Raw genomic sequence first — 57,671 nt, 5'->3', positions numbered from 1 at the left:
AAGAAAGCTACCGACAGTCTGGAGCGGCCTTTAGAGGCCGCTCAGTAGTTAAGATCGCCGTATTTCTGCTAGGCAGCAGAGGACGTCTCGGAATACCTATACTAATTCCAGTCCGTCCCCCAGTAACCTTTAAACACCTGGTAGAATAAGTAGTTCCCCCCGCCAACGGTCGGAAGCAGCTTTGAATCGATGGCATGCGGCGTATATTTGTACATCGCCCACGTTCCATAGTTTTTGACCCAAATATAATTTTTATAGATAACCCCATTGGAAGTGACAGTCTTATTGTAATTAATTTCTTTCACAAGGACCGGGTAATTTGTAGACGGAGCCTCGAACCACAAATCTTTAAATAATTGCGTCCCCTTTTCGATCTGTACGTCAAAGCCGCTTGTTCCCAAAAGATCTCCGCCGTCCGTGGCTCCGTATCCGAGAGCATAATAAAATCTGCGGCTGGAGCTGCTGACACTATCCGGCGGGGCAGAGATCAGGGACGATTCTTTCTGCAAGGAGGCAATGACTACTTTGGGATTCATTCTTGATTTTACGGCCGCATTATAAATCGCCTCGGATGGGAGCACCGTTTTGTCAATTTCGATCACGCTTCCGTCAGCTTTTTTCCTCCAAATTTGAACAGCATCTTTAAGAATCGAATTTTTTCCCTCAAAAAAGGATTGAATTTCAGTCTGCTTTAAGGATTCAAAGTTAATGAACGGATCGCTGCCACTTTTACACGGACAGGATTTCGGGACCAAGTCATTCAAGAGAATGTTGTTGACCTTATAATCTTCGTACTGAGTAAGGCTCTGATCTGTAAATCCCAATGACTCGTTTTTCTTCCAATTATCGATTTTGCTCTTCTCTTCAAGCAACTGCTCGTTCAGGGGACGAATTTTTGCTTTTTTATTTTTTTCGGAGAGATTCCGTCGCGACTTTTCGATTCCATTCTGGTATTCAACCACTTCGACGAAGTTTCCCTTATCCACATATTTTTGTTTCCCGCCCTTGTTGTCGGCCGACTCCTGCATGTTTCCGTTTTTCTCGTACGTATAAGTCACTTCTAGACCGTCAGAGTGGAATTCGCGTTCAATTTTTCCGCCTTCGTTGTAAAGCAGAATGTTGACCTTATGATCCGGATTGACTGCTAGGCTGCGCAGTTCATTTATGCTGGATAGGGACTTATCTTTCGCCTGAACGCCCGGTGCCGCAGGAAAAACTCCCAGCGCAATCAGCAGCGCCAGAGATGCGCCGAAAATTATTTTTTTATTCATACAGGTTACCTCCGTATACCTATAGATTCACAGCTGCTTCGTGCTTCGTTACAAGTCCCCGGCTTACCGGAACGGATTCGGAAACTTGGAGCGCGAGGCGAAACGCTCCGAGACGCTGTTTCCGGTCCCCAACTGGCCGCTAGCATTGCTGCCCCAAGACCACAGCGTGCCGTCTGCTTTAAGAGCGTGTGAATGAGTTCCTCCGGCGTCAATGGCGATTACATCGGTCAGTGGCAGTGCCGAAGTATCGATCACTTGAACGGGTACCTTTGCGTTCTGCTTAGTACCATCGCCGACTTCACCGTTCGTGTTTTGTCCCCACGCCCAGACGGTGCCATCGGTTTTGAGCACAAGCGTCTGCGTATCGCCGGCATCGATATCGGCTACGTTAGAGATGTTGATAAATGTCGGCGAGAGCCTGGTAGTGGTCGTGCCGTCGCCCAATTTGCCCGAAGTATTTGAACCTGAGCCGTACAGGAAACCGTCCGCCAGAACATAGATGCGGTCAGAACCGACGGCAAAATCCTGGACGTTATCGAGCGGATAACGAACGGGGAGGAGCTGATCCGCCTTGTCGCCTTGCCCGAGGGCACCGTAAGCTCCGTTGCCCCAGACCCAAAGGGAACCGTCGCTGCTCAAGGCGGCACCGAAATCATCGCCGGCGTCAATAGCTACGATATCAGAGATTCCCAATACTTGCAGGGGCTTGAGTGAGTAATCTTTCGTGCCGATCCCTAGTTGTCCGTCGCTGTTTTTGCCGTATGCCCACACGGTCCCGTCTTGTTTCAACGCGAGCGTAAAGTTATTTCCCGCTCTTACTTCCTTCACATTGTTAAGGAACACATTTTGAACAGGAGGATTGGAGACGCCTGTCTTCAGACCGGTGCCCGTCTCTCCGTAAGTTGCGCTTCCCCAAGACCATATTGTGCCATCTTTTCTTAATAACACACTGTGGCTCAGTCCGGCGTCAACCATGGCGATATCTGTCCCTACGCTTTGAACGGGAACCGTCTGATTGCTGGTAGATCCGGTATAACCCAATTTTCCGCTGGCGTTGCTGCCTGCGGCATAAAAAGCGGAGCCGTCGGATTTGACCAAAAATGTTGTGGATTCGCCGGCTGAGAGTAATGAATCATACACATTTATCGCTGCACTTGCAGGAATTGGAGAAGAGGCAAGCGTCAAGACAGAAATCAATGCGGCAGTATGCATACGATTTTTGGCGATTACGTTCCAGAAACGTTTTTTAAATGTGTTCAACACGATACACCACCCATCTCAAATTTTTGAAAGAGATTCCATGTTCCGAAACGGCTGTAACCGATTGATTACCATAGACCAGCTCCTCTCCGTCTTGTAGGCGAATCACATCCTCCTTCAATGTACCAGCAAGAATTTATGATTGTCAATTAATATATTAATTAACATTATTTGACTTTATGACACATATAGAAGAAAGATTAAGGTGATCTGTTTTCACGCGAGGTAGCGGGTAAGCTCCAAAATACGATTAGCACCTCTACAAGCAGATAAATATAGATAGATTTGATTTTTTTACCAAAGTAGAGTCTAAATTTAAGCTTTAAAAATGTTCCCCTCAAATGCTTATTGGAATAAACCTCAGGTTATCCCGATAACCACATCGTTCAAGGTGAAGTTGGGGGGAACGTGCAGACGCCTCAAGCAGGAACGATGTCTGAAGTTGTCGAAGGACAAGAACTTAGAACGTAAAGGAGCCGCATGGTTACGGCTTTTTTGTTTTAACGATACATGTGCTTGTCCCAAATCAAAGACAAGAACATGTATCGTTTTCCGTCGGCTTTTCTTATGGAGTACCCACTCCAACAGAGCCCCGATCCAAACAAGTTGGAATAAAAAAACGATCAACGCATAGTGCCATAGTTTCATCAATTCATTTTCCTTCTTTTTTAACGCAAAAAAACCACACAAATGACCGTACGGCCTTTGTGTGGCGAAAATAGAGATTACCCTCCAGAAAAGTCCACATCATCCCAAATAGGTTATAGGTACGAGATTCCGTTTCGGTACAGTGTTAAAAACATATTTTGAGCATTGTCAACTCAATATTTACCAGCCGACACGGATAATCAAGCCTTTCGGATCGCCAACTTCAAGATAAGAGGATTGACCGTTGACATCGTCATACGGAAACCCGTAGGCCAACCGGTTAATGCTGTGATCGTGCCAAAATTTTGCGTAATAATTGGCCGGCGCGGCTTTATAGTAATTCGACACGTTATTCCAGTCGCTCGTCGTGTACACATGACGATTAATGGCTGCACAAGTTGCCGCATTGGTTAAAGCGCCGTCGCACCGGAAAATATCCTGCGTACTGTAGGGAGCGTATCCGCCGAAATAGTTGGCATTAGCGCCACCCTGGGCGAAAGATCCGTGTATCGGCGCGACGATGCGGTAAGGCGCTTGAACGGTGGCAAGCGATTTGAAAGCGGCCGGAACTTCAGCCTGGAATTTGGTGAAGAGTCCGCTTCGGGTCTCGGATTCCTGCTCACCCGTGGTTCGATCAAAGGAACCGGATTTGTTGACCAGGCGATGCTGAATGGGGAAACCGAATCCATCGACGCGTGTCGTATTGCCGTGATAGCCGGCTGCATCAATTGTGAATTCGGCGAAATCGAAATAGATATCGCGGTTTGGATCGGTCGGATTATTGATATCGGGACCGGCGAATCCATCGTTATAGGTTTTGATGTACAGGGGTGTACCGACGCTAAGGAACATTCGGCCCGCGGTGATTTTAGGCAAGGTGACCCAGGGAGCATCGCTGACCTTATGGTAAATGTTTGCGTAATTGATTCCTTTTTTGGTTAGATGCCCCGGCGCATCATTCAAGGCGGTGGAGATGGGAATCAGATTGCCGTTCAGATCCAGATAGCTCCACTTATTGTTGGCGGGATTAATGCCGATAACGCCCCAGTAGATCTGCTGGTCGGAGTAAGCTCCCTTGGTACCATTCATGACCTTCACTGAGACGGAGCCGCTTGGCGGTGAGGGAATCGAAGATGGAAGAATGTCATAAATTGAGCCGGAAGAAGAGGGAGGCGGTGTGGTACCCGCGGTGTAAGTAAAGACTTCGGTGTCGTAGGCCGGGGTTCCGTTATTGTAAGTGAACGAATACGTAATTACGGAGCCGGCGGAAATGTTTGAGACGGCTTTTTCATATCGGGATTTGCCGGCGTTGTAAGCCATTCTGAAATTTTGCTGCTCGCCGCCGTTCACTTTGTAGTGAACATCGACCCAACTCGTGTTGACGGCGGATTTAAACCATAGGGTGGCCGCGCTTCCGGATAATTCGACGCCGCGCGTATAGTCCGCGGCTTCGGCTTTCGCAGCGAAGATGGAAAAACAGGTCAGAAATAACGACAGGATCAACAGGTAAGACATTCCCTTTCGCATGATCCGTATTCCTCCTTTGAAAATGGGGATAAAATCAGCTCGCAATCGGGTTTAAAAAGGCATCCCCCCTTTGATCTGACGGTATTTGGTTGTCTGAAGCTTAAAAGTGTATGCGCTTACAAAAAAATTATAAACCTTAACGCTCGTATGTGGTAGACATTGGAATTTCGGGAAATGGCCCACAATTTCGGATGAGCATCGGTGTCCATGTATGTATCAAGCTAGGCGCAGGGCTTTTTGAACGAAACGACTTTGGCCCTCGGCACCCAAAATTGTTTCCCCTTTGAGTGGGCGGGCTGCCTTTTACTCAGAGGGGATTTTTTGACGGATACACTTCGAAATCAGCAGGAATGCGCAGAATTTCAGAAATCATTGTATCCCCTCAATGTCTGGTTTATCCGATACAACATCCCATATCCGCATCAGTTGAGTGATGGCCGCGTCAATGGTTTCATACGGAACACCGTCCCGGGCTTGTGTGGATATACCTTGGAGGAATGTATCAAATAAAGAAACCCACACCGAAATATCCGAAGTAGGGGGCAATTCTTCATTTTCTGCTGCCCTCAATAAACAATCTTTCAACCAGCCTCGCACCTTCTGGCGCTCCATGGCAACCATCTCTTGTATATGATTTAATTCAGGGGAACAGTTTACGGCCGACAAAACCAGTAGGCAGCCTAAAGGATGAGAACGGTCTGTCTGCATTCGTGCCGCTCGTCGAAGCACTTGTTCGATTGCTGCTTTGGGAGTCAAGCTGTTATCCCGGAAACTATCTGAAACCTGTCCATATGTGGATTTATATACGTTCATCGCCTCGTAAAACAGCGCCTCCTTGGATTTGAACGCCGCATAAAAGCTCGCCGCCGATATGCCTCCCATTGCTTCGCGGAGCTGTGTAAGTGAAGTCGATTCAAAACCGTGTTCCCAAAATAAAAACATAGCCGCAGCAACCGCCTCATCCCGGTTAAATGCGCGTGGACGTCCCGTTCGTGGCATAAAATGACCTCCTTCATCAATTCTATACTAATTGATCCAGAAGTTATTGACAAGTAAAGTCCGAGCATCCGAAACCATGAAGAATCGTAAGCTAAACGTAGGAAAACATAGAAAAGAAAAAGAGCTGCGTAGAAATCGCCGCTCTTTTAAGCATTCTTTCGAACCTGTGCCGCTATCTCAGATCATCCATGTTAAATAAACATTCATACAGACGTCATCCTTCGACAATTATATTTTTTCCGCAACTGGCCGAAGGATAGGCAGGGGGTGAAGAGCCGTAGTCCGGTCGAGATGAACAAACGCATCGTAGCGGTCCTTCATACTCGAAGGCACGTAATTTCCGAATCGCTCATGATTCGGATCATATACAACGCCGATCGCACGGTGGCCAATGACCGTCTGGAGCACAGAGGATGCCTCGGAGAGTATGACCATGCCGTCCCGCCCGCCTCCGGCCCGGTGCATATAATCTTCCCAGCTTCCCGGTTGTCCGGGCGGCACGGTCATTTTCTCCACCGGAGCTCCCCAGGCGCTTCCGGCCAGCACCTCGCCCTGATAGGTGCCGAAGCCAACGGCAAACACCCGGTGTTCCGGATCTTCCCGCAGCAGCTGCCCCACGTTGACCATGTCCTCTTGCGCCATATCCGTCGCCCGCGCATCCCCGATATGCGTATTGTGCTCCCAGACTATGGCTTTAGCGGAGGACCCGTAATAGGACATAATTCGTTTCAGCTATTCAACCATATGCCGGTCCCGCACATTCCAGGACTGCGGTCCGCCTCGGACCATCGTCCGATAGTAGGCCTCCGAGCTGGAAGTGACCAGCATATTCACCTCCGCATTCAATTCTTCTTCGCTTCCCGGATGCGCCATGCGCCGGCTCTGCATCTGCTTCAGCAGCTCGACTACTTCATCCTCGCAGCTCTCCGAGAGCAAGCCTGCCGCGATTCCATACGACTGATGGTCCCTGCTGTAGGGCTCGAAACAGGCATAGGTCCGGCGGGCCTGTTCAAGCTGAGGAGACCGAGTCTTTTCCAGGTAGCCGATAACGGCCTCCATCGATTCCCACAGCGAATACATGTCTATGCCGTAAAATCCGACCTTCTGCCGCTCGCTGCCGCCACCGTGATTTGCCGCATTATGCGCCTTCAGCCACTCCGCGAATTCGCAAATCTCCGTATTCGCCCACATCCAGGTAGGCCAGCGGGTAAAATCGCCGAGCGCCTCGGACGCCGAGGAATCGGCTCCTGCCTTTCCTTTGACATACCGATTCAGCCGGTAAGCGGCGGGCCAATCTCCTTCGACGCCGATGATGTTGAAGCCCTTGCTTGTAATCAGCCTCTTCGAAAGCTCGGCCCGCACCCGGTAAAAATCCGCGGTTCCATGACTCGCTTCGCCAAGCAGCACAATATCCGCGTCTCCAATGGCTTCAACTATCCGGTCCAGGTTTTCCATCTCGTTAAAAGGGAGAAATAAGGCATTTAGCTCTTTCAAATAGGCATTTTGCCCGGTCGGTTGATCGTTGGAATTCATGAGACAGTTCCTCCTGATGTCGGTTTGAGTAAATTATTTCCGATTTATCTGATCATTAACCGCAAACTATTCGCGCACAGGGGGCCTTTTTTTCATACCTTGTTAGGTAGTTGGGAACTCTATTGAAGAAAAAGGGAATTAACGAAAAAAAGGAGGAATTAAGATGTGGACGATATTCTGGTATACCATCCTTCTTGCTTGTGTTGCGACCTTATTTCTAAGGATAGCCGGTCGAAAATCTATCTCCCAGATGTCGGTACCGCAGCTGGTTATCTTGCTAACAATAGGCGCCGTCATTGGCTCTGAAGTGAGCGGGAAGGGGATGCCGAAGACGATCTTAACGCTAGGAACTTTCATTGCTTTTCTAGTTGTAACCGAGTGGATTACTTTGCGTTGGGACCGTGCGGAAACGATCCTCAAAGGGAAATCGGTACCTGTCATACAGGAGGGTAAATTAGTTGTTCCTAACCTTCGCAAGCTTCGCATTTCCGTTGATGATCTGGAAAAACGCTTGCGAATGGCAGGCATATCGCGTATTGAAGATGTAAAAACGGGTACGATCGAGAGTAACGGCGAACTCGGTTATGAGCTTACTTCAGATGCTAAACCCGTGACAAGAGGTGATTTGGAGGATCTATTTCAAATGTATTTTCCGCTTTGTCTTTGATTTAGGGAAAACATATCGATATGTCGGTACAAATTCCCAGATCGAATGATCTGGCCTTTGGATGAGCTTTTTCACTAGGGGGCAGGGCGGAGGAAACCTTGCAGCACCTCTAAGTATACCCGGCTATACGTCAGCCTATTTCCTTGAAGGAGGACTTCTGTTTTGGATGCGCAGTTTCTAGATTTATTGGCCCAGAGATATGATACGAAAGAAAAAGTCGTAACAGAAATCATCAACCTTGAAGCGATATCCAATCTCCCCAAGGGAACGGAGCACTTTGTCAGTGATTTGCATGGGGAGTTCCAGGCTTTTCAGCATGTACTGAGAAACGGCTCTGGTACCGTAAAAGAGAAAATCAAAGATTTGTTCCGAGAGGTTTGGACGGATAGTGAAATCAATGATTTTGCGGCGTTAGTTTATTATCCCGAAGAAAAAATACAGATGGTTAAAGCAGACCTGTGCAACAAACAAGCCTTGAATCGGTGGTATAGACAAACGATTGAACATATGCTTAAGCTCATTTCTTATGCCTCTTCCAAATATACGCGCTCGAAATTGCGTAAAGCTCTGTCGGAACAGTTTGTATATATTGTAGAAGAGCTTCTATACAAGACGGATTCGACCAACAATAAGGATCCTTATTATGAGGAAATATATCGGCAAATTATTTCCTTGAACCAGGCGGACAAGCTCATTATCGGTCTTGCTTATACGATCCAGCGCCTGGTGGTTGACCATCTTCATGTGGTCGGAGATATCTATGACCGTGGGCCGGAACCCGATAAAATTATGGACAAGCTGATCAACTACCATTCCGTCGACATCCAGTGGGGGAACCATGATGTCCTGTGGATAGGCGCCTATGCGGGGTCCTTGGTCTGCCTTGCGAATATTATCCGCATCTGCGCCAGATACGACAATCTTGACATCATCGAAGACGTGTACGGAATCAATCTTCGCCCGCTGCTGAACTTGGCGGAGAAATACTATGATAACAATCCTGCTTTCAGGCCGAAGCTGCAGCAAGGCCATAACGTGTCGGAATCGGAAATCCTACAGATTACCAAAATTCATCAAGCTATTGCTATGATCCAGTTTAAACTTGAAATCCCGGTTATTAAAAGACGACCTTACTTTAATATGTCTGAAAGGCTTTTGCTTGAGCAGATCGATTACGACAAAAATGAGATCAAGATCGGCGGAAAAACTTACCCGCTGGAAAACACCTGTTTCGCAACTGTAATTCCACAGCAGCCTGAACAATTGCTGGAGGAAGAACTGCAAGTGATGGAAAAGCTGCTGTTCTCCGTTCAGCATTCAGAAAAGCTGGCCAGACATATGAATTTTCTTATGAAAAAGGGCAGCTTCTATTTAAAATACAACGGGAATTTGTTAATCCACGGCTGTATCCCTTTGGATGAAGAAGGAAACATGGAAGAAATGCAGATTGAAGGTAAGACATATTCGGGCCGTCAGTTGATCGATGTTTTTGAATATTATTTACGTTACGCCTTTGCGCACCCGGAAGAGACGGATGATCTGGCTACGGATATGGTATGGTACATCTGGACAGGAGAGTGTTCCTCCCTCTTTGGAAAGAGAAAAATGACTACCTTTGAACGGTATTTTATCCAAGATAAAGAAACCCATAAGGAGAGAAAGAATCCTTACTACCATTTGCGTGAAAATGAAGAGATCTGCCGGAAAATCCTGATGGAGTTTAATTTGAATCCGGATCATGGTCATATCATTAATGGCCACACGCCTGTTAAAGAAATTCGTGGAGAGAACCCCGTTAAAGCAAATGGGAAAATGGTCGTCATTGACGGCGGTTTTTCCAAAGCCTATCAATCCACAACGGGCATCGCCGGATATACCTTGTTGTATAATTCCTTTGGTATGCAGCTCGTCGCCCATAAGAAATTTAATTCAAAAGAAGATGTGTTATGTAACGGAACGGACGTATTGTCAGTAAAAAGACTGGTGGATAAAGAACTGGAGCGGAAGCTGGTGAGGGAAACGAATGTCGGGGTGAAGCTGCAGCAGAAAATCTCCAATTTGAAGAATCTCCTGGAATACCGCTACATGAAATAAAACAGCTGCTAGAAGAAACAAAACCTCCATCGCCGCCGTAAGGAGCAAAGGGCTATGGAGGTTTTAACGTTTAATTGTAGCCCAGATAGGCAATGACAGTGAAATCACCGGGCGAATCTAGGACAAGTCTATACTGTCCGTCGGGTTGATTCGAAGCCAAGGGAATCTTGAGACGTGCGGTTTGACCGGCCACAATGGTATTCGTCCAATTACTCCCAACCAGCACATCTCCGTTCGGGGTAACCCGGTACAGTCTAAAATTAACCCCGAGGCTGATCTGCCCATTGTTTATGAAGTTGCCTTCGATATAAATATTGCCGTGGGCTTGGACCGGCGCCCAAGTATTATTGCCTGTACCCGGTCCGCTAGAGGCCGCGAAACTGATGGAAGCAAAACTGAACAGCAGGACAAGCACGAAAGCGATAGACGTGATTTTTCTTTTCATACCATCTCAAGCTCCTTTTTTCATAGAATGAACTTGACAAGCACTTTCTTTGATCGAGGCGGATGGTCTTTTACGTTTTTGAATCGATCTCAAGTAGAATGTCTTCGCTTGGCCGAACACCTCCCAATAGTAGAATAATTGGGATTTACTGGGCTGTTATGTATAAATATACACGACCTCATATACAGGTGTCTATAGCCGTTAACTAAAGCTTACAGTTTTTCTCGTTCACCCGGTTCTGCATAAAAAGCCAGGTTTCTTACCGCAGCACTTTCATAACAGCGGCGAGTTCTTCATTTTCATAACCTGCGGCTTTCGCTTTGTTGAATAGTCCCATGGCGAATGTAGGAAATTCGTTATTGATACCGGCTTCGAGAGCTTGTTTTAACCACAAATCGGCGGTGCCCATACAGGTCTTGACAGAGCTTTGAGGGTTCTCGTATGCCCCTGCCTGAATGATTTCCCCTTCATATTTGATCATTTGCCCAAGAACGGGTGAAATGTCGGCCATCATAGAACCGAAGGAATCTACGCGATAACCCTCCGATTCAAGAATCCGCGAGCCATGGAAAAATCCGAACATAGCGCCAAACGTCGTTGCAAGTGTAGCTAAATCCCATGCAGATGCTGCTCCCACGGATTCCCCCATATAGATCAGGTTCCCGGCAAGTATTTTAAGAACCGGCTCACTCCGTCGAAATGCCGCTTCAGATCCGGATAGGAAAATAGGGGTGTCAGGCATCCCAATCTGAGCAGGTGTTGCCAGAATGGCACCGTCCAGATAATCCGCACCTTGTTCACGAACTCTCGTCTCACTGTTTCTCGCATCCTGTGGGGTTCCTGTGCTAAGCTCAACCACTAACCGGCCTTCAAGATTTTTTGCAACCTCATGTGAGCCTAGTATGTTACGTGATGCCTCATAGTTGGCAACGCACACAATGACAATTGGGCTTGCGCTCACAGCCGCGGCAGCTTCAGGATTAAATATGGCACCTTCTCGGATGAGCTGCTCGGCTTTTTCACGAGTCCGGTTCCATACCGTAACATGAGTTCCATTCTTGAGCAGGGTACGCGCTAGCGTTGAACCCATCGGTCCTAAACCTATAATTGTTACATCACTCATCGTATTCCTCCTTGAACTCGAACCCATTTTCTCTCCGCGGATTTCCTCATCCATCGGATAAGATGATTGTATTTCAGGATTTGGTCGAAGTATAATGATTGATAATAATGGATGCATCAATAATATTGATATCAGGGGATGGGGAGATAAGACTTGGAACTGTCCGATCTAAAAGTGTTCCTGACAATCGCCGAGGAAGGGAACATTTCAGGTGCAGCCAAAAGGTTGGATTATGTACAGTCAAATGTGACGGCACGGATCCGCAAGCTGGAAGAGGAGCTCGGGGTACTTTTATTTCATAGACATCCCAAAGGGGTGACACTGACCGAAAAAGGAATTGTTTTCAGCGAATATGCGCATACCATTGTGAATTTGTCCGCGGAAGCGGTAAAGACCGTACAAGAGACATCTTATCCGTCGGGCCCTTTGGCGATTGGTGTAGTGGATACGGTGACCTGCCGTAACTTCATGAGCTCTCTGGCTGAATATCAAAACCGATATCCTGATGTTTCCTTATCGATATGGACCGGTAATTCATCTGACCTCTTTACAAAGGTGTTAAATCACCAATTGGATGGCGCATTCATCATCGGTGACTTGAAATCACCTCATTTGGTTGCCGAGAACATCCAAAATGAAGAATTAAAATTAATAACTGGCCAGCTAAGCAACGAGTATCCGGATTTGGCGACAACGAGATGGGCGGTCTCTCCGAAAGGTTGTCCATTTCGAGGTGTTTTGGAAGACTGGCTGCGCAATGAGGGGATACCTCTCGTGAATATGATCGAGATCAGCTCACTTGAAACCATTGTAAGCTCTGTGCAAAACGGGCTTGCCGCCACATTGCTGCCCGCATCGGTTTTAACGGGGGAATATGCCGATCTTGGCATCTATCCGATTCCGGAAAAATACAGATACACTCAAACAAGTCTTATCCACCGCAAAGACCGGTTTAAAAGTAAAGCGTTCACAGCGTTTTCCGATATGATTCGAGAGTCAATGGCAAAAGCCGATGATCTGGTTGGTTAAATAGCGAACGGAAGCGATGAGCATCGACTTAAAAAAATCCATTAAATCAACTAAAACTCCGTGCTTTGGCACGGAGTTTTAGCTTTCATTATATAGGGAGATCGAATCTAATTACCCTAGCTGCTGCGTACCATTGAACCACACGGATTTGATCGACAAGGTATCCGATATAGTAGTGGTCGGATCACCGTTTACGAGAAGAAGATCAGCGCGTGCACCTTCGGTAATACGGCCGCGATCGTGGAGACCGAAGCAGCGAGCCGGTTTGGAAGTAGCCGACTGAAGAGCTTCGATTGGCGTGAACCCGGCCTTCACCAGAAGCTGCATTTCGTGGTGGACACTGGCCCCATGAGCAAGGCCGCCAAGGTTCGGAACGGGAACCGGCGCGACATCCGTCCCTACCAGAATATCAACTCCGGCACGGTGAAGGTCCATCACATTCTTAAAGCTGTTCTCCATATTGCCTTGCGGATACGTATTGAAGCTGGAGTTCAAAATATCGATCCAATCCGGACTTAATTTGGAATGAACACGCGGATCATTCGCCAATTCCGAGGCCGGATTTCCAATAATCGATGAATTTAACACCAAGCACGGTGTAACAAAAGCGCCTGAATCCGCTATGGATTTCACTAACTCGGACGTGTACTCGGGTCTGTCGATAAACAAGTGGCCCAAACCGTCGACTCCAAAATCGATAGCTTCTTGCGATGAACGAGCCGTCAAGACGTGGGCGATAACCAGCTTATCGAACTTGTGGGCTTCCGTCACGGCTGTTTTTAGAATCTCGTCGCTTAATACAGGCAGGCCGGGTGCACCCATGACTGTTCCTTCTTCAATCATGATCTTAATGTAGTCGGCTCCATTCTCCACTTGAGTATGCACATGTTTAATCGCTTCTTCCACCGTCGTCACCTGTGGTATTTCTTCGTGATCGTGAGCGTAAGCGGCCAACATCGCCTCCCGGTCTTCCTCCGATAATTTCTCTAGTTCTTTTAATACGAATTCCGGTATTTCATCTCCATCCGGCAGCAATTCATCCGGGTGCCCGCCCGGAGCGGTGATCGCTGTGCCGGCAGAACGGACGTCTGCGACGTCATTCACATTTTTCAACTGAATCTCGCGCCCTCTTTTAGTAAAATCGCCGTTCATTTCGAGTTCGGTTGTAACGCCGAATTTTAAGGCATCTCGTAATCCGCCGATTGAGGTGTGGACATGTGCATCAATCAGACCAGGCAGTAGAGTCGCATTTTCACCATCGATAATCGCTGCATCGGCCGGAAGATCTCCGCCCACTGAAATAATGGACTTCCCTTTAATGACAATATGTCTGGGCGCAATAATTTGCTCTCCGTCAAAGATCCGTACATTTGTAATCGCCGTAACTTGTTCTAACGCGGCATTTTGAGTTACATTCTCCATTTGAATTCCTCCCAGGTGTTTATCTATCAACAATTCGGAGTATATCTGTTAGTTTTCTAACTGTCAACAAACTAATATTCATTTGACATGCTTATAGGATCCCTGTATAGTTTAAATGCTTACAATTAGTTTTCTAACAATTACAGGGGAGGGGGAACGGTCATGCAATCCCGAAAGGATACGCCTTATCTGGATTTGTTTCAGATTATCGGTCTTAAGTTAAAGAAAAGAGCCGACGAGAGTATAAAAGTGCTGGGATTGAACGCTCAACAAGGAAAAGTAATCGACTATATTTACGAGAACCAAGATAAACATCTTATTCAAAAGGACCTTGCGGATCGGTTTCATCTGCGTGGGGCCAGCATTACAAGCATGCTTCAAGGTCTGGAGCAAAAAGGGTTCATCGAGCGTAAAATCCCGGCCAATAATGAACGGCAAAAAAATATATATGTACTGCCAAAAGCGATTGAACTGATTAAAGACTTTCAAGACTCTTTCCAAAAGGTGGAGAAAGAAATCGTTCAAGTCCTTACCGACGAGGAGAAGCAAGTCTTAAAGAAATTGTTGATCAAAATCAATGAGCGCATATAAGAAGACGGTTCCCTTGTGTAATTATGGAGACATCTTCCTATGCGAACTGTGGCGCTCCGCGTAAATGAAGCGGAGCGCCTTTTGCGTTGCGGGAAGGTTGCAAGTAAGCCGGCATAACCGTACTGGAACAGGGACGTTTTTAACTCATAAGCATGACGTGCTTAATCAGCCGCGCGCTGTTCGGACTTGACGGCTTCCCGCTTACACCTTTACACTGACGATGATTTAAAGCAGCTATTTTGTGACGATTGGAGTGAAGCGAATGGAGCCGTTGATAAGCATTGTGATGCCAACGTATAATCGGGCGCAGATCATTTCCGGCGCGATTGAGTCCATCTTGCGGCAGTCTTACGCCAACTGGGAACTGATCGTTGTTGATGACCGAAGCATGGATCATACGGAAGAGACGATCCGCGAGTGGACGCGCAAAGATGTGCGAATCCGCTATGTGTGCAATGGACGGGAAAAAGGACCGGGCGGCGCGCGAAACACGGGGATGCTGGCGGCGCAAGGCGAATATTTGGCGTTTCTGGATTCCGATGACGAATGGTACCCGTGCCATTTGACCGACAGCATGAAGACGCATGCGCTAACGGAAGCGGATATCAGCTTTGCGCTATGGGTAGAACGGCATGGGGATATTATTTCCTGCAACTTCGATAATAAGGTTGAGCGGGATTTGCTGCATTCGATGCGAACAACGTTCGAAACATGGAATGACGGAGAAACGATTGTTTTCGAAGAAGGTTTGTTCGAGGCGTTCTTGTCGCATACGCGCAATTTTTTTCAACTGAACACGATGATATTCCGCCGGGAGCTCCTTGACGAAGTCGGCTAGATCAACGAACATTTTTACCTGGGAGAGGATACGACCTATCTGGTCCGCTTTTTCGACAACTACAGAATTGCGCTGCAAACCAAACCTCATTCCGTCTACCGGGAGTCTCCCGACAGCCTCTACTTTTTCTGCGACCGCTGGCAGCTTGATCCCGATACGATTCATCTCAACGAGGAATTGTATAAAAAAATCGAGGGACTTAGCTTCAAATCTATCAAGGTGCGCGAGCACATCCGGGATTTGGTCGCTCAGTCCGATTCCGTCCGCAATAAAGCGAAACAACTCTCTTACATTGACATCGGCATCGCGAGCAAATATTATACGCTCAGCTATTTGAATCGTTATGACCGCAAAAAAGCCCTCCGTTATTGCCGCCAATCCCTTCGTTACAAAGTTACGATTTTTAATCTGTTTTTGTTTGTTAAGCTGTTATTTTCAAGCAAGAGTGGAAATGTTTTTTTGAAAAAAGCTCTTAATATCTGGTAGAATTAACCAAAATAAGTTAATAAATAAAAGAATTTCCCCCTCTATTGGAAGATTATTACCCTATCGAAAGTAAACATTTAGAACTACGATAAGGGTAGGTTACAAGAAAAAAAAGTAAATTTTGCTTCAATGCTTTAAACTATTGCCGCTACACCCGGTTACATGACATCTTTTTTTCCTCTCCTTTGCAGCTTTCACTGTTTGTAACATGAGCAGCTGCGATGTACAAACCACGTTTTCTTTTTTGTCTGAATTTTCAAACATCTAGACCCCACAATCGCGTAACCTGCTTACCAAGCATGACCTCATCCAACGCATGGGCGTACGCAAACAACAAGATCCCGCATAGGAAGAACCGCTTGCCGGTCAACATGACTCCTCGCTATCGAACGAAGTTCCTCATTCAGCTTTTCCACGCATACGCATGAGCTTGCTTACTCCGTATGACAGCCACATCGGCACCCGTTTGCCGCAGATTTTGTTTTTTATAACGGCTGAATTACTGCGGCCCGTTCTTTTTCGTTATGACAGAGAAATTCGTGTAAGTGTGTTTACGCTCTGCATTTCCGTAAAAGAATAGCCGGACAACAACGTTCGTTGTAGAAATTAGTACGTTTTAATTTTTCCAAACTACTCCATAAGGAGAGTGTACTCATGTTTAGAGAGATGCATAAGTCCAAAATCCACCGGGCTGTCGTAACAGAGGCCAATTTGAATTACGTAGGAAGCATCACAATCGATCAGGATATTTTGGATGCATCGAACATCCTGGAGAACGAAAAAGTACAAGTGGTCAATATAAATAACGGAGCCAGGCTGGAGACGTATGTCATAACCGGACCTAGAGGTTCGGGTGTGGTTTGCTTGAACGGCGCCGCTGCCAGACTGGTGCAGCCGGGCGACCGCGTCATTATTATTTCTTACGCGATGATGGAGGAATCGGTAGCCCGCACGTATCGTCCGCATGTCGTCATAATGGACGATCATAATCGCATCGTAACGGAGGATTATCAAGAACTGCATTCCACCACGGTGTGATAAAAGACAGAACGGAGGGCTGCCGATTATGAGAACCATCCGTAATTTGTCCGGCGTATTGCTGGCGCGCAAGGAAAACGATGCGGGAATTTTATTCTGTGAAAGCGGTGGGGAGCGTTACTTGTCGTACGGCCAATTACTTGCATCGGCAAGAAGGGCGCTTCATCTGCTGCGTGAGCAGGGCCTTGGGCCAGGCGACTTTGCCGTCATGCAGACGGAAGATAACGAACGGTTTATCCTTCTGTTCTGGGCTTGCGTGCTCGGCGGCATTGTCCCCGTACCTGTGACGGCGGCGCGTACGGACGAAGGACGCAAAAAGCTGATCCAGGTATTTAAGCAATTGGAAGCGCCTACATTGCTCTGCGATGAAGAACTGTGGCCGGGAATTCAAGGCTACGCGTTGAAGCACGGGGAGGCGGAGGCGCTTGCCCAGCTGGAGTCCGGCAGATTGCCGATTGCGGAAGTGGTTGCGGCGGCCGCGGATGCCGGTCGTCCCGAAGCTGAGCCGCATGACGCAGCCGAGACGGACACCGCATTCATTCAGTTTACATCGGGCTCTACCGGAGATCCGAAGGGAGTCGTGCTGACGCACGGCAATCTTCTGTCGAACATGCGCGCCATTATCTATGGGGCGCAGTCGACGGAGCGGGATTCCTCGCTAAGCTGGCTGCCGCTGACGCATGATATGGGGCTCATCGGCTTTCATCTTACGCCGCTGTTTTGCGGCATGAACCAGCTGCACTTGCCGACCTCGACGTTTGTGCTTCATCCGATGAAATGGCTGGAACTTACGCATAAGCACCGGGTGACATGCCTCTCTTCGCCGAATTTCGGTTATGTGCATTTTCTGCAGCATTGGAAGCCGGAAGGAGCGGCGGCATGGGATTTGTCCTGCGTCAGACTCATTTTTAACGGGGCCGAACCGATATCGGCCGCCCATTGCCGCAGTTTTCTGGAGGCGATGAAGCCTTACGGGTTAAAGGAAAATTGCATTTTTCCGGTATACGGTCTTGCGGAAGCGAGTCTGGCCGTGACCTTCCCGGGGACGGAAGATCATCTGAATACCGTTAAGCTTGAGCGCCAATCGCTCGCTGTCGGACAACCTGTACAAATAGCCGCCCACGGGGATCATACCGCGATCGAGATCGTCGAGCTGGGTTTTCCCGTACAAGAATGCGAGGTCCGCATTTGCGAAGAAACGGGAAACATTTCGGCAGCAGGCAGCGTGGGCTTGATTCATATTAGAGGCCGCAACGTGACTAACGGCTACTATAAGCGGCCCGATGTAAACAAGCAAACGATTTCCCCGGACGGCTGGCTGAATACGGGAGATTTGGGTTTCTTGCTGGAAGGTCGTTTATATGTGACCGGCCGCATGAAGGACGTCATTTTCGTCAATGGGCAAAATGTGTATCCACATGACCTGGAGGCGTTAATCAGCGATCTGAAAGGGGCCGAAATCGGAAAAACGGCGATTGCCGCCGTTCAAGATGAGACGACCAAACGGGATGCGATCGCCGTTTTTATTCAGCATCGCGGCAAGACCGGCGGATTTGTCCCGCTGATGGCCGAGGTGAAAAAGCTGCTGAACGGTTCGGCCGGTCTGGACGTAGCATTTGTTGTTCCCGTTCGGCGAATTCCGAAAACGACATCCGGCAAAATTCAACGCTACGTGTTGGCGGAAGCGCTGCGCGAAGGCGAGTTTGCCGAAGCGCTTGCCGAGCTGACGGAACTGGAAACGGCGGCCGCGCTGGAGCGGTCCGATGCGGCAGGCGGCGTTGCCTTGCGCGGGGATATCGGCTTGGAGCCGGCCTCGGAGACGGAAGAGCAGATCCTATCCATCTGGCGCGAGGTGTTGAAAAAGGATTACATAGGCCGGAAAGACGGCTTTCTCGAGCAAGGAGGCAATTCGCTCAAGGCGGCTTATGCCGCCGCCAGGCTGCAAGAGGCATTTGGCGTCGAGCTTACGCTTACCGAATTGTTTTTGAATGATTCAGTGAGTTCGCTTGCCGCTTTGCTGGAGCAAAAGGCGCAGGAAGGCGAAGGAACGGCCGCCATGATGCCGCCGGTAGCCAAAGCGGAAGAGCGGAGGGTTTATCCGGCGACCTCGGCGCAAAAGCGGCTGTTCATTTTAGAAGAGTTGAATCCGGGGCTCCTAAACTACCATCTTCCGTTTGCGGTCCAAGTGAAGGGCCCGCTTGATATCGAACGATTCCGCGCGGCGTGGCGGGCGCTGATAGAGCGGCATCCGGCGCTGCGGACGTCCTTTTATAGGGAAGAAGGCCATGTGATGCAGCGCATCGAGCAGGGGGGCGAGCCGCCGCTTGCTGTCGTTGACGGAAGCGGCTGGACGGCTGCCGAGCTCACGCTGCGGCAGCGCAGCTTCCTGCAGCCGTTTCGTCTGGAGCAAGCACCGCTGCTGCGCATAGAGCTTGTGCGCCTGGACCACGAGTCAAGCGTGCTGCTGCTGGATATGCATCATATCATTACGGACGGAACGTCCATGGGTATTTTGATGTCCGATCTTACGAGGTTTTACGAGGGGAACGCGCCGGAGCCGTTGTCCATTCATGGCGGGGATATGGCGCTGTGGGAGGAAGCGGGCCGTAGCGGCGGCTGGCTGGAGCGGCAGAAGCTTTATTGGCGCGAAATCTTTCGGGACAGCGTGCCGTCTCCGGCGCTTCCGTCTATCCATCCAAGGCCGCAGACGCCAAGCTATCGCGGAGCAATTGAGCGCTTCGAGCTGGAACCGGAACTTGCCGCATCACTGCGGATGATGGCTGCACGCGAGGGCGTAACGTTATACACCGTCCTGTTATCGATTTATTATGCGCTGCTTTCGAAATATACGGGCGAATCCGACATCGTTGTCGGCACGGCAGCCGCGAGACGGATGCGTCCGGAGCTGCAAAACGTAGTCGGAATGTTCGTCAACATGGTTCCGATCCGCCTGCGCGGGCAAAGCGGTTTGCGCTTCGATCAGTGGCTGAAGCAGGTCAATGGGGATGCGCTTGCGGCAATCGGAAACGGAGATGTGCCTTATGAAGAACTAGCCGAGCTGGCTAATGTGAAACGGGAATACGGGCGGAATCCGCTGTTCGATTCGGTGTTTACGCTGCAAAATATGGAGCTGCCCGAATGGCGGAGCAAGGATGTCGTGTATACGCCCCAAGCGATGGACAGCGGCTCGGCCAAATTCGACCTGACTTGGGAGTGCGCGGATACCGGCGCAGGCATCGCATTTACGCTGGAGTATGCGCTGGATTTGTACGATGAGCGGGCCGCCGCGCAATTGGCCCGGCATTATGCAGCGCTGGCCCGGGCAGTCGCCGCGCAGCCGCATGCGGCGCTTGACGAGCTTGATCCCGTCGATGCAGAGGAGCGGGAACGGCTGCTCCGGCTTGGCCGCTCACTCGCCGCGCCGACGCAAGAGCTGTCGCTGCACAGGCTGTTTGAACGGCAAGCGGTGGAGACACCGCAACAGATTGCCGTTGAAATGGGCGAGCTGGCGTATACCTACAGCGAGCTGAACGAACGTGCCAACCGGTTCGCGCGCTCGCTTGCGCGGCGCGGCATCGCGCCGGGGGCGAAGGTGGCGCTGCTGTTACGGCGCTCGCCCGATATGATTGCGGCGATATTGGCTGTGCTGAAAGCGGGAGCCGCCTATGTGCCGATCGACCCGCAATATCCCGAAGAGCGGATTTTGTTTATGCTTCAGGATACGGAAGCGCGGGTGATCGTGGCTGCGGCTGCGACGAAGGAGATAGGCGCCCGTCTTGCCGGAGACAGCATAGATGTCATCGACATGGATGAGCTCGATACGAGATGGGCCGGCGAGTCCGGCCATGATCAGGACATCGACGGCTCGGCGGACGAGCTCGCTTATATCATGTACACGTCCGGCTCGACGGGCAAGCCGAAAGGGATTATGACCTCGCATCGCAATGTGTCCCGGATTGCCCTCCATACGGATTATGTGAGCATTTCGGAAAACGATGCGCTGCTGCAGCTTTCCAATTACGCCTTTGACGGTTCAACGTTCGATTTGTACGGAGCCCTGTTGAACGGCGCAAAGCTGACGCTGGTCGGCGAGGAAGAGGTTGCTGACGTTATGCGGCTGACCGAGCTGATTGAGAGCAGAGGCATTACCGTATTCTTTGTGACGACGGCGCTGTTCAATACGCTGGTCGATCATGAGCTGGAGTCGCTGCGCGGCCTGCGCCATATTTTATTTGGCGGAGAGCGGGCTTCCGTGCCGCATATCCGCAAAGCGCTCCGCGCGCTTGGATCGGGCGTGCTGCTGCATGTCTACGGTCCTACGGAAACGACGGTGTTCGCTACCTGCTATCCGATCACGGAGACGTGGGACGGACAAGGAACGGTCACCGTGCCGATCGGCACGCCGATTGCGCGTTCGGAAACGCTGGTGCTGAATGAGCAGGGCCGATTGCAGCCGGACTGGGTGCCGGGCGAGCTGTGGATCTCGGGAGACGGTGTCGCATCCGGCTATGTGAATTTGCCGGAGCAGACCGCTTCGAAGTTCCGGCCGCATCCATTCCGCGAGGGCGAAACCGTATACGGAACCGGTGACCTAGTGCGCCGTTTGCCTGACGGAAATTTGGAGTTTCTGGACCGGATCGACAGCCAGGTCAAGCTGCGGGGCTACCGGATAGAATTGGGTGAAATCGAAAGCAGAATACTGGATTGCGCGGGCGTCAAGGAAGCGTTTGTGGCGCTGATCGAGAATGACGGCGCGCCGTATTTATGCGCGTATATCGTTGCGGAGCAAACCGAAGAGCAGGCAAGCGTTCGGAGCCAACTGACAGGCAAGCTGCCGGCATTTATGATTCCCGCCGCGTTTGTGCAGTTGGAGAAATTGCCGCTGAACGCGAACGGCAAGGTGGACAAAAAACGTCTGCCTGCACCGGAGCGCGTGGTCTCCTATGAAGCGCCCGCCACAGAAACGGAGATCATTGTCGCAGGATTGTGGCAAGAAGTGCTTCATGCGGAGCAGGTTGGCGCGCTTGACCACTTCTTTGAGCATGGCGGCCATTCCTTGAGGGGGGCCGCATTGACCTCGGCAATCTACAAGCATTGCCGGGTGCGCATGCCGCTTCAGGAAATTTTCAAGCTGCCGACGGTTAGAGAGCAGGCGGCCTGGATCGATAGGGCTGCCAAGGAAGCGTACGAGCCTGTTACGGACGCGCCAAAAGCCGCATCCTATCCGCTCAGCCCGCCGCAGCGGCGCATGTTTTTGGCGGAAAGCATGGCTGATATCGGACTAACCTACCATATTCCCCTTGCGCTTAAACTGTCGGGTGCGGTAGATGAGACGAGAATCGGGCAAGCGCTCCGCAAGTTGATCGAACGGCATGAGCCGCTGCGGACCTCCTATCATTGGATTGACGGTGTTCCGGCCCAGATCGTGCACGATTCGGCCGCCTTTGTTCTGCAAACGGCGGAGCTCGCGGAGACGACGCTTCCGGAATGCATGAACAAGTTTTACCGGCCGCTCGAGCTTGCCGCAGCGCCGCTGCTCGCCGCATGTTATTGCCGGCCCGAACCGGAAGGAGCAGAGGCCTATCTGCTCCTCAACATCCACCACATTGCGGCGGACGGCATATCCGTCAAGCTGCTTTTGGAGGAGTTGACCGCATTGATCGACGGCGCGGAACTTGCGTCACCGGTTCTGCATTACAAAGATTACGCCGTTTGGCAGGAGCGACAGTCCGACTCGGAACGCGCCAGGGCAAGCCGAGCGTTTTGGGCGGAGCAGCTTGTAGAGCCTGCGGCGAAGCTCGATTTGCCGCTGGATCGGCCGCGTGGCGACCGTCAGACATTTGCCGGCGATACGTATACCTTCCACATTCCGGCGGCGCTCGCCGCACGGCTGAAAGAGACGGCCGCAAGCGCCGGAGCGAGCATGAACAGTCTGCTTTTTGCGGCTTACGCGCTGTTGCTCAAGGGAACGACGCATCAGTCGGAATTTGCAATCGGTTCTTTGGCGGCAGGCCGGACGCATCCGGACACCTCCCGGATGATCGGCATGTTCAATCAGTTTCTGCCGATTCGGATGCGGGTGGCAGACGAGCAGCCGATTCTGGCGTTTGTCCGGGAGACCCATGGGCGTTTGCTTGCGGCATACGAGCATGGCGATGTCAGCTTCGAGCACATGATGGAAGCGGCCCGGTATCCGCATGACCCATCGCGCAACCCGCTGTTTGATACGATGCTGATCGTTCACAACCAGTTTGAAGACGAGAAGCTGGCGGCGCGCGGCGACGGCTGGAGCATGGAGCCTTGGCCTGTCAGCCACGGAACATCCAAGCTGGACTTCAAGCTTGATCTATACAGCGATGGCGAAGGCGGTCTGCGGGCAGAGCTGGAGTATAATACGGGATTGTTTCATAAAGGTACGATGGAGCGGTTGGCGGATCGGCTGCTTTACATTTTGGAGCAAACGGCCGCCAGCCCCGACCTGATCTGTGGCGACGTCGTTTTGGCGACGCCTGCCGAAGAAGCCGCCTTTGCGGAATGGAATGATACGGGACATGCATACCCGGCGGAGAAAACGATTCACGAATGGTTCGCCGAGTCCGCCCGGCGGTGGCCGGACTTCACGGCGGTGCGGTCGGCCGAAGGCTCGCTGACGTACGGAGAGCTGAATGACCGCGCCGAACGCATGGCTGCCGTGCTAAGAGGCAAGGGGGTTGCGGTCGAAACGATTGTACCGATTGCCGCTCAGCGCTCGTTGTCCATGATGATTGCCATCATGGCGGTGCTCAAGGCGGGAGGTGCTTATTTGCCGATCGACCCGGAGCATCCGCCTGAGCGGATCCGCGGCATTCTGGAGGATAGCGGGGCCAGGCTGCTTCTTGTGGGGGCGAAGTGGATTCATACGCTCCCGGCTTTCAAGGAAGAAACGCTCGATTTGGACGCGCTTGCGGCTGCCGCCGTTTCGGAGCTGCCAAAGGGCGAAGAAGAAGCGGACCTGTCGCCTCAAGTGGGTCCCGAGCATTTGGCGTATGTCATTTATACGTCAGGCTCCACCGGCAAACCCAAAGGCGTGATGGTTGATCACCGCGCGGTGATCAACCGGCTGAACTGGATGCAGACGGCTTATCCGCTGAATGAGCGCGACGTTATTTTACAAAAAACGCCGATTACGTTCGACGTTTCCGTATGGGAGCTGTTCTGGTGGAGCATTGCCGGGGCTTCGCTTTATTTGCTGGAGCCCGGCGGGGAGAAGGAGCCGTCGGTCATGCTGCGCGCGATTGAGGAGCAGGCGGTTACGGTTATGCATTTTGTGCCGTCTATGCTGGGCGTTTTCTTGCCCTATGCGTCGGACAGTGGCAGGGGCAGCGAGCTGTGTTCCCTGCGATACGTATTTGCGAGCGGCGAAGCTCTCAAGCCCGCGCATGTCGCAGGTTTTTACAGCCTGATCGAACGCGGCGGCGGCCAAGCGCGACTCGTTAATCTGTACGGCCCGACGGAAGCGACGGTCGATGTCAGCTACTACGATTGCCCGGATGCCGGGGCGGGTACGATACCGATCGGCAAGCCAATCCATAACATCCGGCTTCACATTGTGGACGAGCGGATGAGACCGCAGCCGATCGGTGTGTCCGGAGAGCTATGCATCGCGGGTGCCGGTCTTGCGCGTGGATATCGCAACAGACCGGATTTGACGGAGCAAAGCTTTGTTCCGAATCCGTTTGCCGCAGGTGAAAAGCTGTACCGTACCGGCGACCTTGCAAGGTGGCTGCCGGACGGCAATATTGAATATTTGGGACGCTTTGACCATCAGGTCAAACTGCGCGGTCTCCGCATCGAATGCGGCGAGATCGAGCACGCGCTGCTTCTGCAGGCGGAGGTTCGCGATGCCCTGGTGACGGCGGTGACGGACCATACGGGAGAGCCGGCGCTTTGCGCGTATATCGTGACAGCGGACGGGGAGGCACCGGAGGAAGCGAGCCTTCGGTCCGCACTTAAGGAACTGCTGCCGGAGTATATGATTCCTTCGTATTTCGTTGCAATGGAGGCGTTTCCGCTGAGTCCAAGCGGCAAAGCCGACCGCAGCCGTCTGCCGCAGCCCCGGTTCGCTGAACCGACGGCTTTCGGCGAGGCTCCGGCAACGCCGACGGAGCAGGGGCTGGCCGAGCTTTGGCGGGAGGTGCTCGGTCTGGACTCCGGCGAGCCGGACGACCCGGCGAAGATCGGGAGAGAAGCCCATTTCTTCCAATTGGGCGGTCATTCCTTGCGCGCCGCGCAGCTTGCGGGCTTGATCGAGCAGCGTTATGGAGCGACGTTTGCGATGAAGGATGTGTTCGACGCTCCTCTGCTGCGGGAAATGGCGGCCCGCATCGACCACGCGGCCCCCAAGCGGGCCACGGTTATTGCCCGGGCGGAAAGCCGGCCGTTCTACCCGTTGTCGCTCGCGCAGAACAGGCTGTTTGTGCTGCAGCAGCTTTATCCCGATAGCACGGCCTACAATCTTCCGCTCGCTCTCAACCTGACGGGCAAGCTTGATCAGGACAGGCTTCGCGGGGCGATTCAAGGGTTGATTGACCGCCATGAACCGCTGCGCACCAGCTTTGACTGGGCAGACGGCAAGCCGGTCCAGCGTATCCATGAGAGGGTTTCGTTTGAACTCGTCGTGCATGCCTTAATGGATGCGGCGGACTTGAATACATTTGCGCGATTGGTCGTCCGCCCGTTCGATTTGCGAAAGGCGCCGCTAATTCGGGCGTTTCTCGCAACGGACGGCGAAAGTCGGCATACGCTGCTGCTGGACATTCACCACATCGTCGCCGACGGCGTGTCCATGAATGTGATGGCGCGCGATTTCGAAGAGCTGTATCGCGGCGGCACTTTACAGCCGCTGCCCATTCATTATAAAGATGCCGCCGTTTGGCAGCAGGAGTGGATGGCTTCGGAGGCGAGAGAGCAGCAAGAGCAATTTTGGGCGCTCCGGCTAGCGGGCACGCTTCCTGTATTGCAGCTGCCGATCGATTATCCGCGTCCGCCTGAACAAAGCTTCGAAGGCGCCAAGCTTACGCTGCCGATTCCGGCCGAGCTTGCCGAGGGGATCGGAGCGGCGGCGGAGCAATGGGGCGTTACGCCATTCCATATCTGGCTTGCCGCCTACCATACGTTGTTGCATCTGATGACAGGGCAAGACGATCTTATTGTCGGCACGCCGATCGCAGGCCGCTTCCATCCCGCAACCGAGTCTCTAGTCGGCATGTTCGTCAATACGCTGCCGATTCGCAGCAGGCCATCCGGCGAACTGCCGTTCAGAGCGTTCACCGAACAACTCAAAGAAACGGCGCTTTCAGCCCTGAACAACGGCTTGCTCCCGTTTGAGCATATGGTGACGATGCTGGATGTGCCGCGCGACCTGAGCCGCAATCCACTGTTTGACACGATGTTTGTCATGCAGCATATGGAGGCCGGACAGGTCGCAGCGGACGCCTTGCAATTCGAGGCCCAAGTGCCGGACAATCGCGTATCGAAGCTGGACTTAACGTTTGAGATTGCGGATCAGGGCGCAAAAGGCGCAGCCTTGACGATCGAATATGCAACGGCACTGTTTAAAAAAGACAGCATCCACAGAATGGCGGAATGGTATTTCCGTATTGTCGCCCTTGCACTGGCCGAACCGGAACGGCCGCTCGGAGGGATCGGGCTGCTTGACGCCGCGGCAGCGGAGAAGCAGAGCGAAGCGTTCAATCGCACGGCCGCGCCGTATGCAAGCGGCGATACGGTAGAGGTTTACTTCGAAAGACAAGCGGCGGAAACGCCGAGCGCCATTGCGGTTGTTGCGGAGGACGGAGAATTGACGTATGCGGAATTGAACCGCAGGTCGAACCGGCTGGCGCAGGCGCTCAGAAAGCAAGGCGTCAAGCGCGAGGAACGCGTGGCCGTCGTGATGGATCGCAGCCTGGAGATGATGATTGCCATCTTCGGCGTGCTGAAGGCGGGCGGTGCTTATGTGCCTGTTGCGCCGGGCTTGCCGCCGGAGCGAATCCGCTTCATGCTGGACAATTCCGGGGCCAAGCTTGTTTTGAAGAAGGGCAAAGCCCCCGAAGGGCTGGAGACGTTCCTGCCATGTATGGACGTTCATGAGACGCTTGCGCAGGAGCGGGACGACTCCCCTGTGGAGAAGCTGCATGATTCACATTCACTTGCTTATGTGCTATATACTTCGGGATCGACCGGACAGCCCAAAGGGGTCATGATCGAGCATCATTCCGTCGTCAACCGGATCGGCTGGATGCAGAAGCAATACGGACTGGACGCAAGCGCAGTCATTTTGCAGAAAACGCCGATTACCTTCGACGTATCGGTCTGGGAGCTGTTCTGGTGGAGCTTTGCGGGAGCCAAGCTGGTCCTGCTGCCTCCGGGCGGCGAAAAGGACCCTGCTCTTATGATGGATACGATAGCGCGGCATGGCGTAACGACGATGCATTTTGTGCCGTCCATGCTGCACCTGTTCCTGGAGCATCCCGGCTTGCTGCGCGGCGAGGCCAAGCTGGAGAGCCTGAGTCATGTGTTCGCCAGCGGCGAAGCGCTGACTGCGGATCAGGTGCGGCGGTTCCGCGAGCGGATTGGAGTTCCGTTCGATGCCAGGCTTGTGAACTTGTATGGCCCGACCGAAGCGACGGTTGACGTTTCCTATTACGATTGCTCTGACGGTGATATTCCGATCCGAGTGCCGATTGGCAAGCCGATCGATAACATCTCGCTTTACATCGTGAACGAAGCAATGAAGCTCCAGCCTGTCGGCATTGCCGGGGAACTGTGCATATCCGGCGCGGGCCTGGCGCGGGGTTATATAGGCCGACCCGATTTGACGGAAGAAAAGTTCGTCGATAATCCATTTGCGGCGGGTAGTCTGATATATCGGACAGGGGACCTTGCCAGATGGCTGCCTGACGGAACGATCGAATATTTGGGCCGAATCGACCATCAAGTAAAAATAAGGGGCCAGCGCATCGAATGCGGGGAAATCGAGCATGTACTGCTCGGGCATCCGTCAGTTTCGGAAGCGGTGGTCATGAAGCGGGACGCCGCAAGCGGAAGCGAATATTTATGCGCGTACATCGTTTGCTCCGAACCTGCGGACCATCAGGAGTTGCGTGAGTTTGCAGCGCTGCGCCTGCCGGATTATATGGTTCCGCAGGCCGTGGTGGAACTGCCGGCCATGCCCCTGTCTCCAAACGGCAAAATCGACCGGAAGGCGCTGCCGGAGCCGGAGCTTGCGGTGGATAGCGGCACTCCGTTTGTCGAAGCGGCTAGCGATATCGAACTGGCAATTGCCGCCGTATGGCGTGAAATTCTGCAAAGGGACGACTTCGGCATCCATCATCGTTTCTTCGATATCGGGGGAGAATCGCTGCTGCTGGTGCGTGCGCATCAACGGCTGGAGGAGTTGTATCCCGGTGCTCTCGGCGTAACGGATTTGTTCACCTATCCGACGATCGCATCGCTTGCGGCTTATCTGGAATCGAGAAATCGCGAGCTCGCGAGCTGGAGCTGGAGCGGCCTGCCTGTGGCAGACGACTGCGTCAGCAGCGGTTATACCGCGGAGCGTATCGGCAGTGTTCAGTTCCAACTGGACCGGGCGGTCGCGGAAGGGCTTGCTGAACTTGCGGCATCCCGCTCGGTGACCGTGGAAGCTGCGGCTTATGCCGTCTATCTGTACTTCTGGCGCGGGGAGACCGGCATTGGCCGGCTTGTGCTCCCGGCAATGACGGACAACGGGCTGATTGCCCCGAAGGAAATCGACTTTGCGGAGGTTCGCGATTTCGATACGCTGCTGCGGCATGCCGCCAAACGGATGAGCGCGGGAGAATGTTATACCGCGCGGCAGATCAGAAGGAAGCCGCAAGCCAAAGACGGATTTGCCTTATTCCCGTTATTTGCGGGAGCAGCGCGACACGGGTTCAAGGAGCGGGAGGCGCTTCTGGAACGATTCGATGTTGTGCTGTATATGGATGGCGCTGCAGCACCAAGCGGGGCGGAAGGGCCGGAGCTTGGCGGGATATGGACGTACAACGCCCGGCGCCTCGGCAAGGAGGCGGTTCTGGATTGGGCTTCCGCTTATCAGGAGCTGCTGCTAAACGTGGTCGAACAATATCGCGCCGCAACAGGCAGCGCCGTCTCGGGGGCGTAGCATGGGCCAAGTCGTGCTGCGCCTGCCCCTGAGAATACATCTGACAGAAGAAGAAAGGAGCTCTCCTGTGAAAAAAGTATTGGCCATGATAGGGAATATCGCGCTTTATATCGGGGTCTTTTATGCGCTGCTCTATCTGCTTCGCTCTACTTATAATTACGAAGTGACGCTGGCCTTCGCCAAGTTTCTGGATCGCAACCCGGCCATGTTTATGGTCGTTCTGTTCACACTGATTACACTTGTGTATATGCTCATCTTTCGTATCAAAGGATGGATCTGGCCCCATGCGGAAAAAAATCTGTTCCGCGCGTCGGGCTTCAAACGGCTGAGCGCCTCGCGCGTCTTGTTGATGATCGGCCTGGGTCTTGCCGGAAGCTTGTTCAGCATCGGCCTTATCGTCATTGACGATATTGCGCGGCAATTTCCGTCCATTCCCGGGCTGGTCGACGATATGATCCGGGGGGATTCGATCTGGTACGTCATTCTGGGCGCCGGTTTGATCGGCCCGGCATTTGAAGAAATATTGTTTAGGGGACTCATTTTCAGAGAGCTTCGCAGGGTTATGCCGATATATGCGGCCTTACTGCTGCAAGCCGCGGCTTATGCCTATTTCCAGCCGAGCGCGGCGCTTTCGGTCATCAGCATCGGTTCGGGCCTGATTTACGGGTCTCTGTATTTGCGCACCGGGTCGCTGTGGGCGCCTATTCTGGTACAAAATACCGCCATGGGCACAATCTTTTTATTTAAATACATCGGGTTCTACGAATGGTTTGACAAGCTGGGCGATGTTGCGCTGTATATCATTACAGCACTCTGTCTGGCTGCGTTGATTGGAGGTTCCGTCTATGTCTGGCGGACCTCCGGCAACGGCGGTATCGGCGCACGCGCCGGTCAAGCGCTGACGGCTGACGCGCCGTCGGCAGCACAAAAGGGGGTCTGACCGCATGAAAGCGTGGGGAACGATGCTGGCTCGCGTGGCCGTTGTTATCGGCCTGTATTTTGCATGGTTTTTTACCGTGACAACACTATTTTTCGATTATATATATCCCAAGAGCACGTGGTTTGCACAGAACACCGTAACCGTCATTATTTTGAACGATATGGTGGGTTTGCCGCTCATGCTGCTGGCCTGGAGGTTTATTTTCAAAGAAAATCTGTTCAAAGCGGCCCAATTCCGCGTGATGGGCGGCAAATCGGTGGCGATCGCTTTATGGATAGGGCTTGGAGCCGGCCTGTTTACGGTCGCTTTCTCCCGGCTTCCCGTCATTGCATCGGACCAGTACCGGTTTCGCGAATTGTTTGATTACCTGAACCGCGCGGAATGGTATGTATTTCTGGTCTTTCTAATTCTCGGAAATATTTACAAAGAGACGTTGTTCAGAGGCATTCTGATGAATGAGTTCAGACGCGTACTCCCAGTTTGGATCGCAATTGTGATTCAGGGCGTGTTGTACGGGGCGTTGTTCTTTTTGGGAGACATTCCTCTGTCGCTGTACGGTTTTCTCGGCGCGGTTATTTTTGCACTGTTGTATGTTTGGTTTAAATCCATCTGGGCACCGATTACCGCACAAGTCGCCTGTCAGGGCAGTCAGTACCTGCTTTGGCATTACGGGCCTGAGACGACGGACATCACCGTCATGTCCATTGTGATGGCTGTCGCGGCCGCCATGATTGGGGTTGGCATATTCCTTGCGGTCAAGCATCGTTCTACGGTCTCCGCGCCGCTATCTTCCAAGGCGGTGACGTCGGCGTGAAGGGATTGCGAATAGCGGGAAATTCTGTCTTATATTTGGTCATTTATGCGGCCATTGTGATGCTTGTCAATCAAGCGCTCTACAACTGGGTCGGCGATCCCGGGCTGAAAGAATGGATCGCCGGCAATTCCGGCATTGTGCTGATTGTATCCAATATCATCGTGCTTGCCGTCTATCTTCCGCTATTGCGCTGGCAAAAAATTTCGCTTAGGGATTTGGGGTTTGTTCCTGCGCGCGGCGGATCGTTGCTGCTGTCCGCAGGGACGGGCGTCTGGCTCGGCTTGTTTATCGCCACGTTTACCCGTCTTCCGTGGATAAAAGCGACGTTTCCGGCCATTTCCGATCTGGTCGCTTTTGTTGCCGGCGGCAGCCTGATCATTTTTGTGCTCGGAAGCTTGCTGCTGGGGTCTTTGCTGGAGGAATGGCTGTTCAGAGGAATGCTGTTCCATACGCTGCGTCAACGTCTTTCGGTTCCGTGGACGGTACTGCTCCAGGCCGTATTGTTCGGTGCGGTATTTATGAACTTGACGGTTGGCGCATTTGCGGCGCTGGGCGCGATCGTATACGGCGCCGTCCGCGCCGGCTCGCGTTCGCTTTGGGGGTCGCTTGCGGCCCATGTGTGCAGCACCGGCACCTTGTATATCGTGCTGCAATGGGCGGGCGATTGGCAGTCCGGTACGCTTGGATTATTAGCCCTGATCAGCGGACTCGGCATCGCGGCGCATGTGTTGCTGCTGCTGCGCGGGAGCGGTGGAAGGGTAGAAAAAGGAAGGGCCGTCAGCGATTCCATTACTAGCTAGGAGGGAAGGGCGCCATGTTTCAACTGGATTTGCTGGATACCAAAAAAGACACATCCGGGCGGAAAGGGCGGAGCGGAGGCTCCGTCTCCAATGTTTCCCTTAAGGATATTGCGATTGTCGGGATATCCGCCAAATTGCCGCGCGCGGAATCGCATGAAGCTTTCTGGGAGCTTCTGCGGAGCGGTCAGGACCTGGTGGGCGGGTTTCCGGATTCCCGCAAGGAGGAATTGAAGCCGTATTTGCGCCGCATGGAGGCGCAATACGGCTCCGTTTCCTTTTTTGACGGAGCGTATATCGAAGATATTTCAGGTTTTGACTATCCTTTTTTCCGGCTTTCACCCAAAGAAGCCTCGCTGATGAGTCCGGCCCAGCGCCTGTTCCTGCAGACGGCTTGGGGCGCGCTTGAGAATGCGGGGTACGGCGGAGATGCGCTGCATGGTTCGCGCACCGGCGTTTTTATCGGCTATAACGGGGATGCGCTGCATGATTACAAGCGAATCATCGAAGCGCTGGACCCGGACGCCTTGTCGATGGCGGCGCCCGGCAATCTCAGCTCCATGATACCGAGCCGGATTTCGTATTTGCTTAATTTGCGCGGACCGGCAATCAGCGTGGACACCGCCTGCTCCTCCTCGCTGGTAGCGGTCCATCTGGCATGCCAATCGATCCGCAGCGGCGAATGCGAGGCGGCGATTGCCGGCAGCGTCAAAATTAACGTGCTGCCGCTCGATACCGGCATACGGCTTGGCATCGAGTCAAGCGATAACCGGGCCAGAACGTTCGACGACTCGGCGGACGGAACTGGTATCGGCGACGGCGTGATTGCGCTGCTGCTGAAGCCGCTGTCCCGCGCACAGGAGGACGGCGACCCTATTTATGCCGTCATCAAAGGCAGCGCGATGAATCAGGACGGCAGCTCGGTCGGCATTACGGCCCCGAACGCTCTCGCGCAGGAGGACGTCATAGCGCGCGCCTGGCAGGATGCGGACATTGATCCCGAAACGGTGACGTATATGGAGGCGCACGGCACGGGAACCCCACTGGGAGATCCCATCGAAATCGACGGGTTGACGCGCGCCTTCCGGAGATATACCGATAGACGGCAATTTTGCGCCATCGGCTCGCTAAAAACAAATATCGGCCATCTCGACCATGCCGCGGGCATAGCAGGGCTGCTCAAGGCGATCTTGTCGCTTGTCCACAAGCAGCTTCCGCCAACGCTTCATTACCGCTCGCCGAACCGCAACATTTCGTTTGTGGATTCGCCCGTTTATGTCAATGACGAATTGACGCCATGGGAGACGGACGGCGGAGCAAGAAGATGCGGAGTAAGCGCGTTCGGCATGAGCGGGACCAATTGCCATGTAGTGCTGGAGGAGGCTCCCGCCGGGATCCCTTCGGCTCGCTCGGACAGAGCGGAGCTGTTCTGCTTGTCCTCGCACAGCATGACGGCGCTGGAGCGGCTCGTGCTGCTGATGCGGGACTGGGCTCTGCAGCATCGCGCCGACGAGAGCCGCAACTTGGCCGACCTTTGCTACACCTTGGCCGTCGGCCGCGGAGCCCATCGGTATCGCCTGGCGATTGCGGTGAGCGGCTGGGAAGAGCTTGTCCAGACCCTGCATGCCGCAGCCGAAAGCGGCCTTACCGACATTGCGCTGCCGAATGTCCGCTTCGGGACGGTTGACTCGGCTGCGGCCGGGAATATGCGGCAGCAATCCCTTCCAAACGAACGGAAAATGGAAGCGCTGGAGCTGGGCCAACGTTACGTGGGCGGATACGAGATCGACTGGAAGGCGATCTACTTAGGACAACGCCGAAAGCGACTGACGCTTCCGACGTATCCGTTCGATTCTCACCGCTGCTGGGTAGAGGAGGCGGGCGCCGGAGCGGTGCTTCATACGCCATTTGCAGCCTGGAGCGGAAATTCTCTCGGTGGAGATATTCCCGAGGAGCTTCAACAAGAAATGAACGAGACGTTTGCCAGATGGCAGGCCGCGTTGGAGCAGAGCGGCGGGATGACCGGTAAGCGCCGCAGCGGTGTTGCGTTAACCGGAGAACGCTCCGGCCTGGAATGGGAGCAGCATGTCGCGGATGTCTGGGGAGAGCTGCTCGGTTATGACGAATTGCCTGCGGATGCCGGGTTTTATGAGCTGGGCGGAGATTCCATTATTGCGCTCAAAATTGTAAACCGGCTCAGCGAGCTTGCGGGCGTCCACATTCAGGCGGCGGATTTGCTGGGGCATGCGGATCTGCCTTCGTTCACGGCACTGATCGAGCAGCGGGTCAGAGAGAGCGGCACGGAGACAGCGCAAAGAACGAACGCTCAGCACGATCGACAAGAGGGAAACGGCGGACACGAGGCGGACAGCGGTCATGACGGGCAAGCGGCGTCCGGGGTCCGTGACGGAGCAGGAGCAGGGGCGGACGGCGGGAAAGTCGGGCCGTTGACAGGCCAAGCGTCCGACTCTTTGTCCGGCGATACGCTGGAACCGATTCCAAAGGCGGCTCCGCAAGAGCATTATCCGGTTTCATCGCCGCAGAAACGCATGTATTTGCAGCAGCAGGCAATGCCGGATGATTGCAGCTACAATTTGCCCGAATTGTTGCACTTGGACGGCGCGATTGATGCAGACCGGCTGGAAGCCGTCCTGCAAGCAGTCGTTGAGCGTCACGAGACGCTTCGCACCACCTTCCACGTCATCGACGGAGAGATCAGGCAGCGCATTCACGCCGCCATTCCATTCCGCCTGATTCGCATGGAGGCCGATGAAGCGGAAGCGGACGGCATGCTGCAAAGCTTGTTCCGGCCGTTCACGCTCGATAAGGCTCCGCTGCTCCGCGCAGCCTTGCTGACGCTGGGGCCCGAGCGCCATGTACTGTTTCTTGATATGCATCATATCGCATCCGACGGCATGTCGGCGGGCATTCTTTTGTCCGAGCTGATGACTTTATATCAGGGGGGAGTATTGCCGCCGTTGCCTCTGCAATACAAGGATTATGCCGTATGGCAGGAGAACAGGCCGCTCTCCGGGAACGCCGAACGGTATTGGCGCGAGCAGTGCCGGGGAGAATGGCCGACGCTTGCGCTTCCCACCGATTCCCCGCGTCCGCCCGTCAAAGGCAATCGCGGCGAAACGTTCGATGTGTACGTCGAGGCCGGTTTGACGGCGGGCGTGCGCAGCCTCGCGGCCGAATCGGGCGCGACACCGTTTATGGTGCTGCTATCGGCATATTACACTTTCCTTTCCCACTATACAGGGGCAGAGGACATTGCAGTCGGCACGCCGATTGCGGGACGGAACAGGCGCGAGCTGGAAGCGATCGCGGGCATGTTCACCGGTACGCTGGCGCTGCGCGCTTATCCGCGCGCGGACAAGCCGTTCAGAGCCTTTTTGTCCGAAGTGAAAGAGATGGCGACCGGAGCTTACGCCCACGCGGATTATCCATTCGAGGAAATCGCGCAATGGGTGGACAGAAGGGACGCTAGCCGGAGTCCGCTGTTTGACACGATGTTCATCATGCAGAACTTGGGTATTCCAAATGCTTCATCTGCTGGTTTATCGTATCGCCACCAGCGTTTTGAGCATGGCACGGCCAAATACGATTTGATGATTCAGGCTGTGGAAACGGGTGCGGAATTGCGGCTTGTCGTGGAATATAATGCCGATTTGTTTCGTCGCGCGACAGCCGAGCGGTTCATGCGGCATTATGTGCAGCTGCTGCGCAGCGTGACGCTACGGCCCGACGCCGCGCTCGGCGAAGCGGAGATGCTGACGGAGGAGGAGCGCCTGCACATGCTGGCGTTGGGGAGACGCGAAGCGGACTTTCCGCCGCCGCGCTGTCTGCATGATTGCTTCAAGGAACAGGCGAAGATCGTTCCGGGCCTCCCGGCCGTGTCTTGCGGCGGTGAATCCCTGACCTATCTGGAGCTGGATCGCCGCACCGATGCGCTGGCACGAACCTTGCGCGACAAAGGTGTGGGACGCGGCAACGTCGTCGGCATCATGGCGGAACGCTCCATCCCTATGCTGACCGCTATGCTCGCCGTGATGAAAGCCGGAGGCGCATATATGCCAGTGGATCCGCATTATCCCGAGGAGCGCATCCGCTATATGCTGGAGGACAGCGGCGCGGAGCTGGTATTCGCGGACGGCACCCGTTCCGGAGCCGCAGCCGTCGTGCCGGCCTCCTTGCAGGTGCTGGACATCGCGGATGAGACGCTGTTCTCCGGCGGAGACGATACCGTTGCCGCATGGCCGCAGGACGCCGCCGATCCGATGTATGTCATCTATACCTCCGGTTCTACGGGTCAGCCGAAAGGCGTCATTGTGCCGCACCGCAGCTTTTACAATTTCGGACATTCGCTCAGGACGTTTTTCGACGGACAATACGGCGAGAGAGACAGATGCCTCAGCCTGACCAATATTTCGTTTGACGTCAGCGTAGCGGAGTTGTTTATGCCGCTTATGTTCGGGGCTTGCACGGTGCTTTACCCGGATCCGAAATTGCTTGATCCGCGGCGAATTGCCGAAGTGATTGCGGAAGATCGGATTACATTCGCTTATTTGCCGCCGTCTTTGCTAAAAGAGGTTGCGCGGCTGCTCGAGCAATCGGCTTCCGCGATTACACTCGACAAAATGCTCGTTGGAGTAGAGCCAATAAAAGACGAAACGCTGGAGCTGTATACAAAGCTTAATCCAGAGATACGGATTATTAACGGCTACGGTCCTACGGAGGCGACGGTCTGCTCCAATATGTACGCATACAAGCCGGGCGCTTATCGCGGCGGTTATGTGCCGATTGGCGGGCCGATGCACAATGTCGAAATTTATATATTCGGCTATGGCGGCCAGCTTGCTCCAATCGGTACAGCCGGGGAGCTGTATATTGCCGGCAGCGGCCTTGCCGACGGTTATGTGAACAAGCCGGATATGACAGCCGAGCGCTTTTTGCCCCATCCGTACCGCGAGGGGCGCTTCATGTATCGCACCGGCGATATCGCAAAGTGGCTGCCGGACGGCAACGCGATGTATGTGGACCGGGCCGACCAACAGGTAAAAATCAGAGGCGTGCGAATTGAAATGAACGAGATTCGCTCGCAATTGATTTCCCTTCCCGAGGCGGAGGATGCGGTAGTGGTCGTCCGCGAGCAGGCAAGCGGCGACAAGGAGCTGTGCGCATATGTAGTCGCATCGGACAAGCTCCCCTCGCGGGAATGGCGAAGAAAGCTGAAAAACAAGCTGCCGGAAGCGATGATTCCGGCCTATATCGCGGCGATTGACGCGATACCGCTGACGCCGAACGGGAAAGTGGACCGGCGCGCCCTGCCGGAGCCGGAATTCGGGCTTCGGGAGCGTGGAGAGCCCGTTCTGCCGCGAGACGGGATGGAAGAGCGAGTCGCCGCTATTTGGGAGGAAGTGCTGGGCGATACGGCCGGGCCAATCGGCGTTCACGACGACTTTTTCGAGCTTGGCGGCCACTCCTTGAAGGCTGCCGTGCTGGCGGGCAAGCTGCAGCAGGCGACGGGCGCCCTAGTTCCGCTCAGCCTGATATTCGAGCTTACCTCCATTGCGGAAATGGCCGCCTGGCTGAAAGAGCGGGACGGGGCCGCTGCCGCGTCCGAGCCGATCCCGAAGGCGGAGCGACGCGAGTGGTATCCGATGTCGCGCGCCCAGCGCCGCCAATACATGATGCAGATGCTGGCCGGTGACGCGACGATGTATCATGTGCCGTTCGCGCTCCGCTTGCAGGGCAGGCTGGATGCGGCGCGGCTGGAAGACGCGTTTACGGCGCTGATCACTCGCCACGAAAGCTTGCGGACGACCTTCCACATGACAAAGGATGAGTTCAGGCAAACGGTCCATCCGCCGTATGCGTTTAAGCTGGAAACGCTGGATCGCACAGCGTTGACCGGAGACGAAGCACTGTGGATAGCACAGCCGGACGGCGCCCCGGTGACGAGGCTGATGGAAGTCTTCCAGCGCCCGTTCCATCTGGATAAGCTGCCGCTGCTGCGGGCGGGGCTGCTGGAGCTGAATGATGAAGAACATCTGCTGCTGCTCGATGTTCATCACATTATTACGGACGGCGTATCCTCCGGTTTGCTGGTGAATGAGCTGTCGCAGCTGTATGCCGGACAAGCGCTGCCGGAGCTGCGCGTGCAGTACAGCGATTACGCGGTGTGGCAGGAAGCCGGATTTGCAAATGCCGCTTATGCGGAGGATGAGCGGTACTGGCTGGAAATCTTCGAAGGCAAGCTTCCTGTGTTGGAGCTGCCGACGGATCGACCGCGGCCGTCTCTGCCGAGCTATAAGGGACGCCGCCATTCATTCCGGCTGGATCCGCGGACAACGGCGGATGCGCGAAAGCTGGCGCGGGAAGCGAAGACGACGCTGTATACGGTGCTGCTGGGCGCTTTTGCCGCGATGCTGGCCAAATACAGCGGGCAGGCCGAAGTGGTTGTGGGCACTCCCGCCGCCGGCAGAGAGCATGCCGATACGCATAGCATGATCGGCATGTTCGTCAACACGCTTGCACTGCGGACCAGGCCGGAAAGAGACAAGACGGTACGGGCCTACATGGCGGAGCTGCATAACCATGTCGTAGAGGCGCTTTCGCGCCAGACGTATCCTTTCGAGGAGCTGGTTGAAGGGCTGAAGGCAGATAGCGACAGAAGCCGCAATCCTTTGTTTGACGCCATGTTTGTCTTGCAAAATATGGACCGGGCGGTGATGGAAGCAGGCGGCCTTGTCTTTGGCGAAATGCCGTTTGAGGCGAGGACAAGCAAGTTCGACCTGACTTTGGAAGCGATAGAACGGGAAACGGAAATCGAGCTTCAACTAGAATACGCCACAGACTTGTTTAATGAGAGAACCGCGCGGCGCATGGCTGAAAGCTATACCATACTCGTGCGGGAGATGTGCAGATCTCGTGATCGCACGGTCGGCGAGCTTGAGCTGATGAGTGAAGGCGAGCGGGATCGATTGCTGGCTCTGTTGGCCGGAGGAAGCATGCCGGTACAAGCCGCAAGTAGAGAGGGGAGCAATGGAAGGATGGAGATTCGAGCTGAAAAAGGCATGACGGGCCGGCAAGGAGACGCGGCAGCGGCTTCCACGCAAACAACGGCGGAATGGACGGGGTTTGTGCAGGAAGTGGAGCGCCAGGCGGCGCGCACGCCGGATGCGGCGGCGATTCAATTCGGCGCGGAGACGGTGACGTACGCCGAGCTGAACGAACGCGCGAATCGGCTTGCCCATTCCTTGCGGGCGAAGGGCGTGGGTCCCGAGCGTATTGTCGCGCTGATGGCGTCCCGCAGCCCGCTGCTGCCTGTCGGCATTTTGGGTGTTCTGAAAGCCGGAGGCGCATATGTCGCCATTGATCCCGCTTACCCGAAAGAGAGGATCGACTGGATGCTTGAGGATTGCGGCGAAGCGCTTCTGCTGACGGAAAAAGCATATGCAGGAGTCGTTACGGAAGCCGTTGCCGAGTGGTATCTGGACGATCCGGAGCTGTATGCGGCGGACAGAGGCAATCCGGAATTTGTCCATACGCCGGACCATTTGGCATATGTGCTGTACACGTCGGGCTCGACCGGGCGTCCCAAAGGCGTGATGATCGAGCATCGCGGGCTGTCGCATTTTATCAGCGGCTTCCGAAACCGGATTCCGTTTGAGAAGGGCCAGAGCATCCTGGCGATGGCATCGGCCTCCTTTGATATTTTTGTCGTTGAAAATCTGCTTCCGCTCACGCTGGGTATGCGGATTGTACTCGCGAGCGAAGAGGAACGGGGCGACGCCGCCTTGCTGCAAGGCCTGATTGATGCGCACGGCGTCGATGTGCTGCAAATTACGCCGTCGCGCTTCAAATGGTGGATGAATCAGCAAGGCGAAACGGACGGTTTGCAGAAGCTGCGCATATTGATGATCGGAGCGGAGCCGCTGACGGCCGATGTGCTCGGCAGGCTGCGCGCCGCTACCGGAGCCAGATTGTTTAATTTGTATGGTCCGACGGAGACGACGGTGTGGACCTCAATCCGGGAAGTGACCGAAGGGGAGGACATTTCGATCGGCACACCGATCAAGGGTTCCCTCATGATGGTGCTTGACGAAGGACTGAAACTGCAGCCGACAGGCGTGACGGGCGAAATTTGTATCGGCGGGCCGGGCGTCGGGCGCGGGTATCTCAGCCATCCCGAATGGGATGTCGCTTTTGTGCCGAATCCGTATGCGCCGGGCGAACGCATGTATCGCACGGGCGACCTTGGGCGCAGGCTTGAAAATGGGGAGTTTGCCTATGCGGGACGCCGCGATTTCCAGGTGAAAATCAGGGGACACCGGATTGAAATCGGTGAAATTGAGCAGCTGCTGCTTCGCCATGAGCAGGTGAAGGAAACGGTCGTCACCGCGTTCCAGGAAGAGGATGGGGAATATGCGCTTTGCGCGTATGTCGTCATGCAGAACGCGGCTGCAGCCGATGCGGAGCCGGACATCGCCGCGTCATCCGGCCGGTTGACCGCGCAGCTGCGCGAATATCTCGGGGACAAGCTGCCTTCATATATGATTCCGGCCTTCATGGTCGTTTTGGATGCGATTCCGCTTACGCCTACGGGCAAAATCGACAGAAGGTCGCTGCCGAAGCCGGGACCGGCCGATGCGGGCAAACGCGAGCTTGTTCCGCTGTCGACGGATACCGAGCGCAAGCTGGCGGAGATTTGGAAGGAGCTGCTCGGTACGGATGCGATAAGCGCCAAGGACAGCTTTTTCGATCTTGGCGGCCATTCCCTGAAGGCGGCGGGCATGATCGGCCGCATTGCGGAACGCTTTGGCATCCAAATGCCGCTGCGCGATATTTTTATGAATCCTACGCTTGAAGGTTTAGCGGCCCATCTGGACACTAGCGGAACCGCGGCGGCCGCGCGCATTCCGAAGCAGCCGGAGCGTGAGCATTACCCGATGTCCAGAGCACAGCGCCGCCAATATATGATGGGGCTGATCTCGGACGAGGCAACGATGTACCATGTGCCGTTCGCCGTGCATATGCAAGGCAAGCTCGATGTGGAGCGGCTGGAGGAAGCTTTCCTTGCGATAATGCGCCGCCACGAATCGCTCAGAACGACGTTCCATCACGAGGAGGACGAGTTCCGCCAGCGCGTGCATGCGGAGCCGGTCTTTACGCTGGAGCAGGGCGCCAGGCTGAGAATGGCGGCGGGCAAGCTGCTTGCGGAAGGCGGAGACGAAGGATTGTTCGGCGGTATCAGCGCGCTGATGGAGCGCTTTATCCGTCCGTTCGATCTCGGCAGTCTTCCGCTGTTCCGTGCCGGATTGATTCCGCTTGGCGAGGAGCGCCATCTGCTGCTGCTGGACTTGCATCATATTATTACCGACGGCGTCTCCGTCAGCGTCCTGCTGCAGGAACTGACCACTCTGTACGGCGGCGGCGAGCTGCCGGAGCTGGATATCCAGTACCGGGATTACACGGTATGGCAAGAAGAACAAATCGGCAGCGAGGCCTATATGGGTCATGAGCGCTACTGGCTGGAGGCGTTCGAAGGGGAGCTGCCGACGCTGGAGCTCAAGACGGCTTTGCCAAGACCGGAATTGCAAAACTTCAAGGGCAGTCTGATCAACTTCAGACTGGATGAGGAGCTGACGCTCAAGATTAAAGCGTTTGCGCGCGAGCGCGGCACGACGTTGTACACGGTGCTGCTCGGGGCTTATTCGATGCTGCTGAGCAAATGGAGCGGTGAGGAGGATATCATTGTCGGCACGCCGGTAGCAGGCCGTAATCATGCTCAGTCGGAAGGGCTGATCGGGATGTTCGTCAATACGGTCGCGATTCGCAGCTTCCCGGAATCGTACCGGACCGTCGGCGATTATTTGTCCGAGCTGCATGAGGATGTGCTGCGGGCGCTGGAACACCAGAATTACCCGTTTGAAGATTTGGTGCAAAAGCTGGGAATCGAACAGGACCGCAGCCGCAATCCGCTGTTTGATACGATGTTTATTTTGCAAAATATCGATCGCGTCGCTTACCGTTCGGGCGGCATTGAATTCGATCCCAAGGAATTCGATCCGGGCGTAAGCAAATTCGATTTGACGCTTGAAGCGGCGGAGCGGGACGGCAAGATCGGCTTTACGCTGGAATATGCGACAAGTCTTTTCCGCGAAGAGAACGCCTGGGCGCTGGCGGATGATTATACGGCGATCATAAACGCGCTGGTCGAAGACGGAGCAAAGAAAAAAATCAGTGCTGTGCTTGCGGCAAGCAAGCTTGTTGAACCCACATTATAAGCCTAAGGAGGCGGCAATGATGAAGCTGTCGATGGAAAGAAAACCGTTTAACGAGTTTTGGATGAACTGTATGCTGAATCAGGGGTTTTCCATTGCGGTGTCGGTGGAGCCCAGCTACAGGGATGCGGCGTATTTGAACATTTACCGGTACTTTCCTTGGGAGGCCGCAACAGACAAAGACTTCCGCTATCCGACTATTGACACGCTGTATTATATGGACGATCCGGCCAGATTCCCGCTGTCGCAGGTGTTCCGCTATATCGAGCCCGGTCATTTCCGCAGCAAGGAGACGGTGCCGGATGAAATCAGGGCGATGCTGGAAGGCGGACGCAACTTGAGCGTAAACGTCGATCTGTATGACTGGCTGCCGGGCAGTATGGCCTGGAAAAAGTTCCATTGGTATCATTATTCGCTGTTTAACGGCTACGACAAGGAGCGCGGCACTTTCTACGTTATTGACGATACGCTTGCGGGCTACGAGGAGCACGAAGTGCCGGAGGAAAGGCTGCTCAAGGCGTACGGCAACTCGGAATACAACGTGAACCCGAGCTATTTAGGGCCTGCCTTCTACGTATACAACTTGCATGAAAAGATTCAGCCCTACGAGTTGAAGCTGGCAGAGGTGGTGGAAAATGCGGAGCGGCTGGCAAGGGAGCTCGGCGAGTTCTCCATAGAGGGCATGTGGAATGTAGATTCCGACCCGGAGAAGAAGCAAGCTCATTTGACCTATGGCCTTGTCGGCGTCAACATCATTTGCAACCGGCATATCGCCAACATGTCGCTGCTTCGCTCCATGCGGGAGAAGGGGCTGATCGGCGAAGCGCTGCATGAGTCGCTGTCCGGTCAGCTTGGCGCAGTGAGGGACGGATGGGATCTGCTGAAGGACCGCTTTGTGACGGGGGACTTCGAACGCGGCAGAGAGCTGGCGCTCGCGGACGATTTGTTCGCGAAGGAAAAAGCGTTCTGGACCACGCTTGTCGCCGGCGCGTAAAGGTCGCTTGCTTCAACATGTTACCCGGGAGGCGGGCGTTATGACGATATCTTTAATTTGTTTGCCCTATGCAGGGGGCTCCGCTCAAGTGTACAAACGCTGGACGAACCGGCTGCATGCCGGCGTGCATCTGGTGCCGGTCGAACTGGCGGGCAGGGGAAGCCGCATGGACGAGCCGTTCTATGCGGACGCGGCGGAGGCCGTGCGGGATTTGCTGCCGCTGGTGAGGGAGACGGCGCTTGGCTCCGACTCCTATGCTTTATTCGGCCACAGCATGGGCAGCCTGCTCGGGTATGAAGTGCTGCATGCACTGCGGGAAGAAGGATTCCCGCTGCCTGCGGCAGTCTTCCTCTCCGGCAGAGGGGCACCGCATTGCGAGCTGAAGGAGGCTCGCCGGACCCATATGCTTCCGGATGACGAGTTTCTCGAGGAAGTGAAACGGCTTGGCGGTATGCCGGACGAGCTGTTCCGGCATCGGGAGCTGCTGGATATGTTTATGCCGATCCTAAGAGCCGACTTCAAGCTTGTCGGAGAATACGAGCATCGGATCCGGCCGCCGCTGCCGCTCCGGCTCACCATCTTGAGCGGTAAGGATGACGACTGTGTCAAAGGCCCGCTCTGTGAATGGGAGCATTATGCGACGGGAGGCTGCGAGGTGATGCTGTTTGAAGGCGGACATTTTTTCCTGCATGAGCAAGAATCCGATGTTGTAGCGGTGATAAACAAAATGCTGACCGAGGCGCCTGCCCCGATCTGACCCTGAGGAGCGTGATGAAAAAATGCTAAACAAACATGCGATATGGTTTCCCGGTCAGGGCTCGCAGCGCGTCGGAATGGGAAAAACGCTGAGCGAGCGGCACCCGGTTGTCAATGCGACGATGGAGGAAGCGAACGAAGCGCTGGGCATTCGCCTCGACAGCCTGATGTTTGAGGGACCGATAACGGAGCTGACGCGGACGGACAACGCCCAACCCGCCATTCTTGCGCTGGGCGTGGCGATGTACCGCGTCTACAGCCGGGAATGGGGATACCTGCCTGCGATGGCCGCCGGCCACAGCCTGGGCGAGATTACCGCATTAACCTGCGCGGGAGCCATAACGTTCCCGGATGCGCTCAAGCTCGTACGCCGCCGCGGCGAGTTGATGCAAGGGGCCGCCGCTGCGGGGATCGGCGCGATGGCCGCCGTGAACGGGCCGAGTCCTGAGGTTGTCGCCAAAGTATGCTTGGAAATCAGCACAGCCTGTACCGACAGAAATCGTATTGTAGTGGTTTCGAATATGAATTCAACGCGACAAACGGTGATTTCGGGCCACAAAGAGGCTGTCCGTGAAGCGTCCGAAAAACTGTCCGCCCACGGGGCCGCAGTCATTCCGCTGCAGGTAAGCGCGCCGTTTCATAGTCCGTTGATGGCGCCGGCGGCGGCGCAATTTGCCGAAGAGCTGAGCCGCGTACCGTTTGGAGAAATGGATTTTCCCGTAGTTTCCTCCTTAACGGGTCTGCCTTACGGAGATTTAGTGGAGATCGCGGGTATGCTGGCAAGGGGATTGACGGACCCCGTCAATTGGCCGGCGGTCCTTGCCTTTCAGAAAAGCATGGGCGTTGCCGCTGCCGTGGAACTGGGTCCGGGCAATGTGTTGAAACGCCTGGCTCCACCGGACGACGGACTGCGTGTATTCGCTTTTGACGACAAGGAAGATGAGGCGCATTTGGCTGCCGCAAGCCGGCAAACGGACGCTTATTCGATTGATCTGCTAAATCGTTGTCTGGCTATCGCCACTTGCGTCCGCAACCGCAACTGGAACGCGGCCGAATATGAACAAGGCGTCGTTTCGCCTTACCGCGGCGTGCAGCAGTTGGTCGATCGGCTGCGGGAGACGGGAGAGCAAGTGGCGGAAGCGCATGTTCGGCAAGCGCTAGCGATGCTGGAATCGGTGTTTCGCACCAAAGGCACGTCCGCCGAAGAGCAAGAACGGCGGCTTGCAAGACTGCAGGGTGAGTTCGGCCTGCGCGGCTTGCCAGGCGGTTCTCCTGCCGACCGGCCATACGCGGGCAATCTAGTATAGGAAGGAGCGGGGGCATGGGTATCCGGCTGAACAATGACGAGTTGGATCAAGATAGAGTCCGGCGCCCGGCGGAGCTGCCGTCTCCCGTGGAGATTTTGCAAGCATTGATCCGCTTCAATACAACAAATCCGCCGGGCGATGAAGCCCCATGCATCATGTATATCCGGCAACTGCTTGAGGATGCGGGCATTGAGACGCGGATCTGTGCGCTTGATCCGGCCCGGCCCAATCTGATGGCCAGGATAAAAGGCAGCGGGGAGGCACCGCCGCTGCTGCTGTATGGGCATGTCGACGTCGTTGGCACAGACAAGCAAGCCTGGAGCCGCGACCCCTTCGGGGGCGATATTCATGACGGCTTCGTCTGGGGGCGGGGCGCTCTTGATATGAAAGGCGGCGTGGCGATGCTCGTATCGGCTTTCCTTCGCGCGCATGTCCGCAAGCTGCCGCTGCGCGGCGATCTCATTCTGGCGATTGCCAGCGACGAGGAAGCTGGGGGCAAATACGGGGCTTCCTTCCTGGTAGAGCGGCATGCCGATTATTTTGCAGGCGTAAAGTATGCGCTCGGCGAGTTCGGCGGCTTCTCGTTTCATGCACTGGGGAAAATCTTTTATCCGATTATGGTGGCGGAGAAGCAGCTATGTTGGCTCAAAGCGACGATTCGAGGAGACGGAGGCCACGGCTCCTTGGGCAAGCCGGGAGCCGATTGCATGGAGCAATTGGGGAACATGATTCAATCGCTTTGCAGGAATAAGCTGCCGATCCGTGTGGTACCGGCGACCCGGTTGATGATTGAAGGCATGGCCGCCGCGCTGCCGCTGCTGCCGGCGCTGCTGCTGAGAGGACTGCTGCGTCCCCGGCTGGGCGGCCTCATCCTGAAGCTGCTGGGGGAGAAGGCCGGGACGTTCGCCCCGCTTCTGCGTAATACGGTCAGCGCAACCGTCGTTCGCGGCGGCGAGAAAATCAACGTTCATCCAAGCGAAATTACGGTCGAGCTGGATGGCCGAACGCTGCCGGGCGTCACTCCGCAGCAATTTATGGACGAGCTGCGACGATTCGCGATTCATGATTCGATCGGGCTGGAAGTGCTGCGCCATGACCCATGCGCCGCAGCTCCCGACATGGGAATGTTCGGTTTGCTGTCCGATGTGCTGAAAGAAGCGGATAAGGAGGCCGTACCGGTGCCGATGCTGCTACCTGGAGGAACGGACGGAAGATTGTTTGCGAGGCTCGGCATCCAAACCTACGGTTTCCTGCCCATGCCACTGCCCAAGGACATGCAGTTTACCAAACTGATTCATGCGGCGGATGAACGCATTCCCGTAGAAGCGATCGGTTTCGGCACGGATGCGATTTACCGGGTGCTGGAGCGGTACGGAGCGCAGCCGCTGTCATCGGATCGTTAGAGCAGCTTGCCATGCACATGCCGTTAGCGTTGACCGGGAAGGAACATGCAAGCGACGTTCGCCGGGGACCGACCCCATAGCGTAAAAAAAATAAAAGCACCTTCAAGAAAATTTTCCAAGTCGTAAGATGCGGAGGACAATTTTGGAGGTGCTTTTGTATCTGATAAATCGATGAAGTGATACCAAGAGAAAAGAAGCTTTCAATGTTTACGGTTATATGAATGGTCCGCTTATCTTAAGAGATCAGGTTCTCTGGTAATTTTTTTGTTGTATAATAAAAAAACAAAGATCACGAAATGTGGGAGTAAAAGATGAGTCTGATCAAGGAAAAAATTATACAATCCGCAATCCGTCTTTTTGCCGAAAAAGGATACCAAGCAACGTCGATTCAAGATATTGCCGAAGATTGCAGCATAGCAAAGGGTTCTCTTTATAAATACTTTGATTCCAAAGAAGATTTATACATCTGTATTTTAGAGCAACGACAACAGAGTATGATCAAGGCAGTAGAAAAGATTAGGCAGCGTACCGACTTGTCCCGTAAAGAAACGTTCCTGGAGGAAATAGCCTATCAGTTTGAATTCTTTCTGGAACATGGGTATTATACATCACGGGATCATCATGATCTTCCCTTGGATCATCCGGACAAAATCAGCTTGCTGCTGCGGCAGATTCGGTTTAATATGCTACTTTATTATCAAGATCTTTTGACGCGGAATTATGGAGCCATTATACAGCGTTGGCACTGGGACCTTGCGGTAATGTTCAGTGCTATTATAAAGGAATACACCTTTTACTTGCTGGATGGGCCTAAATCGGTTGCCAAAAAAGAATTAGCTTCGTTTATTGCCGGCCGGATGGATGATCTGGTCCAAGGGTTGGAGAAAAGATTACCCGGCCCGCTTCTTACTGGTGATCATGTAGGGAGAGGGATGTACATCGATACGGAGGAAAATTCCTTTAAAAAAAAGAAGGCTGCCCTTTTTGAAGGCATGCTAACTGCTATCCCCGAGATTCCAGTTCCTAATCTCCGTAAAAAAGAACTTCACGAGGCAGCCGTTATGTTAAGGGACGAGCTGTTAAAAGACAGCCCACGCGGTTTTTTGGTACGTGCTCTGTTAAATGATCTTTCAACCGAGAGGGAGCTCAGTTTATACAGCAGCCAGCTTCAGCACATGTTTAGAAGCATAAGCTCACTTGCCGAACGGCAGCCCTAAGGGCATCGCTCGAAAGAAAACAGGAAGAGACTTTCTCTTCCTGTTTTTGCGTTCCTACCAAACAATACAAACGGGATGCCGTGTTGCAAAACGCCGGCGATTTACTATCGTCGGTGTACGTTCATGCGGATCAATCCGAGCCGCTTCTAGTGTGTTCCCGTTCCAGGGAATTGGAAAATGTTTTGCAAGGCTTTTCCATACAAATGAAGGGGCACATGATCCCCGCTGATATAGTAGAATACGGCCATGCCGTTCTCGAGCGAAAGAAGAGTCCAGGCCATTTCGTCCGCGGATAAAGTGGCCCCGTGCTTTTCTGTCGCCAACAAGTCTCCAATTGATTTGGAAATTTGACTGATGGTTTGCGTGATCATGTCGGACCATTTAACGCGGGCCGATTCCTCGCGCATGGCATAGAGCAGAAATTCCATGTTCAACATGCTCCATCGTTTGCTCTCCTGCCGGGACGAATCAAAATAGGAATCCATCGTCTCGATAAACTGCGTCAAGGAATGCTGCTGCTCGATGACTTGCTTAATTTTATACACGTGCAGTTGCATTTGTTGCTCTAATATAGCGAGGAAAAGTTCCTCTTTGGATTGGAAGTGGGCATATACCGCCCCTTTGCTGAAACCGGCAAATTCGGCGATTTTATCAACGGAAGCCCCGTGAAAACCTAATTGTGCAAAAGTTTCTACGGCGGATTCCAAGAGGAGCTGCCGTGTTTCCTTCCTCCGTTCTTCCTGTGTTAATCTACGTCTTGCCATGCCTCGCTCTTCCTCTCTTGACAATTATACCATTTAGAATTAATATACCACATAGTATTTAAAATCACCACTAGTTTGTTTGCACTTTATGCATCCAAATGTAAAGAAAGAAGGAATGAATAAACGGATAAGAATAAGGATGACACACCAATGAAGCAAGGTTGCAGCACGTAAACTTACAGTTGATAAGCTGTCCATGTAAAAAACAAACAGTAAGGCAGGCAAACGCTTATGAATATCCTTTTTCATCGTAAAACACAGCTGGGCGTCACCGTACTATCTTTTGCCGCGGCTGTGGTTGTATGCATGTTTTGTCCCATGCAAATCCCCATTCATTTCGTTCTGGGGCAGGGGCCGGATCTGTTGGTCAATAAATTTTTAGGTTTGTTTATTTTGCCTGTTGTGATGACCGTATGTCTTTTGTCAAGAGCGTTTTACTACAGAGTGGGGTGGGCTGTTTACCTTTTTGCGGCGCTCCAAATCTTCGTTCTTTATCAGGCGGCCGTACTGTAGGTGTGGCGTGTTGAGGGCATAAATCACATGTAATACTAATGATTTGGAGGAAACTGCAATGATCCAATATCCCTCGTCTGTAAACCCTTTAAGAGATGGACAATTCATTCCAGAGTTTGCGGCTTATACCAAATTAACTCTGGTTAATCGTTTTCAAAATGAAAGGAAAGGCGGCTCGTTATCTCCTCATTGGAATTCCATGACGTTTCAGCAATTTATGGATGCGCTTCAGAACGAAAAGTCGGATGGTGTTCATACAGGAAGCGTACCACCGGAGGAAGAAGAGACCAATCGTTTCTATTTGCAGCAAAACGGGGAAAGTTTATTTGCCCGCAAACGTTTTGAAGCGATAGAAAGAGCCTACCAGCTTGGTTTGGTCGATGTAAACGGCGTATTGAAGTCTTAATATAATTAAACGACAGCGAAATTTTAACGAGACCGGGGAGTAAAGATACCCGGCCTTTTTTGCACAGCGATTTTGTTATTTCTGATGCGGCACAATCCGGCCGGGTACCCATGGCGAACAGCTTATTTCCCTAAAAACAGGATTACGGATAAGCATCCTTTTATAGACTTATTTTTATTCCTGTCCCGAATCTGTCCTTCTCGTTCGTTCTATTTGTAAACCCGGAAGACTCTAAAATAAGTTTGGCTGTAGCTTTTGCCGATATCTTTTTAAAGGATCGCGGTTCTATCCAAAACTAAGGCTGAAATTGCGGAATTTTGTTCTTTAATCCTGTTTTACGACGGGTTCGCAGCTTTTTCGTGCTTTGATGGATCTGAAACCTTAATTGAATTTTGTTGATTCACATGCAGGTACTTAATTTATGGGAATGAATGAAAGAAGAACTAAAGGTGTGGGGAGAGTTAAACATATGAATATTGAACAGAAGTTGTTCCAGGCCGCCGTTGAGTTAATAAAAGAAAGATATCCTGCGGGATGGGGTGGAGCGGCTGCGATGTATACGGAAAATCACGCTATTCTAACAAGTGTTGCCCCAGAGGTCATAAATGCCTCAACTGAACTGTGCATCGAAACAGGCGCCATACTGGAAGCACACAAATTAAACGTAAAAATTACCCATTCTATCTGTGTTGTCAGAGAAAACGAACAGGAGGCATTTAAAGTTCTATCCCCTTGCGGGGTATGTCAGGAGCGATTGTTCTATTGGGGAGCCGATGTAAAAGCGGCTGTACACTCACCAGATGGAAGATTAATTTACAAAACATTGTCGGAGATTCAACCCTATCACTGGTACAATGCTTATATAGAACATCCTTAAAACGGCCCTATTCTCGTCTAAATCTGAAAACAAAAAGAAAGAGACTCTTCTCTTTCTTTTTGTTTTTTTCTGTTGCGTACGGATTAGTTAGAGAACTTTTGCTTGGCTTCTGCAGCTTCAAGAAGGTGCTGTTTCGGCCTTCTCAGAAACAGACTTAGAAACAGTCCCGCACTTGCTATACACGCGGCCAGAAAATAAGTGTCTCCAAACGAAGCGATTCCTGCTTCTAACGGATTTTTTCCAGCGGGGAGGACTGCCATATTCCAAGCTGTGCGCGCCGTAAGATATCCCGTTATGCCGGCAATGGCGAATGATGTGACAACCTGCTGAGCCGCGCTTGTAAGTGGCGTAACCCTGCTGACGAGATGAGGGGGAGTGGCGTTCAGGACGTGTGTATTTAAGCACATCATAGACAACCCCATTCCCGATCCGAGAAAAAACAACAGAATCATGATGACTAAAAGCGGCGTTTCAAGAGTAAGACGTGACATGACAAATAAAGCCGCTGTAATCAGAAGCATACCGACAAGCAGGGGAGGACGCGCTCCTATTTTGTCAAAAAGCTTCCCGCCTATGGGCATGAAAATCATGGAACCTATGGCCTGCGGCAGCAGAATGAGTCCCGTTTGAAGGGGCGTATAGCCTTTGATCTGCTGAAGAAGAAGCGGAAACAGCAAAACCGTACCGAATAATGCGATTTGCATAATCCAGGAAATGAAAATACCGCGGGAAAAGTCGGATGACTTGAAAACGCGAAGCTCCAGCAGCGGCTGTTTCTGATATAAGCAAGAGAAGATAAAGAGAATTAGGCAGATTCCCCCGACCGTAAGCCCTGTCCATGTGCCGGTTGAAGACCATTCGATCCCCCCTTCGCTTACCCCAAAGGCCAATAGAGCGAACGCAATCGGACCCAGTATCATTCCGATTAGGTCCAAGGCAGGGGCTTCCTTGCTTTCAAAGGAAGGGAGATATTTGCGGCCGATGATGATTCCGATAATGCCGATGGGCACATTGATGAGAAAAATCCACTGCCAGCTTACATATTCCACGAGCCAACCGGACAGTACCGGGCCCAGGGCGGGAGCAAGCAGCATGGGAATCCCGAACATGCCGATAATGGATCCTCTTTTGTCAGGTGGAGCCAAGCGATAGACCATCGCCATACCGATTGGGGAAACCATTCCGCCGCCGATTCCTTGTAAAATACGGAACAAGATTAATTGTTCCGTCGTTTGGGCAAATGCGCAGAGGACGGAACCGGCCGTAAACATCCCTATCGAAAAGAGAAAAACCCGTTTTGCCCGAAATTTATCGCTCATCCAGCCGGCTAAGGGGATAACTGCCGATAACGCAAGTGTATAAGCAGTGATGGTCCATTGAATCGTAGGAAGAGACGTTTCGAAATATTCAACGAGTGTCGGAATGGCAACATTGACGACCGTACTGTCCAAGATCACCATAAAGGTGCCTATTATAACAGCAAGGAGCGGTGCTAACAACTGCCTGACGAATTCTTGGTTTTCTTTGGCCTTACTATTCGTTGTTGAAGAGATGGACATCCTAATAACCTGCTTTCTTTGTGAGGATATGACCAATTGGTTTTTATAAAAACTATTTAGTCACATTATGGAAATCATAATAAACGGTCATCCTGTTTTGTGTCAACTATCGGTTTTTTCGCTCTATTATTTTTCTATTAATATTGACAAAAATACTTATCGGAACTAATATACCTATTAGTATATAAATTTCAAACGGTATATTTTGTGTGTCGAATTGCCCTTTGCTTTTGATAATCAGTGGTTTACTGGAAGTGTAAGGAAGCGAGGGAGCAAGGAAAAGCACTGGCTATAATGGCGGCTTTCCTCTAATCTTAGCGACAACTTTTATTTACCTTTCAAACTGCATATTAAACTTACGCATAAAAGGGGTTGTAATTTTGAAAAAAGAAGAAATTCAAGAAAAAAGCCGATTTGAAAATGAAGCCATGGATGAAAGAGAGCATAAAATAGATGATGATTCTATCTATAATGGAATGCTTGGGATACTTGTAGTCGTATTTTTATATCTTTTCTTTAAAATGTTTACGGATCAACCCGTAACAGATATGGTTTCTATTTTGACAGCCAATCTGACTGTCGTATCCTTTTATAAATATAAAAAAATACCGAAAAAAATATTTTTTCTTATAAATACCATTGTGGGAGCAATCGCAACCGTTGGATTTATGACAGCTTATGTGATTGGGGTCATCGCTTCATAAAGCAAGTCCTTACACGTTTTTCGTTGGCGATATATATTCTGAGAAAACGTAAGGAGCCGCATGTTTGCAGCTTTTTTTGTTTTCCGATTAAGTACAAGAACTTGTATCCTTAAGCGCGACTGTGATCGGCCTAGATTGGAGCGAAACATGCAGTGTGAAGGGAAAAGGGAAAGTTTTCTAAACATGCGGGTTGAAAATATGTTCATGTAGTACCATCCATGACAAAGGCTGCCGATACAATCGGCGGCCTTGTCCTCTTACTGGCAGGAAAATTATTTTATAACAATACATTCCGAAGAAATATTTAGATATCTATTGTAAGGTTAAGGCGAAACGGGAAGGCGGGAGGAAACGTTCATGACTAGGAAACAAAAAATCGTAGTGATTGGTGCAGGGATTGTTGGCGCATCAATGGCTTACAACTTGGCAAAGCGTAATCAGGATGTCACTTTAATCGAGTCCAATTCAACGGTTGCGGTTGAAGTAACCGAAAAATCTTTCGCTTGGATTCATTCATCAAGCCCCGTTTTACAAAATTATCGGCATTTATATAATGCAGCACTAACCGAATACCGCGTATTAGAAAAAGAAATAGCTGAGTTAAAGATAAACTGGCACGGCGCACTGACATGGGGAGTTCCTGCAAGTATGGAGGAGTCTCATATACAAAAGTTAAATCGGCAGGAGATCATGGAACTGGAGCCAAACTTGAGGGAATATCCGGAAGAAGCCGCTTACGCGCGTGAAGAAGGCGCTGTTGATCCGATTTGGACAACAAAGCTTTTGGTGGATAAGGCTGAAGAAAACGGAGCGAAAATACTGTTCGATACGAAAGTGATGAAAATACGGACAGAGAATGCTGGGGTTGTTGGCGTTCACACCTCAAACGGTTATATCGAATCGGATGTTATCGTAGTAGCAACCGGCGCAGCTTTACCGGAACTCTGTAAGCCGTTAGGCCTCGATGTTCCTGTCGCTCCTTCGCCTTCTATTATTATTCGCATGAAATCGAATGAAAAGTTAATTCATACTTTAATCTCGAATTCACAATTTGAAGCAAGACAACTAACCGACGATACGCTCATAGCGGCCGAAGATTATAGGGATGAGTCCGGAGAAAATGGGCCGGAGGCAATTGGCAAACGAACGTTTGAACTCCTGCGTCATGGTTTAAAAGGCGGAGAGAAATTGGAATTGGAAAGTATCCAGGTAGGAATGAGACCAATGCCCGCAGACGGATACCCCATTGTCGGCTTTTGTGATCAGATAAAGGGGCTGTATCTAACCGTTATGCATGCGGCCATTACGCTGGCTCCTGTTATTAGTCACTTGGCTGCAAGCGAAATTATAGACAACGTACGGATGAAAGAATTAGAAAGCTGCCGGTTATCCAGATTTTAAACGTTGAATACCCGTGTAAAGAGATGCTGGATTATACGCCAAAGAAAAAGATGATCCTAAAAGTGGGTTCGGTTGTTAAATGTAAAGTTTCGTGAGAAACTGAAGTATATTTCGTCTATAATAATGTCATTGCCATTAACGCAGTAGCGGGAGCGGCAATCGAATCGGCACGGGAAACGATATACATTGTTAATTCTTGATGAAGTTATACGGGATGGTGACTATGGCAAATATTAATGATATTGCAAGACGCGCAGGAGTGTCCGTTTCTACAGTATCAAGGGTGTTGAACCATCATCCTCATGTATCACAATTGAAGAAGGCTGCCGTGCAGCGTGTGATTGATGAATTGGACTATGTTCCAAACCGCTCGGCTGTTGATTTAATTCGCAAGGAAACAAGAAGTTTTGGTGTAATCATGCCGTACAACAACAATCAAGCCTTTGATCAATTGCTTCACGGTATTCTTAATCGATCGGTCGAACGTGACTATACCGTAATGGTTCTGCCTACTAAGTACAACACAGAAAAAGAGCTCAGCTATTTAAATAAGCTGAAAAATAAACAACTAGACGGAATCATCATCACCTCTCGTGCGAATTCTTGGGATGCCATTATTCCATTCACCAAATATGGGGCAATCGTCGCATGCGAATATACAGAACATCCTGAGATTGGGTGTGCTTATATGGATCGATATGGATCTTACTTAGAAACATTTCAAATTCTAAAGGATAAAGGACATTCGCACGTCGCTTTTACGACAGCAAGAGGAGAGGAGAGCAATAGTACTCAACTGACGATAAAAGCATATCGGCAAATATACGGAAATTTTTTACCGGAATATCATATCAAGGATTGCTACAATATTGCCGACGGTGTAAGAGCGGCGCAACAACTTCTTCAGAGTGAGTTAAAACCAACCGCTATTTATGCGAATGGCGATGAGGTTGCGACAGGGATTTATCAGTATGCAAGGAGTATTGGGATTGGGGTACCGGAGGATTTAGCCATCATCGGGCAAGAGAATCAGCCTGTTGGAATTGGGCTGGAACTATCCACGGTTGATCATCAACTTGTGAAAGTCGGTGAACTGGCCTTCGATCTTGCAATTGAAAAATCTAAGGAAAAGGTAGAGATTCCTTACAGAATCATTTTACGTCAATCGATATAGGAAGAACTAATTCGCCGAATAGGTCGGGTGACAAAAACATGGTAACATCAGAAGCCGCTGATTATGCGGCTTTTTATTTTGATGATATTAAGTTCTTTTCAAAACAGAATGACAAGAACTTGATATCACCCGACTAATTCTGAAAATGGAGTGGTTTCATAGTTTTACGTGTAATTTCAAGTAGTCCAGGAGCAGCCCGTTGTGGAGCTGCTCTAGTGCCGATATTATTTTTTTTATGTTTTTTCCTTACAACTTGTTCACCATTTCCCGTGCCTTCAAATCGCATGCAGCTTCAGGTGCGTGAACAATAATCATTGGCATTGTATTTTTCCTTTCCTTAGTCATATTTTTGAGGCCGCCGCATCTCCACGCAGCGGCCTCTGACAATTAGAAGGAAGGTGCTTTGGGGCCATTACTTGCGATCAGATGTTCTGACCACCCGAGACTTCGATTCTCTGAGCATTAACCCAGCGATTATCGTTTCCAAGTAGGCTGGCGACTGCGGGACCAATGTCCTCGGGTACCCCGACTCGACCAAGGGCAGTCATCGCGGCAAACGTGTCATTGTAAGCAGGTATGTCGCGTACAGAACCTCCTAGAAAATCGGTTTCGATTGCTCCAGGTGCAATGGTATTAGCGGTGATACCTCGGTGACCAAGTTCTTTGGCCATATAGAGAGTTAGAATCTCGACCGCTCCCTTCGCCGCAGAATAGGCGGAGAATCCGGGATAAGATACACGAGTGAGACCTGATGAGAAATTTACAATACGGCCACCATCTGCAAGAAGTGGCAGAAGGGTCTGAGTCAAGAAAAATACGCCCTTGACGTGCACATTGAACAGGCCGTCGAACTGAGCTTCTGTTGTTTCGGCGAAGTCTATCATTTCTCCGTGGCCGGCATTGTTCACCAGATGATTGAAAGTGGCGCTATTCCAAGTAGAATGCAAGGTCGAACGGACAGTCTTAGCAAAGGCCGCAAAGCTGGCGATGTTTCCAACATCGAGTTGTAGAGCGACTGCTTTACGCCCCAGAGCTTCGATTTCAGTAACAACAGACTTTGCTTCCTCTGCTTGGCTACGATAGGTCAGGATGACATCACCGCCATGACGCGCAATACTGATGGCAGTATTGCGACCAAGTCCGCGACTGCCGCCAGTGACGATTGAGATATTTGTCATTGTAACTTCATCCTCTCAAGAATCATTATTAAATACACTGTTATCATAAAAGATAAAGTTCACTTGAAGTCAAGGCTTTTTTATATAATAATAAGTACATAATTGAACAGAGGTTTTTTTGTTTTAATCCTATTTTTACCAATATTTGTAGTAGAAACACGGTTAATTTAATTGGAAAAGTCAAGAAAGTGTTGAAGTTCACTTTAACAGAGGAGGGTGAAGGTATATTTATGTTGACTATAAGAGAAGTAACTGAATTGACAGGAATAGCGGCTCCCACACTTCGATATTACGAAAAGGAGGGGCTGCTTCCACATGTGAAGAGAAATGAAAATGGGAAGCGGTTATATGACGAAGAAGATTTAAGCTGGATACACTTTGTTACTGCACTTCGAGCAACAGGAATGCCGATTGCCCAAATTCAGAAGTATGTATATTTGTATAAAGAAGGGGATTCGACTATTTCGGAACGAAAAAGGATGATGCTTCATCATAAAAAAGAAATTGAGAAGAGTATAGGGGAACTATATTTTAATTTGGACAAAATAAACTATAAACTTGCTCTATATGATGTATTAGAATCACAGATTGAACGGACTAGCATAAAAATTTGACTAAAGCCTGTTTCCGAAACGCATACGGTATAAACGTCAGTAGCCCCAGGCCTATCATTGTACTGGTGCTGTTATAGCTGCCTCGAGCTGCGGCAATTTCTCAAAAAGATGCATGAGGTACTTAAACGGAGGCAGTCCATTCTCCTTCGCCGTCTCGATGATACTGTAGAGACGAGATCGCTGCTGATGGAGCCATTTCGAATGAGTCTCCAATACCGGAAGGCCTCGTTTCTTGTCTTCCAGCATGCCGCTCTCCCGGAGTGGAATCTTTCAAGAAACGAGTAACAGGGAGAGGGTAATGTCATGTTGATTCCAATATGATCAGGGGCTGCTGATCGGTATTTTCCTCAATGAACTTTAAGAAAGAATGAAAAGCCTCCAATCCTTCACGAGTATGAAGGACGTAAAGCTCGTTCCGAAAGGGCGGCCTTTGTCAAAGAAAGTCTGGCCATGACTTTCTCCCTTGGCAAAGTCCAACCAACCCACTGGTTTCATCGTTTGTATCACATTCAATTCATAAGTTTAGCCGGCAGCCCCTAGTTTCGCTTGTAGTGTCAATCAGACTTAAACATGTTTCTACAAATAGGTGGTTGCGGTACGATGTATTGGGATACTGATGAACAGGGAGAGCCGGTCTGGAGTGAACATAATGTAATGCCGTACGGAGCGGGAGAGATTGACTTGAATAGCTATTATTCGCATGTTTGAACGATTTCGAATTGCGCGGGAGCCCTGTCATCCGTCTCATGGCAGCGAATGGGACGTGCTGTTGCGCACATCGTTTTTTTTAAGATAAGGAGAGGACGAGCGGAACT

The 57,671-nt window shown here is 52.2% G+C and carries 33 protein-coding genes and 2 pseudogenes; 23 read left to right on the top strand and 12 right to left on the bottom strand.

Annotated features, from left to right (window positions below):
• Positions 1–101: 101 nt before the first annotated feature.
• The 5 genes and pseudogenes from KVT34_RS10670 to KVT34_RS10650 form a co-directional block, all read right to left on the bottom strand.
• Entirely contained in the window at positions 102–1,271 is a 1,170-nt protein-coding gene (locus tag KVT34_RS10670) for a hypothetical protein (RefSeq protein ID WP_217558597.1), read from the bottom strand.
• 63 nt (positions 1,272–1,334) lie between these two features.
• Complete coding sequence (locus KVT34_RS10665; RefSeq protein WP_254634769.1) at positions 1,335–2,531, bottom strand: RCC1 domain-containing protein; 1,197 nt, start codon at positions 2,529–2,531, stop codon at positions 1,335–1,337.
• Positions 2,532–3,359: 828 nt separating this feature from the next.
• Positions 3,360–4,706, bottom strand: a complete 1,347-nt coding sequence (locus KVT34_RS10660; RefSeq protein WP_217558596.1) for a glycoside hydrolase family 64 protein — start codon at positions 4,704–4,706, stop codon at positions 3,360–3,362.
• Positions 4,707–5,075: 369 nt separating this feature from the next.
• On the bottom strand, positions 5,076–5,705 hold the full coding sequence (locus KVT34_RS10655; RefSeq protein ID WP_217558594.1) for a TetR/AcrR family transcriptional regulator: 630 nt from the start codon (positions 5,703–5,705) through the stop codon (positions 5,076–5,078).
• A gap of 228 nt (positions 5,706–5,933) precedes the next feature.
• Positions 5,934–7,238: pseudogene (locus KVT34_RS10650) on the bottom strand (erythromycin esterase family protein).
• Between the two features lie 163 nt (positions 7,239–7,401).
• Between KVT34_RS10650 and KVT34_RS10645 the strand changes: the two are divergent.
• Both KVT34_RS10645 and KVT34_RS10640 read left to right on the top strand, forming a co-directional pair.
• A complete protein-coding gene (locus KVT34_RS10645; RefSeq protein WP_217558593.1) occupies positions 7,402–7,905 on the top strand; it encodes a DUF421 domain-containing protein in 504 nt (167 codons plus the stop codon).
• 162 nt (positions 7,906–8,067) lie between these two features.
• Entirely contained in the window at positions 8,068–9,999 is a 1,932-nt protein-coding gene (locus tag KVT34_RS10640) for a fructose-1,6-bisphosphatase (protein WP_217558592.1), read from the top strand.
• Positions 10,000–10,069: 70 nt separating this feature from the next.
• Here KVT34_RS10640 and KVT34_RS10635 read toward each other — a convergent pair whose 3' ends face one another.
• Positions 10,070–10,444 carry a hypothetical protein gene (locus tag KVT34_RS10635; RefSeq protein WP_217558591.1) on the bottom strand — a complete coding sequence of 125 codons (375 nt, stop codon included), beginning with the start codon at positions 10,442–10,444 and terminating at the stop codon, positions 10,070–10,072.
• A gap of 259 nt (positions 10,445–10,703) precedes the next feature.
• Positions 10,704–11,594, bottom strand: coding sequence for an NAD(P)-dependent oxidoreductase (locus KVT34_RS10630; protein ID WP_217558590.1), 891 nt, complete (start codon positions 11,592–11,594; stop codon positions 10,704–10,706).
• A gap of 126 nt (positions 11,595–11,720) precedes the next feature.
• Here KVT34_RS10630 and KVT34_RS10625 point away from each other — a divergent pair, with 126 nt between their 5' ends.
• Positions 11,721–12,596 carry a LysR family transcriptional regulator gene (locus KVT34_RS10625; protein WP_217558589.1) on the top strand — a complete coding sequence of 292 codons (876 nt, stop codon included), beginning with the start codon at positions 11,721–11,723 and terminating at the stop codon, positions 12,594–12,596.
• Positions 12,597–12,707: 111 nt separating this feature from the next.
• Here the strand turns inward: KVT34_RS10625 and KVT34_RS10620 are convergent, their stop codons facing one another.
• Positions 12,708–14,018 carry an amidohydrolase family protein gene (locus tag KVT34_RS10620; protein ID WP_217558587.1) on the bottom strand — a complete coding sequence of 437 codons (1,311 nt, stop codon included), beginning with the start codon at positions 14,016–14,018 and terminating at the stop codon, positions 12,708–12,710.
• Between the two features lie 162 nt (positions 14,019–14,180).
• Between KVT34_RS10620 and KVT34_RS10615 the strand changes: the two genes are divergently transcribed.
• From KVT34_RS10615 to KVT34_RS10555, 13 genes are all read left to right on the top strand, one after another.
• Positions 14,181–14,609 (top strand): MarR family winged helix-turn-helix transcriptional regulator, encoded by a 429-nt coding sequence (locus KVT34_RS10615; RefSeq protein ID WP_217558586.1) that lies wholly within the window; start codon positions 14,181–14,183, stop codon positions 14,607–14,609.
• A 262-nt stretch (positions 14,610–14,871) separates the two neighbouring features.
• A complete protein-coding gene (locus KVT34_RS31775) occupies positions 14,872–15,447 on the top strand; it encodes a glycosyltransferase family 2 protein (RefSeq protein ID WP_254634767.1) in 576 nt (191 codons plus the stop codon).
• A 1,140-nt stretch (positions 15,448–16,587) separates the two neighbouring features.
• Complete coding sequence (gene panD, locus KVT34_RS10605) at positions 16,588–16,971, top strand: aspartate 1-decarboxylase (protein WP_042226385.1); 384 nt, start codon at positions 16,588–16,590, stop codon at positions 16,969–16,971.
• A 28-nt stretch (positions 16,972–16,999) separates the two neighbouring features.
• Complete coding sequence (locus KVT34_RS10600) at positions 17,000–29,149, top strand: non-ribosomal peptide synthetase (RefSeq protein WP_217558585.1); 12,150 nt, start codon at positions 17,000–17,002, stop codon at positions 29,147–29,149.
• Between the two features lie 67 nt (positions 29,150–29,216).
• A complete protein-coding gene (locus KVT34_RS10595; RefSeq protein ID WP_217558584.1) occupies positions 29,217–30,089 on the top strand; it encodes a CPBP family intramembrane glutamic endopeptidase in 873 nt (290 codons plus the stop codon).
• Between the two features lie 4 nt (positions 30,090–30,093).
• Complete coding sequence (locus KVT34_RS10590) at positions 30,094–30,903, top strand: CPBP family intramembrane glutamic endopeptidase (protein ID WP_217558583.1); 810 nt, start codon at positions 30,094–30,096, stop codon at positions 30,901–30,903.
• A complete protein-coding gene (locus KVT34_RS10585) occupies positions 30,900–31,703 on the top strand; it encodes a CPBP family intramembrane glutamic endopeptidase (RefSeq protein WP_217558582.1) in 804 nt (267 codons plus the stop codon). The genes KVT34_RS10590 and KVT34_RS10585 overlap by 4 nt, the downstream gene beginning before the upstream one ends.
• Before the next feature lie 14 nt (positions 31,704–31,717).
• Complete coding sequence (locus tag KVT34_RS10580) at positions 31,718–41,992, top strand: non-ribosomal peptide synthetase (protein ID WP_217558581.1); 10,275 nt, start codon at positions 31,718–31,720, stop codon at positions 41,990–41,992.
• 16 nt (positions 41,993–42,008) lie between these two features.
• Positions 42,009–42,983 carry a hypothetical protein gene (locus KVT34_RS10575; protein ID WP_254634766.1) on the top strand — a complete coding sequence of 325 codons (975 nt, stop codon included), beginning with the start codon at positions 42,009–42,011 and terminating at the stop codon, positions 42,981–42,983.
• Positions 42,984–43,023: 40 nt separating this feature from the next.
• Complete coding sequence (locus KVT34_RS10570) at positions 43,024–43,740, top strand: thioesterase II family protein (RefSeq protein WP_217558580.1); 717 nt, start codon at positions 43,024–43,026, stop codon at positions 43,738–43,740.
• A 22-nt stretch (positions 43,741–43,762) separates the two neighbouring features.
• Positions 43,763–45,046: an ACP S-malonyltransferase gene (gene fabD, locus KVT34_RS10565; protein ID WP_217558579.1), complete on the top strand. Its 1,284-nt coding sequence runs from the start codon at positions 43,763–43,765 to the stop codon at positions 45,044–45,046.
• Between the two features lie 14 nt (positions 45,047–45,060).
• Positions 45,061–46,449 carry a M20/M25/M40 family metallo-hydrolase gene (locus KVT34_RS10560; protein ID WP_217558578.1) on the top strand — a complete coding sequence of 463 codons (1,389 nt, stop codon included), beginning with the start codon at positions 45,061–45,063 and terminating at the stop codon, positions 46,447–46,449.
• A 311-nt stretch (positions 46,450–46,760) separates the two neighbouring features.
• On the top strand, positions 46,761–47,666 hold the full coding sequence (locus tag KVT34_RS10555; RefSeq protein WP_217558577.1) for a TetR/AcrR family transcriptional regulator: 906 nt from the start codon (positions 46,761–46,763) through the stop codon (positions 47,664–47,666).
• Positions 47,667–47,812: 146 nt separating this feature from the next.
• Here KVT34_RS10555 and KVT34_RS10550 read toward each other — a convergent pair whose 3' ends face one another.
• Positions 47,813–48,430 (bottom strand): TetR/AcrR family transcriptional regulator, encoded by a 618-nt coding sequence (locus KVT34_RS10550; protein WP_217558576.1) that lies wholly within the window; start codon positions 48,428–48,430, stop codon positions 47,813–47,815.
• A 231-nt stretch (positions 48,431–48,661) separates the two neighbouring features.
• Here KVT34_RS10550 and KVT34_RS10545 point away from each other — a divergent pair, with 231 nt between their 5' ends.
• The 3 genes from KVT34_RS10545 to KVT34_RS10535 all read left to right on the top strand — a co-directional run bounded on the left by KVT34_RS10545 (position 48,662) and on the right by KVT34_RS10535 (position 50,226).
• Positions 48,662–48,943 carry a DUF1648 domain-containing protein gene (locus tag KVT34_RS10545; protein ID WP_217558575.1) on the top strand — a complete coding sequence of 94 codons (282 nt, stop codon included), beginning with the start codon at positions 48,662–48,664 and terminating at the stop codon, positions 48,941–48,943.
• 58 nt (positions 48,944–49,001) lie between these two features.
• Positions 49,002–49,349 (top strand): hypothetical protein, encoded by a 348-nt coding sequence (locus tag KVT34_RS10540; protein ID WP_217558573.1) that lies wholly within the window; start codon positions 49,002–49,004, stop codon positions 49,347–49,349.
• A 469-nt stretch (positions 49,350–49,818) separates the two neighbouring features.
• The gene (locus KVT34_RS10535; RefSeq protein WP_217558572.1) at positions 49,819–50,226 is read left to right on the top strand and encodes a cytidine deaminase; all 408 of its coding nucleotides are present in this window, start codon (positions 49,819–49,821) and stop codon (positions 50,224–50,226) included.
• Between the two features lie 83 nt (positions 50,227–50,309).
• Here the strand turns inward: KVT34_RS10535 and KVT34_RS10530 are convergent, their stop codons facing one another.
• On the bottom strand, positions 50,310–51,785 hold the full coding sequence (locus tag KVT34_RS10530) for an MDR family MFS transporter (RefSeq protein ID WP_217558571.1): 1,476 nt from the start codon (positions 51,783–51,785) through the stop codon (positions 50,310–50,312).
• 380 nt (positions 51,786–52,165) lie between these two features.
• Here KVT34_RS10530 and KVT34_RS10525 point away from each other — a divergent pair, with 380 nt between their 5' ends.
• From KVT34_RS10525 to KVT34_RS10515, 3 genes are all read left to right on the top strand, one after another.
• Entirely contained in the window at positions 52,166–52,489 is a 324-nt protein-coding gene (locus KVT34_RS10525; protein WP_217558570.1) for a DUF6442 family protein, read from the top strand.
• 357 nt (positions 52,490–52,846) lie between these two features.
• Positions 52,847–53,890, top strand: a complete 1,044-nt coding sequence (locus KVT34_RS10520) for an NAD(P)/FAD-dependent oxidoreductase (protein ID WP_217558569.1) — start codon at positions 52,847–52,849, stop codon at positions 53,888–53,890.
• Between the two features lie 223 nt (positions 53,891–54,113).
• On the top strand, positions 54,114–55,064 hold the full coding sequence (locus KVT34_RS10515) for a LacI family DNA-binding transcriptional regulator (protein ID WP_217558568.1): 951 nt from the start codon (positions 54,114–54,116) through the stop codon (positions 55,062–55,064).
• A 422-nt stretch (positions 55,065–55,486) separates the two neighbouring features.
• On the opposite strand, the gene KVT34_RS10510 is transcribed toward KVT34_RS10515, so the two are convergent.
• Positions 55,487–56,242, bottom strand: coding sequence for an SDR family NAD(P)-dependent oxidoreductase (locus KVT34_RS10510; RefSeq protein WP_217558567.1), 756 nt, complete (start codon positions 56,240–56,242; stop codon positions 55,487–55,489).
• A gap of 230 nt (positions 56,243–56,472) precedes the next feature.
• On the opposite strand from KVT34_RS10510, the gene KVT34_RS10505 reads away from it, so the two are divergent.
• Positions 56,473–56,856, top strand: coding sequence for a MerR family transcriptional regulator (locus KVT34_RS10505; protein ID WP_217558565.1), 384 nt, complete (start codon positions 56,473–56,475; stop codon positions 56,854–56,856).
• A gap of 84 nt (positions 56,857–56,940) precedes the next feature.
• On the opposite strand, the pseudogene KVT34_RS32595 reads toward KVT34_RS10505, so the two are convergent.
• Positions 56,941–57,142: pseudogene (locus KVT34_RS32595) on the bottom strand (transposase domain-containing protein); the annotation flags it as partial.
• Between the last annotated feature and the right edge of the window lie 529 nt (positions 57,143–57,671).

The organism is Paenibacillus sp. GbtcB18, assembly GCF_019091125.1.
GTDB lineage: Bacteria > Bacillota > Bacilli > Paenibacillales > NBRC-103111 > Paenibacillus_F > Paenibacillus_F chitinolyticus.
The sequence above is the reverse complement of the archived record's forward strand: the minus strand, read 5'-3'. Positions and strand labels throughout refer to the sequence as shown.

Bases quoted from the DNA above. Each gene is read 5' to 3' on its own strand.
- KVT34_RS10635 (WP_217558591.1), bottom strand. From the start codon at position 10,444: ATGAAAAGAAAAATCACGTCTATCGCTTTCGTGCTTGTCCTGCTGTTC.
- KVT34_RS10660 (WP_217558596.1), bottom strand. From the start codon at position 4,706: ATGCGAAAGGGAATGTCTTACCTGTTGATCCTGTCGTTATTTCTGACC.
- KVT34_RS10670 (WP_217558597.1), bottom strand. From the start codon at position 1,271: ATGAATAAAAAAATAATTTTCGGCGCATCTCTGGCGCTGCTGATTGCG.
- KVT34_RS10620 (WP_217558587.1), bottom strand. From the start codon at position 14,018: ATGGAGAATGTAACTCAAAATGCCGCGTTAGAACAAGTTACGGCGATT.
- KVT34_RS10520 (WP_217558569.1), top strand. From the start codon at position 52,847: ATGACTAGGAAACAAAAAATCGTAGTGATTGGTGCAGGGATTGTTGGC.
- panD (WP_042226385.1), top strand. From the start codon at position 16,588: ATGTTTAGAGAGATGCATAAGTCCAAAATCCACCGGGCTGTCGTAACA.
- KVT34_RS10655 (WP_217558594.1), bottom strand. From the start codon at position 5,705: ATGCCACGAACGGGACGTCCACGCGCATTTAACCGGGATGAGGCGGTT.
- fabD (WP_217558579.1), top strand. From the start codon at position 43,763: ATGCTAAACAAACATGCGATATGGTTTCCCGGTCAGGGCTCGCAGCGC.
- KVT34_RS10630 (WP_217558590.1), bottom strand. From the start codon at position 11,594: ATGGGTTCGAGTTCAAGGAGGAATACGATGAGTGATGTAACAATTATA.
- KVT34_RS10580 (WP_217558581.1), top strand. From the start codon at position 31,718: ATGTTTCAACTGGATTTGCTGGATACCAAAAAAGACACATCCGGGCGG.
- KVT34_RS10535 (WP_217558572.1), top strand. From the start codon at position 49,819: ATGAATATTGAACAGAAGTTGTTCCAGGCCGCCGTTGAGTTAATAAAA.
- KVT34_RS10540 (WP_217558573.1), top strand. From the start codon at position 49,002: ATGATCCAATATCCCTCGTCTGTAAACCCTTTAAGAGATGGACAATTC.
- KVT34_RS10570 (WP_217558580.1), top strand. From the start codon at position 43,024: ATGACGATATCTTTAATTTGTTTGCCCTATGCAGGGGGCTCCGCTCAA.
- KVT34_RS10600 (WP_217558585.1), top strand. From the start codon at position 17,000: ATGAGAACCATCCGTAATTTGTCCGGCGTATTGCTGGCGCGCAAGGAA.
- KVT34_RS10575 (WP_254634766.1), top strand. From the start codon at position 42,009: ATGATGAAGCTGTCGATGGAAAGAAAACCGTTTAACGAGTTTTGGATG.
- KVT34_RS10530 (WP_217558571.1), bottom strand. From the start codon at position 51,785: ATGTCCATCTCTTCAACAACGAATAGTAAGGCCAAAGAAAACCAAGAA.
- KVT34_RS10645 (WP_217558593.1), top strand. From the start codon at position 7,402: ATGTGGACGATATTCTGGTATACCATCCTTCTTGCTTGTGTTGCGACC.
- KVT34_RS10560 (WP_217558578.1), top strand. From the start codon at position 45,061: ATGGGTATCCGGCTGAACAATGACGAGTTGGATCAAGATAGAGTCCGG.
- KVT34_RS31775 (WP_254634767.1), top strand. From the start codon at position 14,872: ATGGAGCCGTTGATAAGCATTGTGATGCCAACGTATAATCGGGCGCAG.
- KVT34_RS10550 (WP_217558576.1), bottom strand. From the start codon at position 48,430: ATGGCAAGACGTAGATTAACACAGGAAGAACGGAGGAAGGAAACACGG.
- KVT34_RS10590 (WP_217558583.1), top strand. From the start codon at position 30,094: ATGAAAGCGTGGGGAACGATGCTGGCTCGCGTGGCCGTTGTTATCGGC.
- KVT34_RS10510 (WP_217558567.1), bottom strand. From the start codon at position 56,242: ATGACAAATATCTCAATCGTCACTGGCGGCAGTCGCGGACTTGGTCGC.
- KVT34_RS10615 (WP_217558586.1), top strand. From the start codon at position 14,181: ATGCAATCCCGAAAGGATACGCCTTATCTGGATTTGTTTCAGATTATC.
- KVT34_RS10555 (WP_217558577.1), top strand. From the start codon at position 46,761: ATGAGTCTGATCAAGGAAAAAATTATACAATCCGCAATCCGTCTTTTT.
- KVT34_RS10505 (WP_217558565.1), top strand. From the start codon at position 56,473: ATGTTGACTATAAGAGAAGTAACTGAATTGACAGGAATAGCGGCTCCC.
- KVT34_RS10545 (WP_217558575.1), top strand. From the start codon at position 48,662: ATGAATATCCTTTTTCATCGTAAAACACAGCTGGGCGTCACCGTACTA.
- KVT34_RS10515 (WP_217558568.1), top strand. From the start codon at position 54,114: ATGGCAAATATTAATGATATTGCAAGACGCGCAGGAGTGTCCGTTTCT.